The following is a 57,671-nucleotide window of genomic DNA, read 5'->3' as shown; positions in this document are numbered from 1 at the left end:
CATTAAAATTTAATGCGAAAAATAATATTGTGTTTTCTTAAATTTAATATGCTCCTAAATAACAAAATCATACAGATGATTTGCCCTCATGCATAAAACGGGAGCAACTACTTATAGTGATAATCCTGTTGCATAATTATTTTAATAAAATTTATAAAAAGGATTATTCAAATGGCAAAATTTTTAAACACCAGCGCAACAAATTATTATTTAGAAGAGTTGATAAAAAGTGCATCAGATCGCCTTATACTGATCAGCCCTTTTTTAAGATTAAATGATCGTGTTAAAGAATTACTTGAAGATAAAAATAGATTGAAAATTGATGTTCGTATTGTTTATGGAAAAAGCGAGTTACACCCAATGGAAATTAGTTGGTTAAATGAATTATCCTTTGTTAGAACAAGCTTTTGTAAAAACTTGCATGCTAAATGTTACATGAATGAAAGTTCTTGTATAATCACTAGTTTGAATCTCTACGAATTCAGCCAAGTTAACAATAATGAAATGGGAGTTCATATTTCACGCGAAGATGACTCTGACATGTATAGAGATGCATATGACGAGGCGCAGAGAATAATTAGGATAAGTGATGAGGTAAGAATTTCATTACAGAAAATTGAAAAATCAATTCAACAAGATGAAATAATCAAATCTGATGAATCAATAAGTGATACTAATTTAGTTAAAATCACATCCTCTAAATTGGCAACTAAACTTAAACTCAAAACAGCAGAGCTATTAGATAAACTTGTTTTATCAGAATATATAAAAGAAGAAAATGAACAACATATTCTAACAGATAAAGGTATAGCAGTCGGTGGAGAGGCAAAAAAAGGCCGCTTCGGAGCCTATTTTATTTGGCCTGAAGATTTTACTGTGAAATAGTGTTCTCTCTACTTCAAAACTAGTCATTGTTTATTAAAAACTAAGAGGCCAGTAGCTTCATATTTTACTATTCACTTAAGTAAAGAACATATGGACAAATTTAAAACCAGCTTTAAGACTGAAGTTAAAAGTTGTGCTGCTGCGCCTAAATCAATCGATAGGCAAAAAAAATCCCCAACCTAAGTTAAGGATTTTCTAATCTAAGATTTAAAAATCAAATTCTATTAAAAGAATTACTAACCTTTAACTTCTTTAAGACTGAAGTTAAGAGTGGTGCTGCTGCGCCTAAATCAATCGATAGGCAAAAAAAATCCCCAACTTAAGTTGAGGATTTTCTAATCTAAGATTTAAAAATCAAATTCTATTTAAAGAATTACTGACCTTTAACTTCTTTAAGACCATTGTAAGGTGCAGATGCGCCTAGCGCTTCTTCGATACGTAGAAGTTGGTTGCCCGTAGTTAACAAAGAGTAGCAACAGGGTCAGAACGGCTTAATGCTCTTTCGCCAAACAGCAGGTAAAAAAAATCCCCAACCTAAGTTGAGGATTTCTAATCTAAGAATTCAAAGTAGAATATTAGCCTTAACCGAAGTTAGGCAAAAATATTACTGACCTTTAACTTCTTTAAGACCATTGTATGGTGCAGCAGCGCCAAGAGCTTCTTCGATACGTAGAAGTTGGTTGTACTTAGCAACACGATCAGAACGGCTCAATGAACCAGTTTTGATTTGGCCAGCAGCTGTACCAACAGCTAGGTCAGCGATAGTTGAATCTTCAGTTTCACCTGAACGATGAGAGATAACAACTGTGAAACCAGCATCTTTAGCCATTTTGATTGCTGCTAACGTTTCAGTTAGTGAACCAATTTGGTTAAATTTGATTAAGATTGAGTTAGCAATACCGTTGTCGATACCACGCTTAAGGATCTTAGTATTTGTTACGAATAGATCGTCACCAACTAATTGGATTTTATCACCCATTAGTTTAGTTTGGTGTGCAAAACCATCCCAATCAGACTCGTCAAGACCGTCTTCGATAGAAACGATTGGGTATTTGTTAGTAAGATCTTGTAAGAAGAAGTTAAATTCTTCAGAAGTGAATTTTTTGCCTTCACCTTTAAGGTCATAGATGTTTGCTTCTTTGTCGTAGAACTCAGATGCAGCACAATCCATCGCTAATGTGATGTCTTTGCCTAATACGTAACCAGCATTTGCAACTGCTTTTTCGATAGCAGCAAGTGCAGCTTCGTTAGACTCAAGGTTAGGAGCAAAACCACCTTCATCACCAACAGCAGTTGAGTGACCGTCAGCTTTAAGTACTTTAGCTAGGCTATGGAATACTTCAGCACCCATACGTAGGCCTTCACGGAAATTAGGAGCGCCAACAGGTTGGATCATGAATTCTTGGATATCTACAGAGTTATCTGCGTGCTCACCACCATTGATGATGTTCATCATTGGAAGAGGCATAGAGTAAACACCAGAAGTACCGTTTAAGTCAGCAATGTGAGCGTATAGAGGTACTTTTTTAGAGATTGCAGCAGCTTTAGCAGCAGCTAGAGAAACAGCTAAGATAGCGTTTGCGCCGAATTTAGCTTTGTTTTCTGTTCCATCTAGGTCGATCATGATTTGGTCAAGCTCAGCTTGTGCTAGAGCATCTTTACCAGCTAGTGCTTCAGCGATTGGACCATTTACAGCAGCAACAGCTTTAAGTACGCCTTTACCTAAGTAACGAGCTTTATCACCGTCACGTAATTCAAGAGCTTCACGAGAACCAGTAGATGCACCAGATGGCGCAGCAGCCATACCGATAGAGCCATCTGCTAAATGAACTTCAGCTTCTACCGTTGGGTTACCACGTGAATCCATGATTTCACGACCAAGTACTTTAACTATGTTTGACATGATTATTCCTTTGTTTAAGTAAAAATAAAATTTTAAAAATTCTTTAAAACAAGCTGCGATTACATCCAGCAGCTTTTATTGTGTAATTTTTTAACAAACTAATGCGATCGGGTCAACAAAAACTATAAAAAACGACCTTGTTGATGATCTATCGCAGCTTTTATAAACCCTTTGAATAACGGATGTCCATCACGCGGTGTTGAGGTAAATTCCGGGTGGAATTGCGCTGCAACAAACCAAGGATGATCTGGGTTTTCAATTATTTCGACTAATTTTTTGTCTTCTGATAAACCAGTAATTTTTAAGCCTGCTTTCTTGATCGCAGGTAATAAATTGTTATTAACTTCATAACGATGACGATGGCGTTCAAAAATTTCTTTGCTACCGTACATTTCTAATACTTTAGATTTATCGGCTAAATGACATTTTTGCGAACCTACACGCATCGTACCACCTAAGTCAGAGTCTTCAGTGCGTTGTTCGACTTCACCTGACTTATCAATCCATTCGGTAATTAAACCAACAACTGGGTATTTAGTCTCTGCATTAAATTCTGTTGAATGTGCATCTTTAAGACCTGCAACATTACGTGCGTATTCAATCAATGCGACTTGCATACCTAAACAAATACCTAAATAAGGTATTTTATTTTCACGAGCATACTGCGCCGCTAAAATTTTGCCTTCAACACCACGTTCGCCAAATCCACCAGGGATTAAGATCGCATCGATACCTTCTAATACGCCTAAACCTTTAATTTCTACATCTTGTGAATCAATATATTTGATTTTCACTGTTGCAGCATTTTTTAAGCCGCCATGTTTTAAGGCTTCGTTAACCGATTTGTATGCATCTGGTAACTCAGTGTATTTACCAACCATACCGATAACGACCTCACTGGTTGTATTTGCTTCTTCAGAAACAACTTTAGCCCACTCACTTAAATCAGCTTCAGGACACTCTAAACCAAAACGTTCAATACAGATTTGATCTAAACCCTGTTGTTTTAACAATGCTGGAATTTTGTAAATTGAATCTACATCGCGTAATGAAATAACTGACTTTTCTTGCACATTACAGAACAACGCAATCTTAGCGCGTTCATTTGCAGGGAAGCTCACTTCACTACGACAAATAAGAATGTCAGGTTGAATGCCTAAACTACGTAATTCTTTTACAGAATGCTGCGTTGGTTTAGTTTTAACTTCGCCCGCTGTTTTTAAGTAAGGTAACAATGTTAAATGCATAAACATCGCATTAGCTTGACCTACTTTTAACGCTAATTGACGAATAGCTTCAATGAAAGGTTGTGATTCAATATCACCAACAGTTCCACCTAGCTCAACAATGGCTACATCATGTCCTTCACCACCAGCAACAACACGCGCTTGGATTTCATTAGTGATATGAGGAATAACCTGAATAGTTGCACCAAGGTAATCACCTCGACGCTCTTTTGCTAATACATCAGAATAGATACGACCGGTTGTAAAGTTATTACGTTTAGTCATTTTGGTACGAATAAAGCGTTCGTAATGGCCTAAATCGAGATCCGTTTCAGCACCGTCATCTGTAACAAATACTTCACCATGCTGAGTTGGACTCATTGTTCCAGGGTCAACATTAATATATGGGTCAAGTTTTAGAATAGTCACGTCTAAACCACGTGCTTCTAAAATTGCGGCAAGAGAGCCTGCTGCAATACCTTTACCTAGTGATGAAACAACACCACCAGTTACGAAAATATATTTTGTCGTCATAGTAACCCTAAGAATTAAAGAGTAGAAAGAAGCCGGTATTCCACATAAAAACAATCACACAGCAAAAATCATCAACTTAGCTAAGTTAAGTGATGTTTATACGTTATGTGACATTGTTATCAAAAATGAAGAATATTGAACATTTAGATGGGATGACATTATAGCAAGCGCACTTATTTTCGACAATCTTTTCTCTGCATTTACTCATATTATTTATTTTACCTGCAAAAACAAGGTTTAAGCTCTCTCTTAATAACAACTAAAGCAACAATAAACGCAACATAATGTTTCATAAATGGTATTGCGCCAGTAAAAGATGCTGCTTCATTGATTATACAAATATAGGGTGATTAGTAATGCTGGCTATTATCACTTAATAAGTTGAATTTTTAAGGCTAGAAAAGTCATAAAAAACATTACCTTCTCTATTAATAGCGGTATGCCCAAGCCCTTTATCGCATAGACTTTCTAGCATTTCGGTGGCTCGTTCAATATTAACTCGACAATGAGTTGCGATATCAAAAGGTGTGAGCTGATAGTTATTTGCTTTGATCATGTTGAGCACTAAACGTTCAAATTGCTCATCTTGAATTGTTTTTAATGACTTCGATGCATGTTGAAAACAAAACCAACCTAACCCACCTAACAGACAGGCAAGCGGTAGAAATAAAATTCGACTAAAGGTTAATAAAACCAGTAATGCTGCAATGCCCATCAATAAATAAGATAAAGACTGTAGTTTTTTATATTTATCTACCGCAGCTTTATTCTCGGCTTCAAAGGAAGCGATCTCTTGCTGTAACGTATTCGATGCTACGCTAGCTTTAGGAGCGACATAACGTAACTTAGGTGGAGAGAACTGATAACGTTGACCTATTTTATCTAATCCACCTGAAAACCCTTGGCCTACGGCTCGAATCGACCACCCCTGTTGATTACGATAGAAGTTCAGCAGCACCATAGTATTATAATTTTTATCAGTGGTTTCGCAGACGTACTTAGCCATCTTTTGGTCGGTATAAGTATTGCTCACGCTCAGCTCAATAAAATCAGCACTATTAATACGCTTACTCGCCGCACGCCTAGTTACTAAAATTTGAATCTTAGTGACATCTTGAGGTAGTTTATCTAAGTTAATCGATACTTCTGCATCGCTTAGCTTGACTCCTTCCCCACGTAATATCGTATTTTCATGATATAAAAAGTCTTTAATATTATTCACTTTATTATCACGATTGATAGCAACGACGTTAAGTGCCAAATCATCGATTTTAGGTACAACATTAAGCTTACAAGTGATCGCAGTGCAATGTGTAAAATGCTCACTAAGTGATAAATTCTGACCTTTTTGTAGTTGTACATTTTCAACGATACTTGGCTCTAATGGTTGAGTTATAACCTCTGGCTCGGTACTTTTATGCTCAGAAGTCACTGTAGGCTTTTCTTCAAGTCTTTCAGGCTTGGTAAAGCTCACCCCTAGCTCTGTTAACGTCGTTAAATATCCTGTTTTTAGTGGCTGGCGTTTATAGCCTAATTTCCATACGTTATTATGTAGGTAAAACTCAAAAAACATCACACCTTTATGCGTGTCATTAAAAGGTTCAACATCCATTTTTGCCAATCGACCGAGAGATAAATCATTAACTCTAATTTGAAAATGACTCATCTGCTTTAAAGAATAACGACTGTTTTCAGGTAAAAAACCATAAAAAGCAAGGCGATCTATTTTTGTATCAAGTTGTGGAAATTGAACAGTAAAATGCCGGCCTGATTTATCTAAACTCACAGCCTTGGGCAGCGGCCATTGATTGTGAGATATATTCGTTTCAGCGAGTACTTTCCCATCGCTAAAAGCCACAGCATAAATCGCGAGATTTAAATCACTTTTCAGGCTACGCCATGCAAAATCAATTTCAACACACCCTATTTTTTCAATTAAGATATTTTGGCCAACTATTAATGTCATAAATCACTACTTTCAATGAATAAAAAGGTACTTAAACGATTGCTATCAAAACCAATCAGACGATATTAGTAAATTAAAAAATCTAGCACAATCAATGTCAAGTTAACGAATAAGCTCAATATCGTCCTCTATACCCATAACTATTAAACAATCTTGATAATAATTATATGGGGTTAAAATTTAATTTTTAAATGCTTTATCAACGGATCTTTACCTTGATGTTACAACAATGCATATCAGCCAAGCTAAGTAATTACTTTAATATCGCATTAAATCCGATGCACAAAATAAGAGATAGCAAATTATTTGATAAGTATTAATTTTAACTTTTAACTTTTAGTTTTTTAATGTCATTCCATATGGCATCTAGTTCGTTTAGCGTGCAATCCCCCATCTCTTTACCTAATGATTTTACATGTTGCTCAACTAAACGAAAACGAGATGAAAACTTCTGATTTGCTTGATTTAATACCTGCTCTGGATTCGCTTTTAAATGGCGAACTAGATTAACGTTAGCAAATAATAAATCCCCTAGCTCATCTACAATACGCGCTTTTTGCTGTTCCTGTGTTAAATCAGTTCGTTTCACTTCGACTAATACTTCATCAATTTCTTCGTGTATTTTAGCAATAACAGGCTCTAGCTCAGCCCAATCAAATCCGACACTAGCCGCTCGTTTTTGAATTTTATAAGCGCGTGTAAGTGACGGTAATGCTAATGGAATATTATCTAAAATACTTTCTTCGGTATTTAATGATTTAGCTTTTTTGAGACGCTCTTTTTCTTTTTCAGCTTCCCAATTGGCGTTGATTTCTGCATCACTTGTAAACTCAGTGGTCGAGAACACATGCGGATGACGTCGAATCAGTTTTTCGTTTAAGACGGCTAAAATATCATCAAACTCAAACAAACCTTGCTCTTTTGCTAACTGAGCATAAAAAACCACCTGAAATAAAAGATCGCCAAGCTCACCTTTCAAATCATCAAAATCTTTATTAGCAATCGCATCGGCGACTTCATAGGCTTCTTCAATGGTATGTGGCACCACACTATCGAAGGTTTGTTTGAGATCCCATGGGCACCCTGTTTCAGGAGTGCGTAATTGCTGCATGATAGATAGTAATTGCGATAAATTTGCTGACATGATGATTCCCAAAGCGATGATAATTAAAAACGTAGGTTCAAATAGTAAATGCTCAGGTCGGCTTATGCAAAGCTTTAATCGATACGCTGAAAGATGAGAAAATAGAGATCAAGTTAATGGGTGTATAAAAGTCAGAGGCTGTATCTATAGACATATTGATGGACACGTCTATAGGCAATAATTATGGGCAGTATTTATGCGAATCTAGGTGAATAGAAAAGTAGTTTATTTTATAACATGTGAATGGTGAGCCAATAGCCTTGCTTTCTTTGCTTCTATATCCACTACCAATCAACATGCATTTTTTGCACATTGAATGGTAACGGGTAGATATATTAGTTAAATGCTCGGGCCACACGGCCTGTTGAAGTTAACTGGTATTGTTTTGTGTAGGCAGGAATAAATACTGATTGCCCTTTATTGATCACAACCGTTTCGCCACTTTCATGGGTTAGGGTGACATCATTATCCAAGGCTAATAATATTTCAGCACTATCAACTGTTAGCGTCAAATTTGTAATAGATTCAAACAATGCAAATTTAAAATCTTCAACTGGAATTGCGTAATACTCGCCACCCTCTTTTAATTCAGGAGTGAATTGTAATGAGTCAAAAGGAATAGCATCGAATTTAGTACATGCAACAAGCTCTTCAACATCCATGTATTTTGGCGTTAAACCCGCACGTAATACATTGTCAGAGTTTGCCATAATTTCAAGACCTGTACCTTTCAAATAAGCATGTGGTGTACATGCATATAAGAACATAGCTTCACCTGGTTGTAGCGTGATCACATTCAGCATTAATGGTGTAAACAAACCAATATCACCGGGGTGTTGAAGTGATAGTTCTAAAATAAGGGCAAATAATGGATCTTCTTGATTTTCATTGGCATATTCAAGCAGCTCATTAACGGCACATTCTTTTACTTCGCCTTTCAAAGAAAGTAACGCAGAAAAAAATATTTCTAATCCAGCTGAATCTAATGCAGAAGAAAAGGCATCAACAAGGTCGCCAATCGCTGCTACGTTAATTTTTTTAAATAACGCGATAGTCTGCTCGAACTCACGAAAGCCATTCATTGCTTGGTAAGGTGTTAATGCATAAACCAATTCAGGTTTATGGTTTGGATCTTTATAATTACGATTGCCAGCATTACGTGGAATGCCTGCAGCTTCTTCTTTTGCAAAACCGACTTCTGCTTGTGCTTTACTTGGATGAACTTGCACAGATAGCGCTTCGCCTGCGGCTAGTACTTTAAATAAATAAGGTAGTTCAGCAAATTGAGCATTCGTTTTAGGTGTTAAAATAGCATCTTTGTCTTGTGCTATAAAATCAGATAAAAGCTGTGTATTACCGTTGTTGATAATTTTAGAACAACCATTAGCATGAGCGCCCATCCAGATTTCAGCTTGATGCTTATTTTCTGGATTGTTAATGCCTAATAGTTTGCTAATAGAAGTACGGCTTCCCCATATATAATCTTGGATCACGTTTTCCATGGGGAAAAAGCAAGGTGAAAGTACTTGAGTCATGATGAGCCCTTATCAATTCGTTTTTAGTTTTATAAGTAGTAATTTAAAAGTAGTAACTTAAAAATAGTTATTTAAAAAAAGCTATTTAAGAGAAAGTTTATTTCCCATCGCTAATGTTGCCGCTACGTTTCTTGCGGTACGTGTTAAGTTTTGTTCTGCTTCATTGAGTACCTGGGTAAGTGCCTGTGGCGATCTCACGGTACCAAAAATACTGCCCATGGAGTCATACAAAGCATCCACTTCAGTACCTAGCGAGCCCGCTATTGCAATCACTGGAATACCGCGTTGTACCGCACGTTGAGCAATACCAAAGGGTGTTTTTCCGTTCAGCGTTTGGTTGTCCATCATGCCTTCACCGGAAATGACTAAATCAGCCCCTTGAAGTAGTTGATCGACATTCAAAATATCCAGCACCATATCAATGCCAGCTTTTATTTGAATATTAAACGCTAATGACAAACCTAAAGGCGCCCCACCGGCCGCGCCAAAACCAACACTTTGTTGATGATTAATATGCGTTGTTTTTTCTGCGATGTTGGCAAAGTGACTTAAGGCATTATCAAGTAACTCAACCATCTCTGCAGTGGCACCTTTTTGCGGGCCAAAAATAGCACTGGCACCATTTTCACCGGTTAATGGGTTGGACACATCACAGGCAACAATAAATTCAACATTGGCACAGCGTTTATCCAGATGAGTTAAATCAATACTCGTGAGGTTAGCTAATGCAGCACCGCCAAGGGGTAATTCATTACCTTGTGCATCTAATAACTGACCGCCTAATGCTTGCAATATTCCTGCGCCACCATCATTGGTTGCGCTGCCACCTAAACCAATCAAGATTTTTTGCACACCAAGGTCTAACGCTTGTAATATTGATTGCCCAGTACCAAAGCTGGTGGCTAATAATGGATCACGTTGTTCTGATGTAATCAAATCAAGACCAGAAGCGGCTGCAATTTCAATTAATGCGGTTTTGCTTTCGCCATCATCCAGTAATGCCCAAACTGCATTAACATCATCTTTAATAGGCCCATGCACGATTTGCTTTTGTCTTTGTCCATTAAGCGCATCAACTAATACATCAACGGTTCCTTCTCCGCCATCGGCAAGAGGGACTTTGATGTATTCACTATCGGGGAAAATTTCTGAAAAGCCATTTTCTATACAGGTTGCTACGTCAGCAGCAGAAAGTGATTCTTTGAATGAATCAGGGGCAATAACAATTTTCATCATTTCACCTATAAACCCCTCTGGCGAGGGGTTCTAATTATAGTTAACTAAAAAATAGTTTATATCAAGGGAGCGAATCAACTCATTAAGTGTATTGCCCCTTTTTGATTAAAACTTAACGCGGAACGTTTTAGCCTGACATGGACCTAAATCACCAAAATCTTGCGATTGTTGAGCAACTACACCTGGTTTTGGCGTTTCATCCATTAAGGTTTCTAACCATTCAGTGACCGGTGTTGTAAATTCGATATCACCTTTAACCGTTTCTGTTTCTGAAGGGTTGTAAACACGGATAATTAACGCATCTTCATCTTCAGCTTTTTTCAGAACACTTAACACTAAACCATTTTTATCTGCACTACATAAACTATAAGTTAATGGGATATTTTTCTCACCCACATTTAGTTTCATCGCATTAAATGGAATTTTGTTGTAACACTGAATAGGTGTTACGTTATCACGCGCTTCAGCCATTACATTAGCAGTAATATGATCACCAGCAAACCCAAACAAAGTGAATTCACAAACAATTTTACCACGTACTTGCGAATCAGGAGCTGGGATCTTGATTCCAGATGGACGACCAGGGCGAAGTAATAAATTCTCTTTACCTAATACACCGATACCACGGAATAAAGTTAAAGCAAATGTATCACGCTGTTCAGTTTCATTAGCAATGACTTCAAATTCACGTAAACCATTAGTCATAACAGCCATTCCAGCTTGACCATTTTCAAGCGCAGCAAAGTTCATTAATTGGTAAACAGGTACTGGCGCTTCTTTCCATTTTTCAGCTTCCCAAACTTGCATTGCAGGGTCATCGGTCGTACGAGTGATCAGACCAAACTGGTTATCAGCGACGACTGTATCTGTTACAAATGGTGTTGGAATAAGCACACGTACACGGTGATCATCAGCTTGGTTATCTAATTCCATACGTACTTCGATGCGACGAGTATCTTGTTTTAATACAACCTGACACACCACATCAACATAACCATCTTGGTTGCTACGTTGTTCACGTGACTCAAGGTTGGTAGGCACATTCATACGGAATTTAATATGCGCAACAGATTGTAATGCTTGATGCTCAACATTGGTTTCAACATCAAAGTCATTTGAATATAATAACCACTCTTTACGTGAAGGAGAGTAATCGTATTCATCACCATCATCAGAACCATCTTCAAGGCGTAATACCTGCTCAAACGTTTGCTCTGTTTCTTTATCAAATACAGCCAACGTGCCGTCATTGTTTACAGTAATTTTATAGAAGCTGTTTTCTAATACGTTTTGCTCATTTTGTGGTGCAACTTGTAGCGCGCCTTTTTCATTAGCTTGAACATGTAACGTAGTGAACCCCATTGCCGGTACGTTAACTTTCAATTGAATATTGAATTCCATGAACGGGTCATAGTTACCATAATGTACAATTTGACGGTCAATTTTACCTGGGTCAATTTCTTGTTGACCTTCAATAAAGTATTCAACGTCATTGCCTGCATCATCAAAGATTTTAAATTCTTGAGCACGGATCGTAATCATTGTATTAACAACTTCTTCACGTGCATATGGCGATAAGTTAAATAATGCTAATTTATCACAGCCCTCTTTTTCAGGCATATGATCGACGATTTTACGTTTGTAGAAATTAATCAGGTTAGTGGCCATATCGTCAGCAAGAATATAACGATTTAAAATTTCAGCGTGAACCTTATCGCTACAACAACAACCGATAGAATCATGAGCATGATTTTTCATGCTTTCTTTCCACATTTTTTCAATTAAACCATGGTGATAATCAAAACCAAGTTTGAATGCAATTGAAGCAAGCGGCTCTAGAATGTTAACAATTTTGTTTTCAACTTCAGCGTGAATAAGTTTAATATCCATACGAGTAGAAGAAATTGTGCGGTGAACACGCATGTATTTACCATCGTTAAATTCACCTTTAATAGTATCTAATTGATCGCGTTGTGCTTCAATTTTTTCAAATACGTCTTCGAAACGGCTCATCAAGAATTCACGGTCAGGGTAAGCTTCTCGTAAAATGTCCATCACCTCAAAGATATTTTTTTGAATAGGCATTTGATCATGGCCATTCGGTAATAGAATATCTTTAGTGACAGACGCGTTTTCTAATACTTTTAAGTAAGTATCTAAACGTGTGGTTAATGCATCTTTATCTTCTGGTAAGTATTTACCAATTGCATAACCTAAAGGAAGGACTTGTGCAGTGACTTCACTTCCGTCATTTGACTGCCATAAGAATTCAGTTTTGTTAGTACCGTGACGTTCAGAACAACCACGCCAGAACATAGTACGGTCAATACCAAAGCCGTTATAGATCATTGGTAATTGAGAACTCATTGAGAAAGAGTCTGGTAGGTAACCAATTTTCATCGGCTCACCTAATGCTAAACAATCACGCATGCCGTATAGCATATTACGTACAATTGATTCACCAGAAACCTGCATCGTATCGGTTTGTGAATACCAAGGGCCTACAATTAATTTACCAGCTTGAACCAATGCTTTAACACGCTCTTTACCACCTGGGATAACGGCAAAGTAATCTTCTAATAATGCTGTTTGTCCATCAAGTACGTAGTATTTGTAATCAGGATCTGTTTCCAGACGCCCCATTATTTCTTCCATGTTGTTCACTAATAAAATACGAGATTCTTCCGTAGTGAAATACCATTCACGATCCCAGTGCATGTGTGGAGTAATGTGTACGCGAGATGTAGTCATAATTTTATACCTTAAGATAAGTGGTTAATGAATAACCAGCTACTTTGAGAAATAGCAAAAAAGGCATAGTGAGAAAGTCCACTATGCCAATCATTGTTTTTATTAGTTAGTTGCAGTCATACCCGCTAATTTTTCTTTTTTAGCGTGATGTGCTCTCCAAGTAATTAACATTGCTGTCGAGATAACCGTACCAATCAGTGCAGCACCGAACCAGATACCTGCTGCCATAAAGCTACCAATACCAGCATCATGCAATAAGAAGATTGAGAAGATACCAGCGCCCGGTGTTGAAAGGCCAATACCCGCACCACCAACAATTGCACCTGTCACCATAGAGCCTACAAGGAATGAACCGATAACACGTACTGGATCTTCAATCGCCATAGGAATCGCACCTTCGGTAATACCTGCTAGGCCTAACAACCAGGTTGATTTACCCACTTCAATTTCAAACTCTTTAAATAAGCGAGGAGCAATCATAGTAGAGAAAGTAACGGTAAAGGCAGAAACCATTTTAACCGAACCAAAGATTGCGTAAGGGCCATAAACACCATTTGCCATCGCACCTAAACAGAATGCATAAGCCGCTTTGTTAACCGGACCACCTAAGTCGAAAGATACAAATATACCGATAATTGCACCTAGTAACAATGTGTTGCTACCCGAGAGGCTGTTCAACCAATCAGTCAATCCTTGGTTTAGGAAAGCAACAGGTTTACCAACAACAAATAGCATCAAGCTACCGACTACAACCGTACCAATAACAGGGTAAAGGTAGAAAGTTAAAAAACCGTTGAATGCAGGGCTTAAACGTACGTTTTCTTTTACCCAACGCATTACATAACCGGCTAATAGACCACCAACAACACCACCTAAGAAACCAGAACCGATTAAGTTAGCCGCAAGACCCGCAGCAAAACCAGGACCTAATGCAGGTTTATCGGCAATAGAGTAAGCCGTATAAGCTGCTAATACCGGTACCATCAAGGTGCCTAACATACCGCCACCTAATTTACGGTACATCCATAGCCATGAACCATCTGTTCCGTACAGTTCTTGCAAGTCAAAAATTTGTGCAATCAATACGGCAATAGCCAATACTGAACCACCTGCAACGATTAATGGAACAGCAAATGAAATACCACTTAATAAAGCACGTTTCAATTCTGTTTTAAGCGGTAATCTTTTAGGTTTATCTTCTGTCTGTGCAACACGTGCCGCACCAGTACCGTTTTTACCCGCTTCTAATGCTTCATTAAGAATGCGCTCTGCATGTTTGATAGGCTCAGCCACTGCTGTTTCAACACGTGGGATACCATCAAATCGTTCAATATCTTTAATCGATACTTCAGTAGCAAAAACACAGGCAACCGCTTCATTTAATTGTGCAGCAGTTAAACGGTCTTCAATGCCGTTTGCACCTTGTTTTTCAACATAGACATTAATGCCTAATTTCTTACCTGCTTTTTCTAAGTATTCCGCAGCCATGTAAGTATGTGCAATACCTGCTGGGCAAGCTGTCACACAAACAACGGTTGGTTTGCTTGAATCTAATTCAACTTGTTCCTTAGCAACTTTTTTACCGTCTAATAAAGCAAGCACTTGCTCTGGAGTAGTTGCATTAAGTACTGCTTCACGAATGTCATCATCTACTAAAGTAGTTGTTAATTCAGTCAACACTTGCATATGTGTAGACCCCGCCTCAGCATTAGGGATCGCAAGTAAGAAGATTAAATTAACATCTTCGTCTTCATCTTCATCAATACCTTTCCACTTTAAATCTTGCTTCAAAGTAGCAACGGCAAAGCTTGCTTCTTTTACTGCATCAGATTTACCGTGCGGTACAGCAAGCCCTTCACCTAAAGCGGTAGGTCCTTGCTCTTCACGTGCAAATACTGCCGCTAAAAATTCTTCTTTGTTATGCAATTTACCTTGCTGATCTAACTTTTCAGTTAGCGCATGAATAGCATCATCGCGACTAGCAAACGTAGTTTGCAATGTCATCAAAGATGCATTTGTTAATGTTGTCATTTTCATAATCTTTGTCCTATTTCCACAAGTCCCACAAATAAAATCGGTTACATTCCAACGAAACGAATTGTAATACCTATTTGATACAAATTGTGTGATTTAGATCACCTAACGCCGCATTTGTATTAATATTTGTATTAAAAGCATCAATATAGTTCAAAAATACGACGCAGATCGCACAAAAAACATCACAAAAATTAATCATGGACAATTAAAAATAAAAGGACTAAATTTGTATTACTTTTAAATATTTGTATTAAAACCTATTTACCAGTACTCTATAAATATTAATAAATTGATTCACACCTGCTAAGAGGATCACATGGCTAAACTACCAAGATATCGTCAAATAGCCGATATTATCCGTACCAAAATAGATACTGGAGAGTGTAAAGTAGGAGAAGCGTTACCCACTGAAGCAGAATTAGTTGAAGAGTTTGCAGCGAGTCGCGTCACTGTTAGACAAGCTTTAAAGTTATTAATTGAAAATGGTGAGCTTGAAAGTGTACAAGGTAGCGGGACTTACGTTAAAGAAAAAAAAGTCAATTATGATATCTACCAACAATCCAGTTTTGATGAAAAATGGGCGCATTTAAACTTAGCCACTCACAGTGATATACTTACTTTCGAAGTAATGAAACCTAGCTTAACCCTGGCAGATAATCTCAACATCACAGAACAAGATCGTGTTTATTATGTCAAACGCGTACGTTATATCGAAAATAATCCGATCACTGTAGAAGAAACTTGGATGCCACTAGCGCTTTTTCCAGACTTAACTTACGAAGTAATGCGCAAGTCCAAATATGAATATATCGAAAAACAGAAAGGACTAGTGATTGATCGCAGTGAACAAGAGATCATACCAATATTGCCATCAATAGATATTGCGACGTTATTAGGTATTGACCCCAATCAACCTATTATTGAAAAACGAACGCGCAGCTTTTTACAAGACAATACAGTATTTGAATATAGCATTAATTATTTCAAAACCACCGATTACAAATTTACCTTGATTTCAAAACGTCATTAATGATTAGGGCAGTAGATCTTTTAAACTATTATTTACAGCTAATTACTGGTTTTATGAACTTGACTGAGCTTAGCTAGTCTTAGCTAATGTTGTCTTGTTACTTGGATTCAAGAATAAATAAACTTATAAATAAGCTAGTTAGGCAACTAGCTTATTTTCTAGATACTATCTTTCAACAAGTATTATAATACTCTATGAATTTAAGCTTATAAAACGGTAAATACGTCGTCCATAGGCAAACGAGCTTTAGGAAGACCGTGGTTATAATCTTTTTCGCCTAAATGATAACCCATTGCTAGAGCAACGTGACATACATAACCACCTAGTTCCTCTTTAAAGACTTCACCGATTAACTCAGGATCTACCCCTTCCATTGGTGTCGAGTCTATTCCTAAACGAGTAAGAGTGTGTAATGCGTTACCAAAAGCGATGTATGTTTGCGCTTTTGACCAATGGCCATTAAAGCCGGTTTCGTCTGTATTTAAATCAACAAAACCAAAACCGCCCTTCATCATGTTTTCTTCCATTTCAGCAGGTAAATGCCCTGAAGATACTTCGACATCGAGCACTTTTTGGAAATCAGATTTAGTATAGTTTGGATTGTGAGCAAACAAAATAGTGTGTGACGCTTCTTTTGCGTGATGTTGATTAAATTGAAATTTATTAGCAAAAGTATCATGTAAACGTTGTTTCGCTTGATCACTTTCAATCACGATAAACTTCCAAGGTTGAGAGTTAATAGAAGAAGCTGATAAGCGCATTGCTTCTTTGATTATTTCCATATCCTCTGCTGAAATACGTTTAGTTGCATCATACATTTTAGCGGTGTAACGATTGTTAAGATCTGTAATAATTTGATGAGTCATGATTTTTCCAAATATAATTTAATAATTAAGAGTGTTACCGATGGCAGTCATCTTAGAGTTAAGCGAGCTTAAGAAAAAGAGATAATAAATCCAATCATTGTGGATCAATACATCCATAATAATTGAATTTTTTATTTTAAAAATGCTTTGAGTAGCTTACATTTCTGCGGTCCTAGCTTGCGAAAATCAACATTAAGCTAGTCCGTATGAAAAATACTATCGTAGAAATAAATAGTACAGAGAGAAGCAAGTATTGCTTTGGAAATAAATAGCCGTTAAGTTTTTTTGCTTAATTTTAGCTTCAATAATTTCTTTGAAAATTATTTATAACCAAATGATATAAGTCATGCGTTATCTGGCTTTGTCATTTTGCGATTAGATAATTAAAATCTCAACTTACTATCATCTAGCTCTACAGTTTCAAAGTACAAATAACGACAAAAGCTGTTCATTTCACTCACATTTATCATTATTAAGGAAATCCCATGTCAATTGCAGTTATCGCTAATCTTGCGATATTTGTTTTCATCCTTTTGTTCTTGTTCCAACAACAAACAAAAGCAACTACCTTGTCTCGTCAGGTATTACTCGGTTTAGTTTTTGGTAGTGCCTTTGGTCTCATTATTCACATGTTTTATGGTGAAGGAAACCCTATCATCAGTGAAACATTAGCATGGGTAAATGTAGTAGGCAGTGGTTACGTTGGCCTATTAAAAATGGTCATTATGCCATTAGTGTTAGTGTCCATGATTGCTGCAGTGGTAAGACTCGAAAACTCGGGCTCATTAGGTAAAATTAGTGCCTTAACCATTGGCATTTTATTGTTTACGACCATGATTGCAGCACTGATAGGTATTGCGGTCACGCAAATTTTTGGTCTTTCTGCTGCGGGCCTTTCTGAAGGCGTTCGTGAGACCGCTCGTATTAGTGTACTTGAGACTCGTCTAGGTAGTGTAGCCGATCTGACTATTCCGCAAATGCTAGTCAGTTTTATACCTACTAACCCGTTTGCAGATTTAACAGGTGCACGCTCAACCTCGATTATTGCAGTAGTTATTTTTGGTATTTTAGTCGGTATTGCAGCACGTCGAGTGATGATTGAAAAGAAAGAGCTTGAATCGCCAATCCGCACTTTTATTGAAGCGGCTCAATCAATTGTTATGCGTCTTGTTAAAATGATTATTGCGCTAACACCTTACGGTATAGCGGCATTAATGACAAAAGTTGTCGCAACATCGAGCTTAGGTGATATTTTAAGTCTGCTCGGCTTTATTGTTGCTTCTTATATCGCGATTTTCTTAATGTTTATCGTGCATGGATTATTAGTTTCATTAGTAGGAGTGAGTCCAACACAATACTTTAAACGTATTTGGCCTGTACTAACATTTGCTTTTACTTCACGTAGTTCTGCAGCCACCATTCCACTGAATGTTGAAGCACAAATTACTAAACTAAATGTGCCACCTGCGATTGCAAACTTGTCTGCAACCTTTGGTGCAACCATTGGGCAAAATGGTTGTGCTGGTATTTACCCTGCGATGCTTGCTGTTATGGTTGCTCCAACCATGGGTATTAACCCGATGGAATTTAACTTCATTCTTTCATTGGTAGCCATTATTGCAATCAGTTCATTTGGTATTGCGGGTGTTGGTGGCGGTGCGACTTTTGCAGCTTTGATAGTATTACCAGCAATGGGCTTACCGGTAACGATAGCTGCTTTACTGATTTCAATTGAGCCTTTGATCGATATGGCTCGTACTGCGTTGAATGTTAGTGGTTCGATGACAGCAGGCACCATCACATCACGCTTATTAGGTGATAAAAAAGAGATCAACAAAGCGTTTAAGTTAACACCTACACAAGCCGTAGAGTAATTGATGCACTAACTGCAATAGTTAGCAGTTAGCGCTCATTTCAATAATAAAGCGTCATAATAAACAAAAGTCCCACTACCCTTCTCTGTAATAAAAAGCAGAGAAGATTAGTGGGATTTTTAATTTGATGAGACTTTTAATTTAATCGACCTTTAATACTTTTATCTAATGGCCCTTTTATCTAGTATCCTTTTGACCTAGCTTGATTTATTCCTGCAACATTAGAATGACGTTTTGTAGTGCCTTAATAAACACTTTCGCTTCGTCTAGCGTGTTATAGACTGAAAATGACACACGAATAGTGCCACTGTATTGCAGTACTGACATCAATGGCATAGCGCAGTGTGAACCACTTCTAACGGCAATGCCCTGTGCATCTAATAACATCGCAATATCAGTACTATGTTCGCCTTTAACAATAAAACTAATGGCACCAGATTTATTTAAATCTTGAGCAAATACAACAACATCTTGTATCCCTTTTAAAGCAGCCTCGGTATAAGCTAATAATATTTTTTCATGTTTTTCAAGAACACTTCTGTCTAAGCTATTTACAAAATCAATGGCAGCGCCTAAACCAATCGCGCCAGCAATATTAGGCGTGCCAGCTTCAAACTTAAAAGGCAGTCGATTATAAGTCGTCTGTTCAAAGCTAACCGTCTCAATCATTTCTCCCCCGCCTTGCCAAGGAGGGAGTTGTTGTAATAAATCATATTTTCCATACATTACACCAATGCCCGTTGGGCCAAATAACTTATGTCCGGAAAACAAGTAAAAATCACAATCTAAGCCTTGTACATCAACCTCAAGGTGCGCCACTGCTTGGGCACCATCAATAATGACTTTAGCCCCTTTCTGATGCGCTAAATCAATTATTTTTTTAATTGGATTAATAACACCTAAAACATTGGAAACATGGGCAATAGAAACAAGTTTAGTATTTGCGGTTAATAATGCTTTAAACGCTTCAACATCTAAACAATGCTCTTGAGTTAAGGGAATAACCTTAATAATAGCGCCCGTTTGTTTAGCAAGCATTTGCCAAGGGACAATATTGGCATGGTGCTCAAGGGCACTAATAATGATTTCATCGCCTGCTTGCAATTGCCGAGCAAAAATATTTGCTAATAAATTAATGCCTTCTGTTGTACCTTTAGTCCAAATAATCTCTTCTGAACGACGTGCATTAATAAACTGTTGTACTTTAGTGCGGCTTTGTTCAAAGCATGTAGTTGCCTTGTTACTAAGGGCATGGCTTGCACGATGCACATTAGCATTACTGGTTTGATAATAATCACAAATAGCATCAATCACAGACTGTGGTTTTTGCGTAGTAGCAGCATTATCAAGATACACCAGCTGATGCTCATTGACTTGCTGATCTAAGATAGGAAACTGTGCGCGTAATTGCTCAATATAAAGATCTGAACTCACGTGACACCTCTGTAAAGGAGAAGAATAAGGAATGTGTTCTGAATTGCCAACTTACGAATAAAAGCAGATTAATAAGCACTAATCTCTCTGAATGACTAATGCTTATCTTCAAACGTTGATTTGTTGGCTGTCATTTATAGACTGTGATTTCGGCCTTCAATCATTAAACGTTTCATTTCGCTAACAGCAACAGCAAACCCATCAATTAACGCACGAGCAACAATTGCGTGACCAATGTTAAGTTCAATAATCTCAGGTAAAGCTGCAATCGGTTTAACGTTATGATAATTCAAACCATGCCCAGCATTCACTTTAATACCCGCTTGATGACCATAAGTTGCGGCTTTAGCAACACGTGCTAATTCAGCTTCTTGAATCTCTTCCGTTTTGGCATCAGCATATTGACCCGTATGCAATTCAACATAAGCAGCCTTCATTTTTACAGCGGCATCTATTTGCGCAGCTTCTGGGTCAATGAATAAACTTACCTGAATATTAGCGGCGTTTAAACGGCTCACTGCTGCGGCTATTTTGTCGTAATTACCGACAACATCTAAGCCACCTTCTGTCGTCAATTCTTCACGCTTTTCAGGCACTAAACAAACAAAAGTAGGTTTAGTTTTTAAGGCAATCTCAACCATTTCATCGGTTACTGCCATTTCTAAATTCATACGTGTTTGTAGTGTTTGTGCCAGTACAGCAACATCACGATCGTTAATATGACGGCGATCCTCACGAATATGAATAGTAATACCATCTGCACCAGAGGTTTCAGCTACCGCCGCTAAATGTGCAGGTTCTGGATAACATGTACCACGTGCATTACGAAGTGTTGCAACATGGTCGATATTCACACCTAATAATATTTTGCTCATGCTCTTTCCTTTATTGTATTTATTTGGCCGCAAACAAAGCACGGCTATGTAATGGTTTATCACCTAATAAGTTAGCAAGTGCCTGTCGACAAAAGCGCTTAGCCATCTTTAATGTGGCTTCATTATCAAGCTTACGCTGTGATAAGTTAATTATATCTGCACCATCATAAACCTGTTGAGGGTTACAAATAGCCTGCTTAGCAAAAAAACCAAGCTGTTGTTTATATTGATATTGAAAGCCTGCTTCAATCGCTTCATCACTGTATACATCGTGATCAAAATTAACACCATAACCGAGCGTTTCTAATAATGTTAATTCAAATAAGCGCAGGGCTTTTTGCGGATCATCGTCTCGAGCGACACTGATCAAAGTGCGTTGGTAGCACTCAAATAAACCATCACAAGCAGTTTCAGCTTGTAATAGGCGATATAACAGTTCATTCATATACATCGCAATATACAAACGTTGCCCCTGTAAAGGTACCACCTGTGTTTGTGCTTCTAATGACTTAACTGTCTTCAAACTACTACGACCAAAGTAACTAGCGAGTAGTAGTGTGAATGGTTGTGCCATACCGCGTTTCATACGAGTACTGCTGCGACCACCTTTAAAAACAAGGCTAACTTTACCGACATCTTGGCAAAACAAATCAACAATTTGACTGGTTTCGCCATAGGGACGTCGGTGTAATATAAATGCATTATGGCATTCTATGGACATAAATTACGCCGCTGTATTAACCGTTGTAATCGTCACCGTAACCAAGCGAACGTAGCGCTCTGTCATCATCTGCCCAACCCGATTTAACTTTAACCCAGATTTCTAAGAATACTTTTGAGTCAAATAACTCTTCCATGTCTAGTCGCGCTTGTTTCCCAATCGCTTTTAGTTTTTCGCCTTTATTACCAATCACCATACGTTTTTGGCCATCACGCTCAACTAAAATAAGTGCATTAATATGTAGAAGGCCATTGGCTTTTTGTTTAAATTGTTCTATTTCTACGGTCACAGAATAAGGTAATTCATCACCTAAGAAGCGCATTAATTTTTCACGTACAATTTCTGACGCCATGAATCGAGATGAACGGTCAGTAATATAATCTTCTGGAAAATAAAATTCAGACTCAGGTAACACGGCTTTTGCCCATTCACGAATTTTTTCAACGTTATCACCAGATTTAGCGGACATAGGTAATATATGAGCAAAGTCATAAAGCTTACCAATTTTCTGTAAATGTGGCAGTAATAACTCTTTGTCTTCTACATTATCAATTTTATTAACTGCTAAAATAACCGGACATTTTAAGTACTGGAATTTTTTTAATACCATCTCGTCATCGGCAGTCCAATGTGTACCTTCAACCACAAACACTATCATTTCAACATCATTGATAGAACTTGATGCGGCACGGTTCATTAAACGGTTAATGGCGCGCTTTTCTTCAATATGTAATCCAGGAGTATCAACAAAAACAGTTTGGTAATCACCATCTGTATCGATACCTAGAATACGGTGACGCGTTGTTTGCGCCTTACGCGAAGTGATACTTACTTTTTGTCCGAGTAATGCATTAATAAGCGTTGATTTCCCTACATTAGGGCGCCCGACGATTGCGACTAAGCCACATTTTTGTGTCATTATTTAGCTCCTAAATAGATGAAAGTTAAAGTTAAAAGTACAGGTAAATAAATAGTATTGAGTAGTAACATTATTGCTCACCTAATAATGCAGTTAACATGTTTTTCGCCGCGACTTGTTCAGCTTTACGACGACTAGTGCCTTTACCTTGCACTTGCTTCATGCCTTCAATTTGACAACTCATGGTGAATTGTTGGTTGTGCGCTTCACCTTTTACATCTAATACTTCATAAAGTGGCAATGCTTGTTTACGCGATTGTAAGTGCTCTTGTAGGCGAGTTTTAGGGTCTTTCTGGCTAATTCCTGGTTGAATTGTCTTAAGGCGACTTTCAAACCAACTCAATACCAGCTTGTTTGCAGTATCGATATTAGAATCTAAAAAAACCGCACCGATAATTGCTTCCACACCGTCAGCAATAATTGAGTCACGACGGAATCCACCACTTTTTAGTTCACCGGGACCTAAAATTAAGCAGTCACTTAATACAAATTCACGCCCAACTTCTGACAACATTTTTCCACAAACTAAGGTGGCACGCATACGGCTTAAGTCGCCTTCGTCCACTTTAGGAAAACGTTTATATAAATCAGTCGAGATAGCAAAACTTAAAATTGAATCACCTAAAAATTCTAATCGTTCATTATGTAAACCCAATGCACTTCGATGTGTTAGTGCTTGCTTTAATAATGAGAAATCTGAAAATTCATATCCAATACGCTTCTCTAAACGTTTTAATTCTTGTTCTTTGATCTTCATTTTATGCTACCTATACGTTCAAAACGTACATTACTTGGTACCCAACTTGGTAAGAAACTATCAGCACCACGGTCAAACTCAAAGCTGATCCATTTAGCAACGGCTTTACCGACTAAATTGCGCTCAGGTACAAACCCCCAAAAGCGGCTATCACGGCTGTTGTCACGGTTATCACCCATCACGAAATAATTACCTTCCGGTACCACCCACTCATAAGCATAAGTTGTGACATCTTTTTGTTGGAAATAAGCTTGCACAGGTTCACCACGTAATGGATTGATTAATAACTGATGCTTCACGTCACCTAATACTTCTGAATACACTTTGACAGTATTTGCTTCATGTTTGAAGTTTTGTTCCCCTAGGAATTCCATGTCTAACTTTTTATAATCACCGCACTTGGCTTCTTCACAGGCAGCAATGATGTACAACTGTTTATCTTTATAAACAATACGATCTCCGGGTAACCCCACCACGCGTTTAATAAAATCAACGCGTTGATCTTCAGGGTATTTAAATACAGCAACATCACCACGTTCTGGATGCCCCGTTGGTATAAGTGTGTTTTGCCAAACAGGTTCTTTAATGCCGTATGAGAATTTCTCAACGAGAATAAAATCCCCCACCAACAGTGTTGGCATCATCGACCCAGATGGAATTTGAAACGGTTCATAAATAAATGAACGTAAAATAAATACCGTTGCAATCACTGGAAATAAGCTACGAGCATTCTCAATAATTGGATTTTCCGGGTACATTTTAGCTAAGGTTTTATCGTCTAATTCTATTTCAGATTGCGCTTGAAAATCGGCATAAGCCTGTTTACGCTTTTTCGCCCACTTTATTTTATCAAACAGCCAGGCCGCGCCGGTTAAGAGCGTTAAAACCACTAATATCAATGCAAATGAATTTGCCATTTTTTTTCCTATCAATTTTATAAATCATATTAATTAATATTTTTAACTAATATGACTCGTTTAAAATACAAAATGCGCGGGTTAATAAACCAGCGCATTAGCTTTTATTAATTGCTATCGCCCTTTTGCTTAACAAGGGGGTTAGCAATTGAAGACTACTTATCTTTACCTATGTGTAATACTGCTAAGAAAGCCTCTTGAGGCACATCAACATTACCCACAGACTTCATGCGTTTTTTACCCTCTTTCTGTTTCTTCAACAGTTTTTTCTTACGGCTAATATCACCACCGTAACATTTTGCTAATACATTTTTAGTCAGCTGTTTAACCGTTGAACGAGCAATAATTTTACTGCCAATCGCTGCTTGTATTGCAATATTAAACATTTGACGAGGAATGAGCTCTTTCATTTTTTCAACTAACTCACGCCCGTAAGTTTCTGAGTTATCACGGTGTGTAATTAATGCTAAGGCATCAACACGATCGCCATTGATCATAACGTCTACACGTACCATGTCAGCTAACTGATAACGTATAAAATTATACTCTAATGAGGCATAACCACGGCTGGTTGATTTTAAACGGTCGAAGAAGTCCATTACAACTTCACCCATTGGGATCTCATAAGTTAATGCAACTTGATTACCGTGATACGCCATCTTAGTTTGTACACCGCGTTTGTTGATACATAAGGTGATCACATTACCTAGGTAAGCTTGCGGTACTAAAATATTACATTCTGCAATTGGCTCACGAATTTCATTAATGTCATTGGTAGCAGGCAATTTGGCAGGACTATCAACGTATTCGATTTCACCGTTATTTTTTTCTACTTCGAAAATAACCGTTGGTGCGGTAGTGATTAAATCAATATCGTATTCACGTTCTAAACGTTCTTGAATGATCTCCATATGTAATAAACCAAGGAAACCACAACGGAAACCAAAGCCTAGTGCAGACGAGTTTTCTGGCTCATATAATAATGAAGCATCATTAATACTCAATTTACCCAAAGCATCACGGAAGTTTTCATAATCATCAGAGCTTACAGGGAATAAACCCGCGTAAACTTGTGGCTGAACACGTTTAAAACCAGGTAATGCTTTTGGTGATGGATTATCGGCAAGTGTTAACGTATCACCTACTGGTGCACCTAAAATATCTTTAATACCAGAGATCACATAACCTACTTCGCCTGCTTTCAAAATACCTGTTTCTTTCTGTTTCGGCGTGAAGTAACCCACTTTAGTCACTAAATGAACTTGACCCGTGGTCATTACTTTCATTCTATCGCCAACTTTAATTTGGCCGTGCTTGATACGTACCAATGACACAACACCTTGGTAGTTATCAAACCATGAATCAATAATTAATGCTTGAAGTGGACCATTAAGATCGCCAACAGGTGGCGGGATCATGCGTACTATTTCTTCTAATACTAAATCAATACCTAGACCCGTTTTAGCTGAACAACGAACCGCATCTGTTGCATCGATACCAACAATGTCTTCAATTTCTTCAGCAACACGATCAGGTTCAGCAGCCGGCAAATCGATTTTATTTAAAATCGGTACCACTTCTAAGTTCATTTCTAATGCGGTGTAACAGTTTGCTAATGTTTGTGCTTCTACGCCTTGTCCAGCATCAACTACCAATAACGCGCCTTCACAAGCCGCTAAAGAACGTGATACTTCGTAAGAGAAATCTACGTGTCCAGGGGTATCGATGAAGTTAAGTTGGTAAGTTTCACCATCTTTAGCTTTATAATCCAGAGTTACACTTTGCGCTTTAATGGTAATACCACGTTCGCGCTCAATATCCATAGAATCGGTTACTTGTGCCGCCATTTCACGTTCGGTTAAACCACCACAAGTACTGATTAAACGGTCTGACAATGTGGATTTACCATGGTCGATATGGGCAATGATTGAAAAGTTACGAATATTTTTCATGAATACTTTAAATACCTTGTTAGTGACGACATTGTGCATTGCGATACAAGTTCTTCAAAATTGAGAACCACTTTATCGCAGCTTATACCAATCGTAATTATTAAGAGATCTATTCTACTTGTTAATATAGCTTGTTTTTAATTGCCAGTTTCGTAAAGGGAACAACCATTTACAGCAATTTTCACATCAAACTAAGTATTCTTAACGTAAAATTAAAATCGAATATTTGATACCATTGGCATTACTTAACACTGCATTTTTGCAGTTATTAAGCGGCTTTAATGCTTATTTTTAATATCTGTTGATAGCACGCCTAATTTGCGCAGCTTAATTGCGGTGCATTCTAGCTAATTTCTGTTTTAATCTCCATCTTTAAACACTTCCGTCTTTATCATTTGAAGTCAATATTTTACATCCTATAATTTTACCTGTTCGAAAGTTTAACTTTTACAATGCAAATAAAACTTAGTATAAAAAAACAGCAGTCAACGGTCATATTTCATGCATAAGCAGCGAGGCTTGCTTCACATTTTTAACTTTTCATCAACAAGATCAAAGTGGATTTGCCAATCTATTAACGCTAAATCGTTTTTTTGACATACAATAGCTTAGCTTTTAATGGATTGACAATGGCAAGGATACAGCCACCATTCTCTAAAGCACTATGTGATGAATTCAAACAATGTCTTTGAATAAACACTTACGTTTCTAGTTATTTTTCTTTTATTATTTTTTTGAGGTTATTAAATTATGAAATCAAACACTCCAGTGTTGCTTTCTGTTGCAGTTGCCGTTATTGGCGCAGCTGTGATCACTTTACTTCCAATCACACTAGGTGGTGCAGTTTTATTTGCTGCGGGTGCTGTCATTAGTGGGTTCTTAATTCAATTTGCAAATTCAAGCACAAGTACTGCATCAAAAAGTACAAGCTCAGCAGCGGCTTCAGCAACCAGCGATGCAGAAAGCGACTTTGCAACTACCACGCTTTATGTTGGTAATTTACCTTACCGTGCAAATGAAATGGCAATCCGTACGCTGTTTTCAGAACACGGTAAAGTTATTTCAGTGCGTCTCATGAAGGACAAACATACTGGTAAACGCCGTGGTTTTGGTTTTGTTGAAATGCCTGAAAGTGATGCAGCCAATGCAATTCAAGCATTAAATGAACAAGAGTTCCAAGAACGTTCATTGAAAGTACGTGAAGCAAATGAGCGTACACCACGTGAAGAATCTAACGATTAACTTAGCGCTTTATTCGTTTCAGAGTAAGTAGCTTTAAAAATAAGCAGCTTATTAAGCAAACGAGCTTGTTGAGTAAATAGATTACATAAAATCCGAGAACAGCTTCTGCTCTCGGATTTTTTTATGCATTACATTTTTATTCCATTATTTTTAATAAAATAAGGCTAAAAATAAGACTATCAACTATCTAACCAATTGATTAAATTTTGTAATGTGAGGTTATTAGTGACCTTTGGGAAAACGAAATAATAGCCCTTTCCAGATTTAACCTGCAATGAATGAGGCTGACAAAGTCTTCCAGCTTCAAGCTCAGAAGCAGCTAGCGTGACATCCCCGATACTAATCCCAAACCCCTGAATAGCTGCGCCGACTGCCAAATCTAACGTTGCAAAATTTTGATGATGTTTAGCGGTTAATGATGCACAACCGGCTTCATTCAACCATAAACTCCAATCACTTTGCTGTGGTGTTGCATGCAACCATGGTAATTGCCCCATCTCTTCGATACTCAGCTGTGTTTGTGCCTCAGTTAATAAAGAGGGAGAACACACCGGTGTTAAATATTCTTCAAACAGTAGCTGACTACTTAAGTTTTTATCTTTAATAACCGTGCAATAGCAAATAGCAGCATCAAAGGACTCAAAGGCAAAATTGATATCATGTTTAATGGATGAAGTTAGCTCTACGGCAATATCTGGGAATGCTTGCTGAAATGCCATTATTTGGGGTAATAGCCATGTGGTAATGCAACTAGGCACTTTTAATCTAATGATAGGTTTAATATCAGATACTTTTTCGACCGCACTTTTCATCTGATTAATCACTTGCTTAACTAACGGCAAAAAATCTTTGCCTTTATCAGTTAAACTCAAGCCACGAGCGTGACGATGAAATAGAGGAATATTTAATTTTTTCTCAAGTGAAATAATCTGACGACTGACTGCACCCTGCGTTAAATTTAAAATTTGTGCCGCGACAGTAAACTTTAAATGTTCGGCAGTAACAATAAATGCCTGCATCTCCTTTGTAGATGGTAAACGGTTATCCATCATTACCTCATTTTTATAACGTGAAAGATTAGTCAGTTATTGTTTTCATTCAATGCTAGTGTTGCTATTCAAATAATAAGCTTTAAGGTTTTAAACCTAATCAATTAATTCAACACTTGAAATATGCACAGCACTAAAACGTGAATTTATGCGAATAGAACACTTACCTCGTCACCAATGAGTAGATACAATCATCAAGCTATGTTCTTTTCGCATACCTACTATACCAATTTTTCGTTTCTTCTTTCAATGAAGATTTGTTTAAATCGCTTACAATTCAAAAACTGAATATTTACGCACTTTTAAAGTATAAATATTCAATTTTTATTTTTGGCTGTATTTAACTTCAATCGGAAATACGTTAATGAAATCATTAGCATCAACATTAGTACCAAGCGCAGTAGAAAAGCTCGTTCCTTACCAGTCTGCACGCCGTTTAGGCGGTATCGGACATTTATGGCTAAATGCGAATGAACTTGAAACGTGCGCTCAATATGGTGACCTCTCTAAAGGCAGTAATAACCATTACAATCGTTATCCTGATTTTTTACCACAGGATACTGCGCAAGCTTACCTCGCTTATTGCGAGCAAGGTGTTGGTAAACTAAATAGTGAAATAGTGACCGTACGAGGTGCCGATGAAGCAATAGATTTGTTGATTCGTACTTTTTGTACACCTGGGAATGACCAAATAATTATTTGCCCTCCCACCTATGGAATGTATGAGTTTTGCGCTGATTCGTTTGCAGTAACAACTAATAAAATTCCGTTGTTAGATAATTTTCAATTAAATGTTGAAGAGATCAAAACACAGTTGCCCACCAGCAGCTTATTATTTTTATGTTCACCTAATAACCCTACCGGTAATAGTATTAACCAAGCCGATATTATTGAATTATTAGAGGCCAGTAAAACATCGACCTTAGTGGTTATCGATGAAGCTTACATTGAATTTTCAGCACATCAGAGTGCGTTACATTTAATGAATAAATACCCACATTTAATTGTAATACGCACCCTATCAAAAGCGTTTGGGTTAGCTGCTATTCGTTGTGGATTTTTGTTAGCAGATAGCAGTGTAATGGCTTATGTGAATCGCCTTATTCCACCTTACCCTATCGCTGATCCTACTGCTGAAATTGCATTAAAAGCATTATCAGACTCTGGTTTACAAGCCATGTCCAAACAAACTGCTGAATTGGTTGAGGTTCGTGATTGGTTTAAATCTGAGTTACAACAATTAAATATTGTTGAGACGATTTATAGTAGCCAAACTAATTTTATTTTAATTAAGTTTAATAAAGGCCTTAATGTATTTGATTACCTCGTTAAGCAGGGAATTATTACTCGTAACCAAGCACATGAAGCAGCACTTAGTGACTGCGTACGAATCACTATTGGCTCCAAAAAAAGTATGCTCGAAACACTCAATACACTTAAACATTTTCAATAACATTACACTAGAAGGATCTAAACATGAAAGCATTACATATTGCAGCGATTGTATTATCGTCAATTTTTATAACCCCATTGCAAGCCCAAGAAACTAAGCCTATACGCCTATCTTCTGACTTTACTTACCCACCTTTCAATTATAAGGATAATACCGGTAAACCTGTTGGTTTTGATATTGAGATCGCAGATGCTTTGTGTAAACAAGCAGAGCTGAAGTGTGAGTGGGTAACACAAAGTTGGGATGGACTCATTCCAGGTTTATTATCAAGAAAATCGGATGTCATTATGGCATCTATGCGTATTACTGAAGATCGTAAAAAACGTGTTTTATTTAGTAAAAAATATTATCAAACACCAGCCAGTTTTGTTACTGCTAAAGATGCAAACTTCAGTATCGATAAAGCAGGCTTAACAGGTAAAGTTATTGGCGTTCAAGTAGGTACCATACATGATAATTATGTGACAGATATGTACGGTGATGTTGCCACTATCAAACGCTATAGCGGACAAGACCAAGTATATCTTGATTTAGCCAATGGCCGTTTAGATACCGCCTTTGCAAACTCAGATCAATTAGTGTTAGCTTTTTTAGAAAAAGAACGTGGTGCTAACTTTGCGTTAAAAGGCAAGTTAGTAACCGATAAAGCTTATGTAGGGGAAGGCACTGCACTGGCTTTTCGTAAAAACAATAAAGCATTAGCAGAGAAGTTTAATGCTGCTATTGCAGAAATCCGTAAAAATGGTACCTATGATAAAATAGCAGCAAGTTATTTTAGCTTTGATATCTACGGTCAATAAATTTAACGGTACTCATTTAACGAAGCTAACATGTATATAGCTAAGATAAGCTTTCTTAAATAAGAATGAGCAACGTAGACATAACAAAAAAGCCATTGCTGATAACATAAGCAATGGCTTTTTAATATTTCACAGTAAATGAATCGCTGATTCAACATTGAAGTGAATAACACATATTTTAGGACAGGGTTACAGCATTTTTATTGCAGCCTCAAAAGCTAAATAGTCCCTCTTTAATCATCACCTGCACTAATCCACTAACTCATCCAAGGCATCCAATATCAGTTGATGATCTTGCTCCTGCGGTAACCCAGAAACCGTCACTACTCCTACTACACCTGAATTTTTAATAATAATTGGAAAAGCCCCGCCATGAGCACAATACAGATCAGCGTTAATATGGTCTTGCTGTTCGAACACTCTATGCTTAGCGCTATTATATTGACCGATGTAATAAGAACTATGTCCAAAACGCAACACGGTTTGACGTTTACGTTTTATCCAATGTAGATTATCTGGCTGAGTTCCTGGCATTGCGTAGCTAAATAGGCATTGGTTGAAAGCATAAACTTCGATCGTAACTTGCGCCTCTCTAGTTTCGGCTAATTGTTTCAATTTACAACCTAACGCCCAAGCTGTTTGATTGTTAAAAGACGCAAACTGTAGCTGCGATTCTTGTGCTAATAAGTCATTTAATGAATAGTTTGAGCTCATAATTTAACTGCCATAGTTTTACCTAAACGTTCACTTTCCATCGCTAATTCAATCAAACGAATATTCCATAACGCATCTTCCGCAGATACAGGTACTTGGCCTGCATCATTAATAGCATTAGCAATACCATGATAAAAGTGTTGGTAACCACCGCGTTCAGTTTTAACCGCCTCTAACGCCTCTTCCGTATATAAAGTACCGTATTGCTCAACACTTTCATTATTCCAATATTCACCGTCAGGTCGTACACCTGCTTTCAATAGATCTTCTTGCGGATCTAAGCCTAATTTCCTGTAAGTACCTTGATCTCCCTGAATATTAAAACGTAAATTGGGTCCAGCAGAGAACAAAGAAGCACTCAAAGAAGCTAATTTATCGGGATAATGGAGTGTTAAATTAAAATAATCGATATTAGAAGAGCCTTCACGCGTGATCTTACAATGTGCAGTAATCGCTTCAGGTAGTCCAAATAGCTGTAAAGCTTGATCAATTAGGTGCGGTCCTAAATCAAATAAAATACCACCGCCATCTTGAGCACTTTCTCGCCAGCGTTGACGAACGACAGGCCTGAAACGATCGAAGTGAGATTCAAAATGCTTAATGTGCCCCAGTGTTTTTTCTTCAATAAGCTTCTTAACCGTTAAAAAATCACCGTCCCAACGACGATTATGATAAACGCTAAGTAACAAACCTTTCTCTTTAGCAAGGCTTATCAAAGCATTTCCATCAGTGATTTTTGTCACAAATGGTTTTTCTAAAATAACATGCTTATTATTTTCTAACGCTAATTTAGCTAATGAAAAATGCACATCATTTGGTGCAGTAATAATTACTAATTGTGCATCGCTATTACCAATCATCTCTTCGGCAGTTAGGTAATGTTGTACTTTGGGCCAATCTTGCTCAACATTACCAGCTTGACTACTACTGATCGCGGTAACATCAAATTCAGATAAAGTGTCAATAAAAGGAAGGTGGAAGGTTGTAGCTGAAAAGCCATAACCAACAATAGCCGTTTTAATGGCGTCGTTATTGAAGCTTTGAGTCATGGTAGTTTCCTTAATTTATTAAGAAGAAAATAATCACATAGTAGATAGCAAATGATTATGTATTAATAGTACGAGGTTATTACATACGATGCTTTAATCAAAATCGGTTAATCAAATAAATTACATTACTATTTACTAAATTAAGATCGACTAAATTAAGATCGACTAAATTAAGATTTACTGCATCAATATTTATTACATGTTTTGACTGCTACACCATTAACTGTTTCATTATTAAAGGCTTCACCATAAAAGAATCTGCACCTTTGTAATATACCGATAATTTTACTGATAAACACACGTAATTAAAGTTCAGGTTTAGGTTGTGTTCTAAATTGCAGTAATTTACGCTACTCATAACTGAGTATTTTTTGCATTATTTAAAATCAAAAAAAACAATAATATTAGTGATAAATAATTCAATAAGTGTCCCAATAGGATTTAATTGATCATTTTTTAATAAACAACCTAAAAGATACGTTATTATCTATACTCTGTCATAAAACCATCTTCACAAGCTTCTCATTTACAGCGGCTTGATAGATGCTAATACACATAATAATAATAATCATCATATGTATTAAAATTAGATGCTAGGTAATAGGAAAATGACTAAAGGGTAAATGAAGTTACACCTGTCCTATTTCATAAACTAATTCTTTAAAATTTAAGTGGAAGTACTATTGTGAATAACCAAAGACAAGTGGTGGTCGTTGATGATCAGTCAACGGGAAGGATGATCCTAGAAAAAATTATTCTACAGATTGCTGATGACATTACAGTGATTGATTTTGCTGATCCTAGAAAAGCACTAAACTGGTTAGAAAACAACCAAGCAGACCTGATTGTCACCGATTATAGAATGCCCGGTTTAAATGGAATAGAGTTCATTGAAGCAGTGCGTAACACAGCAACAGGTGAACATATTCCGATCATGATGATCACTGTTGTTAGTGAGAAAAAAGTGCGTCATGAAGCCCTAGAAGCAGGTGCAACCGCATTTTTAAATAGACCTATCGACCAAATCGAATGCCGTACAAGTTGCAGAAATTTATTAAAACTACATAAGCAACATGTGATCATTCAAAATAGAGCCGATTGGTTAGCAGAGCAAGTACATTTAGCCACAGAACAAATTCTTCAACGAGAACAAGAAACGATCTTAAGACTTGCGAAAGCAGGTGAATATCGCGATGAAGAAACCGGTAATCATGTTATTAGAATGGCAAAATATGCCAAAGAAATAGCTAAAGAAATCGGCTTAAATGAGAATGAATGTAATGATCTTGAACATGCTGCGCAAATGCATGATATTGGAAAAATTGGTATTCCTGACCGTGTCTTATTAAAAGAAGGAAAGTTTATTCCAGAAGAGTGGGAAATCATGCAAACTCATACCACGATTGGATATGAAATTCTTTCGGGTAGTCAATCAAAATATATGCAAATGGGCGCCATTATAGCCCTTAATCACCATGAGCGCTTTAATGGTGAAGGTTACCCTAATCAGTTAACTGGTTCTCAAATCCCACTAATCGCACGTATTGTTTCCGTTGCCGATGTATTTGATGCATTAATGTCTGTTAGACCCTACAAAAAAGCCTGGCCACTTGAAGATGCGATTGATTTTCTTAAAAAACAATCCGGTACACAATTTGACCCAAAGTGTGTTGATGCATTCTTAAAGCGCCTGCCTAATATCACTGCAATACATAGCGAATATCCCGATAGCTAACAGTGGCACAGACTGCTAGTAATAAACTGTAGAAAGCAATTAATAGACCATTAAACGGATTCGATGCTTGAATGAACTTACTATGTAAAAAACTAAATGCGGTCAATGCCTCGCTCAAAAAAACGGCTGATCCCGAATCAGAGCAAGCCTTCGTTCGTGTTATTATTGCCTTATTATTAATTCTAATTTTCTGTATTCCATGGGGTGCAGAGGAACAGTTTAGCGATTTATTAAACTCTACAATTAAGATAGTGATACTCGTCGCATCTAGTGTTGCTATCGCTCTCTTTACCGCTATTTGTATCAACCCTAAAGTCAGCCCAACGAGAAGAGTGATAGGTATATTTTTAGACCTTATCTCTCTGTCTGTATTAATGGCCACTGCGGCGCAAGAAACAGTGTATTTATTTGTTTTCTATCTGTGGGTTATTTTAGGTAATGGTTTTAGGTTCGGCGTTAATTATCTCTATATTTCTATGGTAATAGGCATTATTGGATTTATATCTGCGATTTATTGGGGTGGTTATTGGCAGACTGAAATGACGATAGCAATAAGCCTATTAATCGTGATCACTCTGATCCCGTTATATTCAATATTTTTAATTAAAAAACTATATGCTGCAATCGATATGGCAGAAAAAGCAAATCAAGCTAAAACTCGCTTTTTGGCTAATATGTCACACGAACTAAGAACTCCTTTAAATGGTGTATTAGGGCTTGGAGATCTCCTCATTGAAACTAAACTCGATCAAGAACAATATCAACTAGTTAGCACCATGCAAAGCTCTGCAAAAACGCTACTAGGATTAATTGAAAAAGTGCTAGATATTTCTAAAATTGAAGCAGGGAAAATAACAATCAATAAAGAATCCGTTGATTTACATACTTTAATTAATTCAGTTATTGATACACAAAAACTGATTGCAAAAGCCAAAGGCTTAACTGTTATATTAAACATTGATTCTGATGTTCCCTTACAAATAGAAGCAGATCAGCAATATATCCGTCAAGTTTTAGTAAACCTAATAGGGAACGCGATAAAGTTTACTGATCAAGGCACAATTAAAGTGCATATTTACCTTGTTTCCGAGCAGGAAAGCGCCACTGTTATTCGCTTTGATATTAAAGATACTGGTATAGGTATTGATAAAAAATCACTACTAAGCGTATTTGACGATTTTACTCAAGTTGGAAAAGCTGCGATACGTCATATCAATGGTACAGGGCTAGGAACCACTATTTCAAAAGAGTTGGTTGAATTAATGGGAGGAAAAATAGGGGTTGAAAGTGAATTAGATCAAGGTTCAACTTTTTGGTTTGAACTTCCTTTTACGATCCTTCCGAATGTTTCTCTAACTGTAAATGACAGTGATTTATTAATTATGGCAACCGATACAACTAAGAAATCGGTACAGTCTTTTTTAAGAACATGGGATTTATCTGCAGATTTTGCTAAATCTCCAGTACAGACATTAAGAATGCAAAAAAATGCTCTCGGCCAAGCACGAGGTTATAAGATACTGCTCGTAGATAGATTTAGTCTACAGGGCATGAGTCCAATACAGTTTAGCAACCTTTTAGCATCGGAAAAATTATTAGATGGGCTATCGTTAGTACTGCTTAATCCAGAACCTGTACATCTACACAACGAAAAAATAAGACAAGACTTCATCTCGGTGATTGCTGATATCAACGATAAACGCTCATTATTTAACGCCCTACATACAGCACAGCGCATTGATAGCAGTAACAAAAAAGTTGTTTCTTTAAGTGATTTTTATGACAGCCAGAATGGAGCGAAGGCATTAAACATACTCGTTGCTGAAGACAATAAAGTTAACCAACAGGTTTTATCTGGTATTTTAAAACGAGCAGGTCATTCTATTGTTATCGCTAATGATGGCGAACAAGCACTAGACAAGTTAAGCACAGATTTAGAACACTTTGACTTATTAATTGTCGATAAAAATATGCCTAAGTGCTCTGGTGATGAAGTTGTACAGGCATTACGCTTTATGGATACCAGTAATACGCTGCCGATCATCATGTTAACTGCCGATGCAACACCTGAAGCTAGAGCACTAGGTATTAGTTTAGGTGTCGATGAATTTTTAACTAAACCTATTGATTCTCATGATTTATTGAAAAAAATAGCGGTAATTTCTAATACCTCCAGTTCAACGATTAGCAATTCAACTATCAGCAATACAGCCCCTACTCCAACAAGCATAGCAAACCTTAAAAAGCAGCATGCTGATAATGAATGGTATAATAGTGCCGTCCTTGAGGAACTATTTCAATTAGATAATGATGTTGAGTTTATGACGTGCTTAATTACAGGTTTTACAGAAGATGGTAATAAGCATATTAAATACTTACAACAAGCCATTATTGGTGACTATTTGCAATTCCGTGAATCACTACATGCTTTAAAAGGTGCAGCATCGGAACTTGGGGCAGACAGACTAGTAGAAATATGTAGGAAAGGAGAAGAGTGTAAACCTTATGATATTGGCACTCCAAAGCTCACTGTATTAGTAGGCGATATTGAATACAATTTTACTAAAACTGTAGAAGCTTTGAATAATGCCTTAGTAAAATCTTCTACAGAAAAATAAGATAAAAAGTATAGTGCTTTAGCTACGATTTTATATCTATTTTAAAATGGAATTGAGACCACAATAAAAACTATATAACTTAGATTATGAAATATTTTGATTATGAGATATTTTTTGCTGATTGACGCATCACTAATCTTTCCATCATTCGAAGATCTTTAGCTGTTAACTTTAACGCTGAATCGACCCAAATATTAGTAACATCTATTAACTCTTTATAAGGAATGGGAGCACAAATATCACGTACTTTACGAATAGCTTGGTAACTGTTTGCTTTTCGATTTGCTGCATTAATATAACGATAGACCTCTTTTTCTCCTTCTCCTTTCTCAGCCAATACGTCAACGATCCCTAGCTCAAACAACTCCTCAGCTAAATACAACTTACCACTTAAAATAATTTCTTCGGCTTTTGCTGCACTTACTTTTCGACTGAGTAATGAATAAGCCCCCATTCCTGGAAATAGATTAAACAAGACTTCTGGCAAACCAAGCTTGGTACCACGTTCAGCAATTAAAACATTACTTGATAAAGCACCTTCAAACCCTCCTCCTAATGCATCACCTTGAACTAAAGCAATGGTAGTCAGCTCTGAATCCAGATGGGTGATGTTATGGTATAAAACATCAATACACTTTGTTGCATAGGCTAGTAATCCTGCACGATCTTGTTTTTTTATCAATTCAAGAAAAACGGCTAAATCGCCACCTAAATTAAAAATACCATCAACATCAGAAGCAAGGATCAGATAATCATATTTTTGCTGTTCACTATTGACCATCTCTGTTTTAATATTTTTCGCATAATCATTTAACTCGTCTAATAATAATGTACTAAAACATGGGCGAGGCTGCGCGTGCATAAAGTACCAACCTGCTTTATATTTTTCATCATAATGTGTTTTAAGCTGTAAGTATTCTTTATCCAACTGATCTTGTTGAGCGATAATATTTACTTTATTTTCTCTTGCTAGGTTATCAATCATTATTATTTCCTTTAGTTTTTAATGTGCTAAATCTAAGATCTAAAAGCACCTATTTAGCATCTGGCGACATTGACAGATACCTCTAAAGTGTAGCAAGAATGAAAATTATCGTTAGTTTACTTAAAGACCAATGAGATCAAAAACACCAATAAAATCAATAACTTTATTTTTCGATTATTCCCTATTAAATATCAGGTAAAAACAAGAGAGCTAAAACTAAAAATATAAATTCAAGTAAATGTCTTGAAACCTTAAAGAGAAATTAACACACTGCTCTAAGAGAAAGATTCGTTATTTTTATAATTACTTTTCAATCTCTTATGATTTTTATGCTAGTTATTATCAAACCAGAACAAGAAATTGAATTCATATCATTCGCTTGTCATATCAACACTATTAGTGATAAATAAATGAAATCAGCTAATACCTTATTTGCTATCTATTTTTATATAAAATCAGGAATAAAGTTACTCGCTAAATAGCTTAAATTGAACTTCTTATCAGCAACCGTAATAATCATTCTAATAGTGCTTCTCATTTTTATTATTTTTAAATCAATTAATTAGTGTATATTTATTACATGAATGCAGTTAATGCATGGGTTTTATATCGTTTTGGTGGTTTTATGTCAGTGCTCTCTACAAACAGCGTTTTTACTTCTCTTCAACAATCAGGGCCTTTCACTGTTTCTGAACACTCACTAAATATCGGACGCTTTTCTCAGCAAACGCGTCAATGGTTAAAAAATTTACAAAAGAATCCTAACAACGTCACAAAATATCGCGCTTTACGTAGCCAAATATTTGAATTTTTAGGCGTTGATGATTTTGAGCAAATTCAAACCCTCATTTCAGATAAAGCATTACGAGAAAAGCGCTCTGAGCGAGCATTGTGCTTATTAGGTAATATGTTTGGCATCAACGGTAACCTCAATGAAATAAAGAGCCGTGTAGATGAGTACTCTCGTACAGCTGATGCCGTCATTCACTCTATTATTGGTAAAATCCTTTCTCCCTACGCTTCACATATTGAAGCGACTAATGAGATAGAAGTCACTAACAACCCCGTTGAATTGTTATTAATCATGTTCAATGATGGTTACCATAAAAAAGCACGCTTTGAAGCGCGACGTAAACTCATTTTAATGACCCTCGCTGCAAGTATTGATCAACGAGAACGAGAAACAGATATTGAAAGCAAATTCTCCGCTTTTCTAGCCTTTTTAAACGGTTATGTTTGGAGCCCAAATTTAAAAATAGGGGAACTGGATCCCGTCTATCTCTATTCAAAACATCGACCAGAGGACTTTAGCTGTAATGCAGTAACGGTTTTAGATCCAGCACAGGCTAAGTTAATACAACTAGCAAAAGGTGAAAAGTTAACTCTATTAAAACGCCGTAGCTTTACAGTCGGAGTGAAAAAAACTCCTATTTACGTTTCTATTAGAAAAAAACCACCGCAGGCAAAGGTTTTAAAACTATTACGAAAAAACCAAAAAAATCCAGCGGTTGCAGTAGATGATGAACTTGGACTGATGGCCGTACTTGATTCGGTAAGCGATGTAAAAGCTTTTCAGCAACACCTCACGCGTAGCGCTTCAAAAGCAAACTCTTTAATGGTTTTAGAGGATATCTCCGACACTTTAAGTGAACATTCTCAATATCAAGGTCGCGCAGTAGGGTCTAGTGATAAAACAGCTATGATGAAGTTTTTTGCTCGTTTAGGCGGTATGCGAGTGGAATTTATTATTCATACGAATAAAACCTGGTTAAATTATAGATATCAACAAGATGTTGCTCATAATGAATACGAAGTAAAACGTATATTTGATACTGGTGTGATTGAACTACTATTCCCAATGGATATTTTTCACCTCAAACATCTTAAAACCCGTGATGAAATGGTGCAGTTTTTTCGTAAGCAAATAGAGTCATAACGGCGTGAGTCTTGTTAACCCAAATGAGAGTTAAATGCCCCGAGCTAAGCCGCTTATGCTTATTCGTTTATACCTTAGTTACTTTTGCTCGATGTTCAAAAAGTAACTCTTTGTACAAAAGTAACTCCTTATGCAAAAAGGAGCTCAGGACGTAAAGGTACAGTTTAGTGATTTAAATGATCATTTCCTCTAATAAATAAGCTTAATCTTTATCGAGGGTTATGAATCGAATGTTATGAATCGAGCGTTACGACTATTTTTTAATACAAAAAAGTATTTAGGGAATTACTCAGATTTAAATAATAAGTGTATTTATAAGCTTTTAAATTCTAAACGATAGGACTTTTCTGCAATATAGGCTTTACTCAACTTCACGTGTGAAAACTCTGGAGTCTGGTCAATAATTGTTTTTATTTTGTCAGCAAGCTCCTCTGAAGCATTCGCTCCTAAAATAATTTCCTTAATGATTTCTTTAGGGTATTTAAATAAATGTATATCGCTATCCGCACATTCAATTAGCATATCTGAGTCGTGCAAAACTGCACAAAACCGCCACTCTTTTTCATGTGACCAGGTATCAGATTTATGTAATAGTAAATCTACACCGACATTAGACTTAATCACTTTAATTGGATGTTGCTCAATATACTCAACTTTCCTAAGATGGTAAAAATCGTCCTCCATGGTTCTCTTTTGGTTAAAAAAGTAATTAGAAGTATCGAATTTAACGCAGAACCCTTGATGGGAATCAGCATAATGTGACCACATTAATAAATTATCTGGCTCCTCCGTTAAGCAAAGTACGCCTATTACTTCCCCCTGATTTTGTTCGCTAGTTTCCCCCGTAAAACTACTAGTCTCTGGCGGCGTAGTTGCAATCACTTGCTGCTCTTCTAATAAATTTTTATTCGCTTTAAACTCTAAATCTGGGCTTGACGCTTTTACTGGTAGCTTATCTATTTTATTATATGAACCTAAGTTTTCTTCTGTGTTGGATACATCTGGCATAGCATCTTTGATACCACAAGTAGAAGTGACAGGCTTTAATTCAAAAGGATCATTAAAGTCGATAGGTTGCGTTAAACGAATACATCCACTTTCAATGACATCCAACCTAGCGGGCTCAAAATACTTAAATAGGTGCATTCAGGTCTCCATTGTTTAATGATTCAGAGTAAGAAGAATCTTATATTCACATTAATAACTAATTATTTCATTCATTTGATATATTCAATTCAACAATACACGCATAAACATTTAAATCAACAGCTTAAGGCATTAAATAAAAAAAAATAATCAAACCATAATCACAAATATAAGTTATTTATGGTAAGTACACATTTAACTAGATCAATAAATATGCAGATAAATAATTTGATATTCGATAATAAATTTAGTTAACCTTATGTAGTTAATGTGAATTCGAGATAAAAATATTTTAATTCCACCTAATAGTTATTCTTTTTTCAGAGTTTCTAACTGAAAAGCGATCTATTTTAACGGCAAGATTGATCATCTATTTAGCGGAATTGGTATAAAGTAGAGCAATAAGTTATTGAGATTAGAATTATTAGGACAGAGTAAAAGCGAAATTGGCTAGCGATAGTCAAAAAAAGTGATAAAAACGGGCTACATTTTCATCACTTATTAGTTGTTATCTAAGTGCTATCTATTATTCAGCCAAACTATTTTTAATTAAGTAAGCTATCTAAGGGTATCTAAGAGTCAAAATAAAGCTTAACATTTTGCAAGATCAATCAAGAAAGCAAACTCTCGGGCCGTATCTTCAAAATGTTTAAATCTTCCTGATTTACCACCGTGTCCGGCTTCCATATCCGTGTATAACATTAGCTGATTATCATCGGTTTTTAATTCTCGTAACTTGGCAACCCATTTAGCAGGTTCCCAGTATTGAACCTGAGAATCATGTAACCCAGTGGTAACTAGCATATTCGGATACGCTTTTGCTTTAACTTGATCATAGGGGCTATATTCAAGCATATAATGATAAAATTCAGGATCATTTGGATTCCCCCATTCATCATATTCCCCCGTGGTTAATGGAATGGAATCGTCTAACATCGTTGAAACAACATCAACAAAGGGCACAGCAGCAACCACGCCGCGGTATAGTTCAGGTGCTTGGTTGATAACAGCCCCCATTAATAAACCACCAGCACTTCCTCCCATTGCAAATACGTTATCTTCAGCGCCATATTTTTTTGCAACCAGAGCCTTCGACACATCAACAAAGTCATTAAAGGTATTTTTCTTTTGCAGTAATTTACCTTGTTCATACCAATCACGACCTAACTCTTCACCACCACGTATATGCGCAACAGCATAAACAAAACCACGATCTAGCAAGCTTAGGTTAGCAGAGCTAAAACCAATATCTAAACTATGGCCATAGGAGCCGTAAGCATAAACAAGTAATGGATTACTATGATTAAATAGTTCACGCTTATAAACCAATGAAACAGGCACTTCTGCACCATCTCTTGCGGTTACCCAAACACGTTCACTTTGATAATCTTCACTATCGAAATCCCCCATTACTTGGCTTTGTTTTAGCTGCACAATTTTGCCACTATCAAGGTCTAATTCGTAGACGGTAGAGGGTGTTGTAAAAGAGGTATATTGATAACGAAATTTACTCGTCGCAGGTTGTGGATTATGATGGCTGAACACAGTGTAAACGGGATCATGAAAAGTCAGAGCACGGGACTCTCCGGTTTTAAAATTGATTTGTCGTAATACTGGTAAGCCTAGTTCACGCTCCTCAACAATTAACCAGTCCTGCATTAACTCATAACCTTCCAACAAAATAGATTCTCTTGCCGGTACTAGTGTTTGCCAGTGTTCAGGTTGGACCGTTTGCAACTCGTCCAGTTGTGTCGTTATTGTGTGTAAAGCAAAGTTTTTGCCGCTGTAATTACTCAGTATAAAGAATTGGCCATGGAAATGATCAACACTGTATTCATGGTCTCTTTGTCTTGGTAAGAAATATTTAAAATCTTTATATGGTTGGTTTGCATCTATGATCAAACATTCAGAAGTCATAGTACTATCAGCACAAATTACTAAATACTCTTCTGATCGTGTTTTATATAAACCCAAAGAAAAAGTATCGTCAGTTTCTTCATAGATAAGTACATCATTTGTAGATGGCTCACCTAATGTATGACGATATACCTGATATGATAATAACGTTTGCGTATGTTGTTTTACATAAAAAACAGTTTTGTTATCGTTCGCCCAAACTACATCTGTCACATCTTCAATACTATCTGCAAATATCCCATTAGTGCGTAGATCTTTAAAATGTAAAGTATATTGACGACGACTAACGGTATCTTCACTGAAGGCCAAAAGCATTGAATTAGGCGATAATGCAAGTGTACCTAATTGATAGTAGGCAAAACCTTGTGCTCGTTCATTACAATCAAAAAAGATTTCTTCGGTCGCTTCTAGCGTACCTTTACGGCGTGTATAAACGCTATAATCCTTACCTTGATCGTAACGAGAGATATACCAGAAGCCTTTTTTAAAATACGGAACGGATTCTATTTCAGGCTCCTGTCTTGCGACCATCTCATCATACAAGGTTTGCTGTAACGCAGACAAAGGGGCCATTTGTTGTTCTGTGTAGTTATTTTCTTCTTCTAAATAAGCTAATACCGCAGGGTCTTCTCGCTTATCATCACGTAACCAAAAATAATTATCTTTACGTTTGTGGCCGTGCATATCATGTACGTAAGGTTTGATAGGGGCAGTAGGTATAACAACATCTACTTTATTCGTCATATTTTCTCTCTTCATCGCATGCATTAAAATCTAACCTATTACAGCTATATTGATGATAGCCATTGGCTAGCCACAATACATCTAGCCTAGATTGAAAGCTACCAATGAAAATGCCTAATCATTAAAATTTTATATCTATCAACACACCATTACATCAATCAAAAAATACCCTTTCTTGAGTTAAATAGGACAGTTATTTTATTGTTTTTCTTAAATAGGTTTTCTTAAATGCTTTACTAAATCAACTTTTAAATCGACTTTTAAATCGAAGTACAGCCTTAATTGGCACTATTGCACGATCTAATTAAGGCTTAAATACACAGATGAGTGCAGTAGATTTAATGAATAAAACATTAAACCTTTTATTACTGATTAATTAGCGGTAAGCAACCAACCTTTAGCGACGGCAAGCTCAGTTTGTGAAACAACATATTGCCATAATTTAGGCGCTATAGTTTGTAAGTGATTGTTGCGTGCCAACACCTGTGCTTGACTGATTTTATGTTTAGCCCAACTACCGCCTTGGTTATTCATGTTTTGCACCAGTGGTAATATTCTATCCATGGATTTAGCAAATTGTGCATCGCTAGTGTTAGCTTCTTCAAACTCAAGCCACAGACTTTTATACTCTTCGCTTTGTGAAGTGGGCAATAAACCAAACAAACGTTGTGCCGCTTTTTCTTCTTTTAAAGCTTGTTGTTGATGGTCTTTTTGTTCGGCAAAGGCAAATAGATCTCCCGCATCAATTTCAATAATATCGTGGATCAATAGCATCTTAATTACGCGCGTCATATTAATCGGCTTTTCTGCATAACCTTGCAATAACTGTGCAGTAAGCGTGATGTGCCAGCTATGCTCTGCACTGTTTTCATGGCGGTTTTTATCTTCTTTGACCGTGGTTTGACGGTATACCGCTTTTAGTTTGTCTATTTCGATGATAAACGCTAATTGCTGTTCTAATTCAGTCATGATTAATCCCTGTAAAGTAACCTTTTGTAGCTTTATTTTTCATTAAAACCTTCCTATGAAAAAGTATCATTTGAAAAGTAGCATTGAAAAAATAGTATTGAATAAGCTATGTTAAATAAATAATGTTGAAGAAATAAAATTGAAAAAATAGTATTAAGATGGACATTATGAAGACACAATTACATAATTTATTCCTAATCAAAAGCAATAAGTTACAGTGAGCCCTTACATTAAAAACCTCTACCAACCATTCAACTAATACAAGCTTATGTTTAATCTCCTGCCGCCGCTGGGGCTGATTTGATAAAAGGGCCTTTTGCAAACCATATCAGACCAATTAAGACAAAAAATAAACAACCTAGCATATAAAAGTAATCATTCATCGACATCATATATGATTGCTGAGTAACAATGTTATTAACGGATGCGAGATTAGCTTGGGTTGCTCCCCCCATCTTATCTAAATACTCCACTGTACCTAACTGATATTGACTAACATGTTCCGTCAAAGTCGCGTGGTGATAGTCGGCTCGACGATTCCAAAACCATGTGGTTAATGAGGAGGCAAAACTTGCGCCTAACACACGTAAAAAAGTCGTTAAGCCCGACGCATCGGCTATTTGATGGCCTTTTAAATTAGACAAGAAAATAGTGGTCAATGGCATAAACATGAAGGCAATCCCAATCCCCATGAACAATTGCACCTCAGCCACGGAAGCAAAATCTACAAAGGTATTAAAGTTGGCGCGTAAGAAACAAGAAATGCCAATCACAATAAATGAAATGCTAGCGAGTAACCTTAGATCTGATTTATGTGCATATTTTCCAACTAATGGCGCTAATATTAATGGTAGTACGCCCATTGGAGCAGCCGCAAGACCAGCCCATATCGACGTGTATCCCATATACAGTTGTAACCACTGCGGTAATATAATATTGATTGCAAAGAAAGCCGCATAGCTTAAAACTAAAGCGATAGTACCAAAGGTATAATTGCGATCTCTAAATAAATATAAATCTACAATTGGGTTTTTCTCTGTCAGCTCCCAAATAACAAATGAGATTAATGCAATCACAGAAATAATACTCATGATCACGATTTGTGTGGATTCAAACCAATCTTTATTATTGCCTAAGTCTAATACTACTTGTAATAAACCAACCCCTAACACTAACAATGCAATACCAATATAATCAATGGGCATTTTTGCAGTTGTTTCTACTCGATCTTTTAACTGCTCCCAGACCACTACACAACAGAAAATACCGATTGGAATATTAATAAAAAAGATCCAAGGCCAAGAATAATTATCGGTGATCCAACCGCCTGTAATCGGCCCTACTATCGGAGCAACGACTGTCACCATCGCTATTAAGGCTAATGCAGCGCCACGCTTTATCGAGGGGAAGATAGCGAGTAATAACGTTTGGCACATGGGAAACATTGGCCCAGCAAAAAAGCCCTGCAACGCTCTGAAGGTAATCAACTCTGGCATGCTAGTGGCGATACCACATAAAAAAGAGGTTAGCGTAAACAGTGAAACAGAAATAATAAATAACTTCAGTTCACCAATACGTCGTGAAAGCCATCCTGTGAGTGGCAATGCAATAGCATTACATACCGCAAAAGAAGTAATGATCCAGGTACTCTGCTCTGAACTCACTCCTAAATTTCCAGCAATCGTTGGTAAAGCAACGTTAGCAATAGTGCTATCAAGCACTTGCATAAAAGTTGCTAAAGCCAATGCAATAGTTGCTAGAACAATACTCGGCGGCGTATAGGTTTGATCATTCATAACCGCCCCTATTCAGGGCTAATATTATTAATACCTACATTCTCATGTAGTATTTTGGTCACTAAATGGTCAACCTCTTGCAGCGTATTCTGATAAACATCGGTATCGAAGCGCGCTTCTTGTTGAGGACTTTCTGAAAGCAATGCCCCACTGCTATCTTCAATATCCACTTTTGCTAACATCGATAAACCTATTCTTAAGGGGTATTGTGCTAGGTTATCTTTTTGTAAACGAATTTTAACCGGTAAGCGTTGTACAATTTTAATCCAATTCCCACTCGCATTTTGAGCGGGCAACAATGAAAATGCACTGCCAGTACCGATCCCTAGACTTTCAATTTCACCTTTATACTCTACTTCTTTACCGTATAAATCTGAGGTCAAAATAACCGCTTGTCCAATACGCATATCACGCATCTGGCTTTCTTTAAAGTTTGCATCAACCCATACTTGATGCAAAGGAACAATCACCATCATTTGTGTGCCAGGTTGAACTTGACTACCTAACTGGACGGCGCGTTTTGCTACATAACCGCTGATAGGAGCAACAATATCTGCACGCAGATTATTTAAGTATACTTGGCGTAAATTAGCGACTGCAGATTTAATCGCTGGATGGGTTTTAAGTACCGTATTATCGACTAATGAAACAGCCATTTTAAGCGCCTGTTGTGAAGCAAGATATTGACTCTTAGTGGTTTCAACCAAGTCTTTGTAGTGATTCAAATCTTCCTGAGAAATTGCCCCTGATTTAGCCAGCTTTTGACGGCGCTTATAATCACTAATCGCTTGATTATATTCGACCTTAGTAGCTTCCAAACTCGCTTTCGCGTTATCAGCAGTTGCATATAAGCTACGTACTTCACGAACCGAGTTAGCTAATTTAGCTTCCGCTGCTTGTAGCGCTATTTGCGTATCATTGGAATCTAAACTAATCAGTATTTGACCTTTTTCAACGTAATCCCCTTGATCCACAACAACTTTACTCACCGTGCCTGAAATTTGTGGGGAAATGACCACTAAATCACCATTCACATAGGCATCATTGGTTTCTTCAGAGTATTTGGCATAAACCTCATAATAAAAAAACCAAGTTGCAGCAATAACAACCAATACAATAAACAAAATAAAGAAAGAGGTTTTACGCTTACTCTTTTTAACTGGGTCATTAGCCATAGTACTTGTTGTTTTTTCTGATGTTTGCATGCTTTACCACTTATTTGTTAACGATCTCTCTGGTTATAGGAGATAAATAAAATAGGAATGTGACACTCAAAGTTATTCTTATAATTAGGTTGCTTAGGCTGGTAATAAACGCGTTAGAAGCGCACTCAACTGTTCTATCTCTTGTACAGAAAGGTCCCCAGTCAACAAGGGAGCCACTTGATTGTCCATACACTCCAAACATTGCGCTAATAATAATTTTCCAGTGATTGTTAGTTCGAGTATGACACCACGTTTATCTTTAGGGTTAGGCTGTTTATCTATTAATTCTTTTTTCACTAACCTGTCCACCATTCGGGTCATTGAGCCCCCATCAATAGTGAGATATTTACTAAGGTCAGCCGGAGAATCAATCTCATAATAATGCACTGCAGCTAATACTTTGAACTGTGCAGAGCTGATATTAAAAGGCGCTAAATATTGATTTAGTAACAGCTCTTTACGTTGATTAACTAAACCAATCAGTTTCGCTAATGGTAAACCTAATGATTTAATGTTTAGTTGATGAGTCATAGGGAGCAGGTTTCCTGATTATTAGTTGCCTAGGCAATAAAAAAATAATACTGCCTAGGCAGGTAAATTGTCAATATTAATTATTCATATCAATATGACAGTTAGCGACTTATTTCTTTATATTAGTTAAAGGATATTTGAATTGGCTTAAGGTTATTTGAATTTACTAAAGGTTATTTGAATTAGCTAAAAGGCACTTGCTTTAAGCAATTTGATTATAAAAAATTACTTAAAGCAATGTTATTTAAGGTGATTTTATTTAAGGTAATTTTATTTAAGGTAATGTTATTTAAGGCAATTTTATTTAGAATAAAGTTAATTAGGGTAAAGCTGTCTACCCCCAATCGCCAGTGACTTGATAATTATTGCTTTAAATTTCTAAAGCTAACTGTTGCAGATAACTTTCCATAAACTGCGTGCGCTGCGCTGCAATATCTTGCGCTGTTTGGGTATGCATTAAGGAAGCTAATTTTAATAACTTTGTATAAAAGTGATCCAGTGTAAAACGTTGATCATCTAACGTTCTTTGCTCAGAAAATGCATCTTCAGACGCATATAGTGGTCGCTTTAATTGGCTACTTACTTGAATACAACGCGCAATACCAATCGCGCCAATCGCATCTAATCTATCAGCATCCTGCACAATTTTTGCCTCAAGGGTATTGGCTATTAACCCACCACTATAGCTATGTGCTGCAATCGCATGATGGATAGCATCTAGGTACTGTTTTGGATATTCGATACTTGATAAGAATTGAATGGCTTTATCTGCCGCATGTAATGAGCTTTGACTGCGTAGAGGATGATTTTTAGGGTAGCTAACACAGTCGTGCAACCAAGCAGCAGGTAATACTACGTTTAGTTCTGCCTTCTCTTTTTTCGCTATCAGTGTTGCTAACTTAACTACGCGTTTAACGTGCAACAAGTCATGTGCTAAATCCGTTTTCATATTTTCAGCAATAAAACTTTCACACTGAGCTTGATACTGTTTAAACATTTTTTCTCATTCCTATCACTTTCAATGGAAGTATCATCCTCCTAATTAGCAATCAGTAATATGCTGCTCTAACAGTTCAATCAATAAACTTGGTGATATCTCAGCCAGTGACACTTGCTTAATAAAAGTAAAATCTTCAGTCCCGGATTGACCGGTACCAATACCTACAACTTCAGGATGAGCATCAAGAATAATAAACATTAATCTCTTTTTAAGCTTAACATTATCAATAGTCACTGCATTAGAGGCCTGTAAACTTTGCTCTAGTAGGCCCACTGCAGTAGAAAGTTGCGGATACTTTTCCGTTAATTGATCATTACAGTTAGCCACTAACGTTAGCAGTTGTTCAATATTTTTATTCATTTATTATTCCCGATTTTCTACTACTCTAGTTAGCAACTAACATTACTTATTTCTGAATCAAATTATTCTTTAACGCCTATTTAGCTGCTCCCTGTAACAAAAGCTTAAGCGCTTCAACCCGTTTTTTATTCGCACCGAGGTCACTTTTCCCTACACGCGACGCAGATCGAAAATGTAATAAATTATCGTCACTGACTCTCAGTTCCAAATCATCAACAAATCCAAAGATACCTGATGTAAAGGTCGCCGCGATATAATCATCTTCAATATTGACAATTTTACCACCCATCGATTCAACGCGAGTTTTTAATTGAGTAAGGAACACCACTTTATCTCCATTAAAAGTAAAAGGCTGAATATTATTATCAACGCCATCAATGGTTTCACTAAATACACAATTTTCAATACTGGTACAAGCCTGTAGTTTTCCTTGTTTTAATCCGGGAGCATGTCCTGTTTTAGACATTACGCCTAGCACAAAAAAAGCAATCACTATCACAACAACAATTGCAGTCAGTATAATTAGAATTTTATTCATTTTCTTAAATCCTTGTTTTTTTTATTTCAATTTAACTATTTATGCTGGTTATATGTAGTATTTATATCGCTAACTATATAACTGGTTATGTTTAACTGCCGATGTATAGCTCTCTAACTCTATTCAGGTTGCAACTGGGCTAATACTTCTACAGCTTTGGGAAATTGCTCAATATTAAACAACTTATCTCTGACCTGCCAAAATCGCCCGACTTTATTAGCAATGACTATTTCAGGTGCTTGTAATCGGTGTTCATTAAGCATCACTTTAGTCACTGATGAGTGAGTAAAAGGGCGAAAACGATCAATTAAGTGTGGTTGAATAAAGCGTTGTAAAAATTGTGCTTTTTGCTTTGCAGTGGTTAATTGCCACACTTCACTTATTTGTCCTTGGCCGCCGCTATAGGTAACCTTTAATTGGTTTTTCCCATGTTTATTCTTGCTAGCAGTAAGCGCCATATCATCACAACGAATAATCATCGCATCTTTCAATTTTAATGCTTCTCTTAACTTTTTATCGGGGTCAACCAATACAGCTTCACAATGCCCACAAACGCGTGCTGCAATATCATTATCCATTCCACATTGATCACAAAACTTAGCCCGAAAACGATAGTTACAATGCACGCGTTGCTCAAACTTATTGCCATCATCATCTTCGGTAATTTTTAACGAATACCCCTGGCATTTACGACCATAATGTTCAATTACAAAACCGGCAGTATCCACCTTACCCCAAAAGTTATTAGTAAACTGGCAAGCTGGACATGGAATACTCACTATTTCACTGCCACTTTCTGGTTTTTCTTGCCCCACTTCTGGTTGATACAAGTCATAACAATTACCAGCAAACTCCATCACTAAACAATCTTTTTTACCCTCGGATAAACGTAACCCTCGGCCTACTATTTGTTGGTATAAACTGATCGACTCAGTGGGACGCAAAATAGCGATTAAATCAACGTGTGGAGCATCAAAACCAGTGGTTAAGACCGATACATTAACTAAGTATTTAATTTTTTTATTTTTAAAGTTTTGAATAATTTGATCGCGATCTTTACTTGCGGTATCACCAATAATTAATGCCGCACTTTCACCTTGTAAATAACCTAAAATTTCTTGTGCATGTTTAACTGTTGAAGCAAATATCATCACACCTTGACGGTCTTGAGCGTGAGTAATAACTGACTTGATAATTTCAGGCGTAGCTCGGCCCGACTTTTCTATTACTTTATTTAAATCAGCTTCTTTATAAGCTCCCGTATTAGCCGGAGAAATTTGCGAAAAATCATAGCTGAGCACAGCCATATCCATCACTTTTGGCTCAGTTAAAAAATGCTCATCTAATAAAAATCGAATTGGCAAATCAAAAATGCAATCACGGAAAAACCGTGCTTCTTCACTGCGCACTTGGCCGCGGGTATGATATTGATAAATCCAACCTAAACCTAGACGATACGGTGTTGCTGTTAATCCTAAAACCTTTAAATTTGGGTTGATAGCCTGTAAGTGTTTAATCACTTTTTGGTAACTAGAATCACCTTGCATGGGTACACGATGACACTCGTCTATCACTAACAATGAAAAGGCATCTGCAAACAGATCAAGGTTGTTTACGATAGACTGTACCGAGGCAAAGACGACTTGTTGGGATGTTTCTTTACGCCCTAACCCTGCAGAAAAAATAGATGCTTTCACGCCATAACTTTCATATTTAGCATGATTTTGTTCAACTAACTCTTTAACGTGAGCGAGTACTAACACTCTACCTTTCGCTATTCTGGCAAGCTCCGCGATGATCAGGCTTTTACCTGCACCAGTCGAAAGTGCTAAAACGGCAGGGGAACTATGACGACGAAAATAATGCAGTGTGGCATTAACGGCATCTTGTTGATAAGGACGAAGTTGATACATAAAACAATACGCAGTGAGTGATTAAAAAAAGAGTAAGCATAGCATTTTCAATACTTTTTTGATGAGAAAAATCAATGGCTGATCAGTAATTACTGCTAGCAATTATCGCCAGCAACTACCAATAAGCCATTTTTAGGTAAAGAGGCTGCTATTTTTTAATTAACACTCATCGACGAATAATAACTTGTGCTTCAAGGATAACTTTTTGTTGTAGCTGTGATTCAATGGTTTGTTTAATCAAATCTAACTTCGCAGTAGTTAAGGTAGTTGGGGTCATTAATTTAACCGATATTTCTACTGGTTGAAGTGCTCTTGCATGCACTTCTCTAATCACTACTTCACCTATTTTTTTACCTTCAAGCTGTTGCATAATAGCGGCTTCATCGGATAAACGCATAAAACTAAAAATCAATGGAATAGAAACTAATGCAACGCCTATAAAAGCAATCGTTAAACCTTTTTTGGCTCGGGTAAAGGGAGCAAAACCTAATGCTAAAAAGGTCAGAGCGGCAGCAAACACAATGCCTGCCAAGTTAGTCAGGAACAACAATAGCGCTCCCCAAGCCACATGTAAGTCTAACCAGCCAATACCTATGCCAGTCACAGCAAGTGGCGGAACTAGTGCCACAGCGATAGCGACACCAGCAAGACTTTTAGCCGCATCAACGCGCGCATGTGCGTAGGCGCCTGCAATACCTGAAATAACAGCAACACCCAGATCTAATAAACTTGGGCTTAGCCTGGCGGCAATTTCAGGGGTCACAATTTCCATTGGAATAATAAAGCTAGCAAAGGAGGAAAACCCCAAGGACACCAATATACCGATACACAAAGTAGTGGCACTGGCAGTCAGTAGAGAAGGGTCTTGTCTGGCCAGTGCCATCGATAGTGAAATAATAGGCGCCATTAACGGGGCAAGGATCATCGCACCGATAATAACTGGTGCTGAGCTTGCAAATAACCCCACACTGGCTAATAAAGTCGATAACGCCATCAAAGTCAGGAATGCAGTGGTGGTTGTCGCGTTGTCACGCAATAATTGATACAACTCTTTAAATTCTTCCGTTGCAGCATGTCCAACAAATGCTAGTGTTTTTCCCGCTATTTGCATTACTGCTTCACCGGCGGGTAATCTTTCTATTTTGATCTGTTCTTTTTGCGCACTTGTGGTGTCTATTATTGGTAACTCTTCACCCGCTAATAAGGTTAATACGTGATGATCAATGGTCACTAATAACGAATCGGATTGTTGCTCTTGTCCATCCAATTGATAGGTTAATTGCTGATCGTTTTTAATTTCTAATTGTTTGGTTTTTAATAATCCTAAAAAGCTGGGTAAGCTATAGTGTCTGCCTAAGGTGGAAACGACAAAAAATCGTAATAACTCCATGATACTGCGCGGGGCAATAATCATAGCGTGGCACATTCCATCATTAATGTGACTATTGGGTAATATGCTTTTAGCTAACCATGAGCCGTGCACGTGCGCAGTCACAACAACACCTAATGCCGCAGTAGTAAAATTAGTTTCATTTTCTGTGCTAAAGGATATTTTTTGAGGGCAAGCTTGGCGAATTTTAGCAACGTTCTGCCAAGCTAATTTAGCTCTTTCTACAAAGTCTAATATTTTAACACTTGGTAATAAATTAAAACTTTCACCAATCACCAGAGATGAAAGCAAAATATTGCCATTACAACGTACAATATCAACTTGTTCAGGGCTACTTAACTCAGCTTCTTGAATCGCTTTTTCAAGGTTACGATGAGCACAAAACCCACGTTTCGCATAACGAGAATCAGGGTGAGGTAAAATAGCAAGGTGCCATCCACCTTCTATCGCAGCCTCTATAACAGCGGGTGCTTGCTGATCGTTAAGGTACGCATAAACACGACTACCTGCGCTGAAGTGAATATCACCTTCATCCCAAGCTCGAGGTAAAATGGCTTGTTTAAAAAAAGGTAACAAATGCTCAGCTAACTGATCTTTTTGCTCGATATCAAAAAGTAAGAAACTATCAGCCATATTCGAATCTCAACACAAATATTAAAAGGAATTCTAGTATGCGCATAGCTTATCAGGAGTGCAATAAATACAGGAAAGAACTGTTATCAAAGGGGAAATTTACGATTAAAAAAAGAAATAGTGAGTTCTGTCATTTCACCGTATAACTTATTAGAAATACAGTAAATACAGAAAAGAAACGTTGAAAAAAGAAATTGAGGATTAGAAAGTGAAATAATGCGATCCATTATTTCACTTAGATAAAACCAGTAGACTATTTATAGAACCATTAGTATCTATAAAACCAGCAGTATTTATAAATAAAAGGTTTAGTCTTTCAGTTGTTTTTCTACATCAGCCACAATGCTTTCAGGCGCACCAATATATTGAGCATGATTCAATAATACGGCGTTGTCATTATGTACTAATAACAATGCGGGGAAAGCAGCTGTTCCCATAAAAGCTTGTAGATCAATAATTTCAGATTGCACAAACATCGCATCTTTGCTTAATTCTTCTTTAAATACTTTGTTTGGAATTGATAACTTAAGATCTTCAGCTAACTCATTAAAGTCTATCTTTTTACCTAAAGAGTTACCGCTAACAAAGTGTTCATGTTGTAAAGCTTGTAAAACGGGTAAAAACTTGTCTGACTGTTTAGTTGCAATCCAAGTTAATAGATTCGCGCTGATAATACTATTTTTAGGGCTATCCGCAAAACGCACATATTCCTGTGAAAAAGTCACATCACTTTCTCTCTCAACCGCTTTAATGGTATTAAAGCCAACGCTATTACCACCATCGTAATTAGCACAATGCCAAGCATGTAATTCCATCTCAGGAAATGCTTCAGTTAAAGCAACAACCAAAGGCGTTGCAGCATAACTCCATGGGCAATGAGAGTCGTAAATAAAATATAATTCTGAGCTCATAAAACCTACCTTTTTCGACCGATTAACTATCGAGTTCTAAATTTATCAGGGTACAACCTTTAATGCATTGCACACCACTTTCGCCTTCACTGATGACAGTCAACGTTAACGGTTGCTGGCATTGCTCGCAAAGTACTGTTTTGCCCTTAGCAAGGCGCTTGATTACATTACGCTGCTGATTAAAAGAGTCAGCGGCAGTTTTATTTATTTGAGAAAAATCTATTTTAGTCATCTTAACTATGCCAATCTATTTCAATATAAATTTCATTTAAAATGCTGAGCTTTGTTTAAAAATCTCAGCTTTATTTTAAAGATCTAAATTTGCTAAACGTTTCGGTGCAATTAAACCATCATCGTTCATTTCACCAACACCAATGAAAGTATGCTGCTCACCAACAGTGATCCTAACAATCGTATTATCTGGCGCACCAAATACTTGTACTGGTTGGCCATGTAAAACATAAGCGCCCATCTCATCTGAAATATTAACTTCAGGATAGTTTTTAACTGCAGTATCCATTTCTAACAATAGCGGATCCAACAAGTCATAAGGACTAACATCTTCTTCTTTAGCTTGCTCAATTAACGCTTCTAGCTCATCAATAGTGATCATGCGTTCATAAGGATAGTCTGCAACCTGTGTACGGCGTAACATCGACACATGTGCGCCACAACCTAATAATTCCCCCAGGTCATCTACAATTGTTCTAATGTAGGTACCTTTACTAACATGAATATCAAGATCAATTTCATTTTCTTCGAAACGTAGCTGATTAATTTCATAAACCGTAATAGGACGAGCAGGACGATCAATCGTAATACCTTCACGTGCGTACTTATATAGTGGTTTTCCTTCAAATTTCAATGCTGAATACATTGAAGGAACTTGCATGATATCGCCACGAAAAGTATCTAATGCAGTATCGAGTTGTTGTTGCGTTACCGAAACTGGTTTTTCACATACCACATCACCTTGCGAGTCACTGGTATCGGTGCGAATACCTAAAGTAGCGGTCACGGTATAACGCTTATCTGAATCTAATAAGAACTGCGAGAACTTAGTCGCTTCACCTAAACAAACAGGTAACATACCAGTAGCTAGTGGATCTAATGCACCGGTATGCCCTGCTTTTTGAGCAAAGAAAATTCGTTTTACACGTTGTAATGCATGATTGGAACTGATGTCCGTAGGTTTATCTAATAATACGATGCCATTGATCGGGCGACCCTTTCCACGTTTTGCCATTACTTCGCTTCCTCTTCTTCTGTTGCTTCTAGCTCGTCTTCTTCACGGCCAGCTTCTTTAAGCTTAACTTTATCGTTTTTCACTGCACCGCTTACTAATTCAGAAATACGTAAACCTTCAGTTAGTGTTTCGTCAAAGCAAAAACGTACTTCAGGAACAATACGTAATTTCATTGCTTTACCCAGTAAACGACGGATATAACCAGCAGCAGCATTTAAGCCCTTTAATGATTCATCGTTTGTCTGTTCACCGATAGTAAAAAAGGTCACGTATACCGTTGCATAAGCAAGGTCACGAGTAATATCAACACCAGAAATAGTCACCATTCCAATGCGTGGATCTTTCACTTCTTGTTGTAAGATTCGAGCAAGTTCTTTTTGTACTTGCTGAGAAACTCGAGAAGCACGGCTATATTCTTTTGCCATTTTTAACTCCTAGCACAGCACTTATTAAGCGCTGTTTTAAATGAGAATGGAGGCAAAAGCCCCCATTATTAATCATTATTTATAAATTGAAATTATAAAGTACGTTTAACTTCAATAATTTCAAATACTTCTATTTGGTCGCCTACGCGTACATCGTTGTAGTTCTTAACACCGATACCACATTCAACACCATTACGTACTTCAGTTGCGTCATCTTTAAAGCGACGTAATGATTCAAGTACACCTTCGTAAATAACCACGTTTTCACGTAGTACACGAATTGGGTTGTTACGTTTAATAGTACCTTCTGTCACCATACAACCAGCGATTGCGCCGATCTTAGGAGATTTAAATACTTCACGTACATCAGCAACACCTGTGATTTCTTGTCTAAACTCAGGTGCTAATAAACCACTCATTGCAGCACGTACTTCGTCAATTAAGTCGTAGATAATACTGTAGTAACGTAGTTCAACTGCTTCGTTATCGATTAACTTACGCGCAGATGCATCAGCACGAACGTTAAAGCCGATTACGATTGCCCCAGAAGCTGATGCTAATGAAGCGTCAGTTTCAGTAATACCACCAACACCACGGCCGATAATGTTAACTTTAACTTCATCAGTAGATAGTTTGTTTAGTGACTCGCAGATTGCTTCAAGTGAACCTTGTACATCCGCTTTAAGTACTAAGTTAAGCTCAGATACTTCGCCAGATTCCATGTTAGAGAACATGTTTTCAAGTTTCGCTTTTTGTTGACGAGCAAGTTTAATATCACGGAATTTACCTTGACGGTATAATGCA

General features: G+C 37.1%; 45 protein-coding genes (1 of these 45 cut by a window edge). 9 read left to right on the top strand and 36 right to left on the bottom strand.

Translation table 11 applies throughout. From position 1 onward, the window contains the following. Positions 1–171 precede the first annotated feature (171 nt). The gene (locus tag MT390_RS10805) at positions 172–885 is read left to right on the top strand and encodes a phospholipase D family protein (protein WP_499441081.1); all 714 of its coding nucleotides are present in this window, start codon (positions 172–174) and stop codon (positions 883–885) included. Between the two features lie 604 nt (positions 886–1,489). Here MT390_RS10805 and eno read toward each other — a convergent pair. From eno to mngA, 8 genes are all read right to left on the bottom strand, one after another. Beyond that, entirely contained in the window at positions 1,490–2,788 is a 1,299-nt protein-coding gene (gene eno / locus MT390_RS10800; RefSeq protein WP_166371649.1) for a phosphopyruvate hydratase, read from the bottom strand. A gap of 122 nt (positions 2,789–2,910) precedes the next feature. Continuing rightward, positions 2,911–4,548: a CTP synthase gene (pyrG, locus tag MT390_RS10795; RefSeq protein ID WP_166371648.1), complete on the bottom strand. Its 1,638-nt coding sequence runs from the start codon at positions 4,546–4,548 to the stop codon at positions 2,911–2,913. A gap of 373 nt (positions 4,549–4,921) precedes the next feature. Continuing rightward, positions 4,922–6,514 (bottom strand): TerD family protein, encoded by a 1,593-nt coding sequence (locus tag MT390_RS10790; RefSeq protein ID WP_499441078.1) that lies wholly within the window; start codon positions 6,512–6,514, stop codon positions 4,922–4,924. A 322-nt stretch (positions 6,515–6,836) separates the two neighbouring features. Next, positions 6,837–7,658 carry a nucleoside triphosphate pyrophosphohydrolase gene (mazG, locus tag MT390_RS10785; RefSeq protein ID WP_499441076.1) on the bottom strand — a complete coding sequence of 274 codons (822 nt, stop codon included), beginning with the start codon at positions 7,656–7,658 and terminating at the stop codon, positions 6,837–6,839. A 335-nt stretch (positions 7,659–7,993) separates the two neighbouring features. Further along, on the bottom strand, positions 7,994–9,193 hold the full coding sequence (manA, locus tag MT390_RS10780; protein WP_499441074.1) for a mannose-6-phosphate isomerase, class I: 1,200 nt from the start codon (positions 9,191–9,193) through the stop codon (positions 7,994–7,996). Between the two features lie 81 nt (positions 9,194–9,274). Continuing rightward, positions 9,275–10,426 (bottom strand): glycerate kinase, encoded by a 1,152-nt coding sequence (locus MT390_RS10775; RefSeq protein WP_499441098.1) that lies wholly within the window; start codon positions 10,424–10,426, stop codon positions 9,275–9,277. A 108-nt stretch (positions 10,427–10,534) separates the two neighbouring features. Continuing rightward, on the bottom strand, positions 10,535–13,180 hold the full coding sequence (mngB, locus tag MT390_RS10770) for a mannosylglycerate hydrolase (protein ID WP_499441072.1): 2,646 nt from the start codon (positions 13,178–13,180) through the stop codon (positions 10,535–10,537). 102 nt (positions 13,181–13,282) lie between these two features. Beyond that, entirely contained in the window at positions 13,283–15,217 is a 1,935-nt protein-coding gene (mngA, locus tag MT390_RS10765) for a PTS 2-O-a-mannosyl-D-glycerate transporter subunit IIABC (protein ID WP_166371643.1), read from the bottom strand. A gap of 316 nt (positions 15,218–15,533) precedes the next feature. On the opposite strand from mngA, the gene MT390_RS10760 reads away from it, so the two are divergent. Beyond that, on the top strand, positions 15,534–16,247 hold the full coding sequence (locus MT390_RS10760; RefSeq protein ID WP_499441070.1) for a GntR family transcriptional regulator: 714 nt from the start codon (positions 15,534–15,536) through the stop codon (positions 16,245–16,247). Positions 16,248–16,453: 206 nt separating this feature from the next. Here MT390_RS10760 and MT390_RS10755 read toward each other — a convergent pair whose 3' ends face one another. Further along, positions 16,454–17,113 (bottom strand): NAD(P)H-dependent oxidoreductase, encoded by a 660-nt coding sequence (locus tag MT390_RS10755; protein ID WP_499441068.1) that lies wholly within the window; start codon positions 17,111–17,113, stop codon positions 16,454–16,456. A gap of 485 nt (positions 17,114–17,598) precedes the next feature. Between MT390_RS10755 and MT390_RS10750 the strand changes: the two genes are divergently transcribed. Beyond that, entirely contained in the window at positions 17,599–18,987 is a 1,389-nt protein-coding gene (locus tag MT390_RS10750; RefSeq protein WP_499441066.1) for an L-cystine transporter, read from the top strand. A gap of 207 nt (positions 18,988–19,194) precedes the next feature. Here MT390_RS10750 and MT390_RS10745 read toward each other — a convergent pair whose 3' ends face one another. The 7 genes from MT390_RS10745 to lepA form a co-directional block, all read right to left on the bottom strand. Continuing rightward, positions 19,195–20,421: an aminotransferase class V-fold PLP-dependent enzyme gene (locus MT390_RS10745; protein WP_499441064.1), complete on the bottom strand. Its 1,227-nt coding sequence runs from the start codon at positions 20,419–20,421 to the stop codon at positions 19,195–19,197. Between the two features lie 134 nt (positions 20,422–20,555). After that, entirely contained in the window at positions 20,556–21,296 is a 741-nt protein-coding gene (gene pdxJ / locus MT390_RS10740; RefSeq protein WP_166371638.1) for a pyridoxine 5'-phosphate synthase, read from the bottom strand. A 19-nt stretch (positions 21,297–21,315) separates the two neighbouring features. Beyond that, complete coding sequence (recO, locus tag MT390_RS10735; protein ID WP_166371637.1) at positions 21,316–22,017, bottom strand: DNA repair protein RecO; 702 nt, start codon at positions 22,015–22,017, stop codon at positions 21,316–21,318. 16 nt (positions 22,018–22,033) lie between these two features. Continuing rightward, on the bottom strand, positions 22,034–22,936 hold the full coding sequence (era, locus tag MT390_RS10730; RefSeq protein WP_166371636.1) for a GTPase Era: 903 nt from the start codon (positions 22,934–22,936) through the stop codon (positions 22,034–22,036). A gap of 70 nt (positions 22,937–23,006) precedes the next feature. Next, a complete protein-coding gene (rnc, locus tag MT390_RS10725) occupies positions 23,007–23,693 on the bottom strand; it encodes a ribonuclease III (RefSeq protein WP_166371635.1) in 687 nt (228 codons plus the stop codon). Beyond that, positions 23,690–24,610, bottom strand: coding sequence for a signal peptidase I (gene lepB, locus MT390_RS10720; protein ID WP_166371634.1), 921 nt, complete (start codon positions 24,608–24,610; stop codon positions 23,690–23,692). Before lepB ends, rnc begins: the two co-directional genes overlap by 4 nt. Positions 24,611–24,765: 155 nt before the next feature. Further along, positions 24,766–26,562: a translation elongation factor 4 gene (gene lepA, locus MT390_RS10715; protein WP_499441060.1), complete on the bottom strand. Its 1,797-nt coding sequence runs from the start codon at positions 26,560–26,562 to the stop codon at positions 24,766–24,768. 750 nt (positions 26,563–27,312) lie between these two features. Between lepA and MT390_RS10710 the strand changes: the two genes are divergently transcribed. Continuing rightward, positions 27,313–27,804 carry an RNA recognition motif domain-containing protein gene (locus tag MT390_RS10710; RefSeq protein ID WP_166371632.1) on the top strand — a complete coding sequence of 164 codons (492 nt, stop codon included), beginning with the start codon at positions 27,313–27,315 and terminating at the stop codon, positions 27,802–27,804. Positions 27,805–27,983: 179 nt separating this feature from the next. Here MT390_RS10710 and MT390_RS10705 read toward each other — a convergent pair whose 3' ends face one another. Further along, complete coding sequence (locus MT390_RS10705; protein ID WP_166371631.1) at positions 27,984–28,853, bottom strand: LysR substrate-binding domain-containing protein; 870 nt, start codon at positions 28,851–28,853, stop codon at positions 27,984–27,986. Positions 28,854–29,217: 364 nt separating this feature from the next. On the opposite strand from MT390_RS10705, the gene hisC reads away from it, so the two are divergent. Further along, positions 29,218–30,306, top strand: coding sequence for a histidinol-phosphate transaminase (hisC, locus tag MT390_RS10700; protein WP_499441057.1), 1,089 nt, complete (start codon positions 29,218–29,220; stop codon positions 30,304–30,306). Positions 30,307–30,329: 23 nt separating this feature from the next. Next, on the top strand, positions 30,330–31,106 hold the full coding sequence (locus MT390_RS10695; protein WP_166371629.1) for a transporter substrate-binding domain-containing protein: 777 nt from the start codon (positions 30,330–30,332) through the stop codon (positions 31,104–31,106). A 249-nt stretch (positions 31,107–31,355) separates the two neighbouring features. Here the strand turns inward: MT390_RS10695 and MT390_RS10690 are convergent, their stop codons facing one another. Together MT390_RS10690 and MT390_RS10685 are read right to left on the bottom strand one after the other, a co-directional pair. Continuing rightward, positions 31,356–31,820, bottom strand: coding sequence for a heme-degrading domain-containing protein (locus MT390_RS10690; RefSeq protein ID WP_499441055.1), 465 nt, complete (start codon positions 31,818–31,820; stop codon positions 31,356–31,358). Continuing rightward, positions 31,817–32,869 (bottom strand): oxidoreductase, encoded by a 1,053-nt coding sequence (locus MT390_RS10685; protein ID WP_499441053.1) that lies wholly within the window; start codon positions 32,867–32,869, stop codon positions 31,817–31,819. The genes MT390_RS10690 and MT390_RS10685 overlap by 4 nt, the downstream gene beginning before the upstream one ends. A gap of 685 nt (positions 32,870–33,554) precedes the next feature. Between MT390_RS10685 and MT390_RS10680 the strand changes: the two genes are divergently transcribed. After that, entirely contained in the window at positions 33,555–34,604 is a 1,050-nt protein-coding gene (locus MT390_RS10680) for an HD domain-containing phosphohydrolase (protein ID WP_299665194.1), read from the top strand. A 71-nt stretch (positions 34,605–34,675) separates the two neighbouring features. After that, the gene (locus tag MT390_RS10675) at positions 34,676–37,222 is read left to right on the top strand and encodes an ATP-binding protein (RefSeq protein ID WP_499441052.1); all 2,547 of its coding nucleotides are present in this window, start codon (positions 34,676–34,678) and stop codon (positions 37,220–37,222) included. Positions 37,223–37,322: 100 nt separating this feature from the next. Here the strand turns inward: MT390_RS10675 and MT390_RS10670 are convergent, their stop codons facing one another. Further along, a complete protein-coding gene (locus MT390_RS10670; protein ID WP_166371625.1) occupies positions 37,323–38,207 on the bottom strand; it encodes a crotonase/enoyl-CoA hydratase family protein in 885 nt (294 codons plus the stop codon). A 580-nt stretch (positions 38,208–38,787) separates the two neighbouring features. Here MT390_RS10670 and MT390_RS10665 point away from each other — a divergent pair. Next, positions 38,788–40,143 carry a hypothetical protein gene (locus MT390_RS10665; RefSeq protein ID WP_240923612.1) on the top strand — a complete coding sequence of 452 codons (1,356 nt, stop codon included), beginning with the start codon at positions 38,788–38,790 and terminating at the stop codon, positions 40,141–40,143. 312 nt (positions 40,144–40,455) lie between these two features. Here the strand turns inward: MT390_RS10665 and MT390_RS10660 are convergent, their stop codons facing one another. The 16 genes from MT390_RS10660 to infB all read right to left on the bottom strand — a co-directional run. Continuing rightward, on the bottom strand, positions 40,456–41,289 hold the full coding sequence (locus tag MT390_RS10660) for a DUF2971 domain-containing protein (RefSeq protein WP_499441051.1): 834 nt from the start codon (positions 41,287–41,289) through the stop codon (positions 40,456–40,458). Positions 41,290–41,880: 591 nt separating this feature from the next. Beyond that, positions 41,881–43,950, bottom strand: coding sequence for a S9 family peptidase (locus MT390_RS10655; protein WP_499441049.1), 2,070 nt, complete (start codon positions 43,948–43,950; stop codon positions 41,881–41,883). A gap of 372 nt (positions 43,951–44,322) precedes the next feature. Then, positions 44,323–44,919: an HD domain-containing protein gene (locus tag MT390_RS10650; protein ID WP_299665224.1), complete on the bottom strand. Its 597-nt coding sequence runs from the start codon at positions 44,917–44,919 to the stop codon at positions 44,323–44,325. 272 nt (positions 44,920–45,191) lie between these two features. Continuing rightward, complete coding sequence (locus tag MT390_RS10645) at positions 45,192–46,715, bottom strand: DHA2 family efflux MFS transporter permease subunit (protein WP_499441047.1); 1,524 nt, start codon at positions 46,713–46,715, stop codon at positions 45,192–45,194. 8 nt (positions 46,716–46,723) lie between these two features. Then, the gene (locus MT390_RS10640) at positions 46,724–47,920 is read right to left on the bottom strand and encodes an HlyD family secretion protein (RefSeq protein WP_499441046.1); all 1,197 of its coding nucleotides are present in this window, start codon (positions 47,918–47,920) and stop codon (positions 46,724–46,726) included. 93 nt (positions 47,921–48,013) lie between these two features. Next, the gene (locus MT390_RS10635; protein ID WP_299665233.1) at positions 48,014–48,451 is read right to left on the bottom strand and encodes a MarR family transcriptional regulator; all 438 of its coding nucleotides are present in this window, start codon (positions 48,449–48,451) and stop codon (positions 48,014–48,016) included. Between the two features lie 370 nt (positions 48,452–48,821). Then, positions 48,822–49,448, bottom strand: a complete 627-nt coding sequence (locus MT390_RS10630) for an HD domain-containing protein (RefSeq protein WP_499441044.1) — start codon at positions 49,446–49,448, stop codon at positions 48,822–48,824. A gap of 45 nt (positions 49,449–49,493) precedes the next feature. Continuing rightward, on the bottom strand, positions 49,494–49,811 hold the full coding sequence (locus MT390_RS10625) for a hypothetical protein (protein WP_166371618.1): 318 nt from the start codon (positions 49,809–49,811) through the stop codon (positions 49,494–49,496). Positions 49,812–49,887: 76 nt separating this feature from the next. Further along, positions 49,888–50,349, bottom strand: a complete 462-nt coding sequence (locus MT390_RS10620; RefSeq protein ID WP_499441043.1) for a DUF1499 domain-containing protein — start codon at positions 50,347–50,349, stop codon at positions 49,888–49,890. A 119-nt stretch (positions 50,350–50,468) separates the two neighbouring features. Beyond that, positions 50,469–52,262 carry a DNA repair helicase RadD gene (gene radD / locus MT390_RS10615; protein WP_499441041.1) on the bottom strand — a complete coding sequence of 598 codons (1,794 nt, stop codon included), beginning with the start codon at positions 52,260–52,262 and terminating at the stop codon, positions 50,469–50,471. Between the two features lie 166 nt (positions 52,263–52,428). Further along, positions 52,429–54,285: a TIGR00341 family protein gene (locus tag MT390_RS10610; protein ID WP_499441039.1), complete on the bottom strand. Its 1,857-nt coding sequence runs from the start codon at positions 54,283–54,285 to the stop codon at positions 52,429–52,431. A 308-nt stretch (positions 54,286–54,593) separates the two neighbouring features. Beyond that, a complete protein-coding gene (locus MT390_RS10605) occupies positions 54,594–55,196 on the bottom strand; it encodes a hypothetical protein (RefSeq protein WP_499441037.1) in 603 nt (200 codons plus the stop codon). 22 nt (positions 55,197–55,218) lie between these two features. Continuing rightward, on the bottom strand, positions 55,219–55,428 hold the full coding sequence (locus MT390_RS10600) for a hypothetical protein (protein WP_499441035.1): 210 nt from the start codon (positions 55,426–55,428) through the stop codon (positions 55,219–55,221). A 75-nt stretch (positions 55,429–55,503) separates the two neighbouring features. Continuing rightward, positions 55,504–56,442: a tRNA pseudouridine(55) synthase TruB gene (gene truB / locus MT390_RS10595; protein ID WP_166371612.1), complete on the bottom strand. Its 939-nt coding sequence runs from the start codon at positions 56,440–56,442 to the stop codon at positions 55,504–55,506. Next, positions 56,442–56,867, bottom strand: coding sequence for a 30S ribosome-binding factor RbfA (gene rbfA / locus MT390_RS10590; RefSeq protein WP_028867992.1), 426 nt, complete (start codon positions 56,865–56,867; stop codon positions 56,442–56,444). The genes truB and rbfA overlap by 1 nt, the downstream gene beginning before the upstream one ends. Positions 56,868–56,959: 92 nt before the next feature. After that, positions 56,960–57,671, bottom strand: the final stretch of a protein-coding gene (infB, locus tag MT390_RS10585) for a translation initiation factor IF-2 (protein ID WP_166371611.1). Its footprint extends 1,940 nt past the window's final position; 712 of the gene's 2,652 nt are visible here — the last part of the coding sequence; its start codon lies beyond the right edge, outside the window; it ends in the stop codon at positions 56,960–56,962.

It is taken from the genome of Vibrio sp. 2-Bac 85, from assembly GCF_037546705.1.
Taxonomy (GTDB): domain Bacteria; phylum Pseudomonadota; class Gammaproteobacteria; order Enterobacterales; family Psychromonadaceae; genus Psychromonas.
The sequence above is the reverse complement of the archived record's forward strand: the minus strand, read 5'-3'. Positions and strand labels throughout refer to the sequence as shown.

Coding starts and splice junctions, on each gene's coding strand:
- truB (WP_166371612.1), bottom strand. CDS start 56,442: ATGGCAAAACGTGGAAAGGGTCGCCCGATCAATGGCATCGTATTATTA.
- MT390_RS10685 (WP_499441053.1), bottom strand. CDS start 32,869: ATGACTCAAAGCTTCAATAACGACGCCATTAAAACGGCTATTGTTGGT.
- MT390_RS10790 (WP_499441078.1), bottom strand. CDS start 6,514: ATGACATTAATAGTTGGCCAAAATATCTTAATTGAAAAAATAGGGTGT.
- MT390_RS10695 (WP_166371629.1), top strand. CDS start 30,330: ATGAAAGCATTACATATTGCAGCGATTGTATTATCGTCAATTTTTATA.
- MT390_RS10630 (WP_499441044.1), bottom strand. CDS start 49,448: ATGTTTAAACAGTATCAAGCTCAGTGTGAAAGTTTTATTGCTGAAAAT.
- MT390_RS10760 (WP_499441070.1), top strand. CDS start 15,534: ATGGCTAAACTACCAAGATATCGTCAAATAGCCGATATTATCCGTACC.
- MT390_RS10625 (WP_166371618.1), bottom strand. CDS start 49,811: ATGAATAAAAATATTGAACAACTGCTAACGTTAGTGGCTAACTGTAAT.
- MT390_RS10670 (WP_166371625.1), bottom strand. CDS start 38,207: ATGATTGATAACCTAGCAAGAGAAAATAAAGTAAATATTATCGCTCAA.
- MT390_RS10640 (WP_499441046.1), bottom strand. CDS start 47,920: ATGCAAACATCAGAAAAAACAACAAGTACTATGGCTAATGACCCAGTT.
- MT390_RS10775 (WP_499441098.1), bottom strand. CDS start 10,426: ATGAAAATTGTTATTGCCCCTGATTCATTCAAAGAATCACTTTCTGCT.
- MT390_RS10690 (WP_499441055.1), bottom strand. CDS start 31,820: ATGAGCTCAAACTATTCATTAAATGACTTATTAGCACAAGAATCGCAG.
- MT390_RS10635 (WP_299665233.1), bottom strand. CDS start 48,451: ATGACTCATCAACTAAACATTAAATCATTAGGTTTACCATTAGCGAAA.
- eno (WP_166371649.1), bottom strand. CDS start 2,788: ATGTCAAACATAGTTAAAGTACTTGGTCGTGAAATCATGGATTCACGT.
- rbfA (WP_028867992.1), bottom strand. CDS start 56,867: ATGGCAAAAGAATATAGCCGTGCTTCTCGAGTTTCTCAGCAAGTACAA.
- MT390_RS10675 (WP_499441052.1), top strand. CDS start 34,676: ATGAACTTACTATGTAAAAAACTAAATGCGGTCAATGCCTCGCTCAAA.
- mngB (WP_499441072.1), bottom strand. CDS start 13,180: ATGACTACATCTCGCGTACACATTACTCCACACATGCACTGGGATCGT.
- MT390_RS10755 (WP_499441068.1), bottom strand. CDS start 17,113: ATGACTCATCAAATTATTACAGATCTTAACAATCGTTACACCGCTAAA.
- MT390_RS10605 (WP_499441037.1), bottom strand. CDS start 55,196: ATGAGCTCAGAATTATATTTTATTTACGACTCTCATTGCCCATGGAGT.
- hisC (WP_499441057.1), top strand. CDS start 29,218: ATGAAATCATTAGCATCAACATTAGTACCAAGCGCAGTAGAAAAGCTC.
- MT390_RS10705 (WP_166371631.1), bottom strand. CDS start 28,853: ATGGATAACCGTTTACCATCTACAAAGGAGATGCAGGCATTTATTGTT.
- mazG (WP_499441076.1), bottom strand. CDS start 7,658: ATGTCAGCAAATTTATCGCAATTACTATCTATCATGCAGCAATTACGC.
- lepB (WP_166371634.1), bottom strand. CDS start 24,610: ATGGCAAATTCATTTGCATTGATATTAGTGGTTTTAACGCTCTTAACC.
- MT390_RS10750 (WP_499441066.1), top strand. CDS start 17,599: ATGTCAATTGCAGTTATCGCTAATCTTGCGATATTTGTTTTCATCCTT.
- pdxJ (WP_166371638.1), bottom strand. CDS start 21,296: ATGAGCAAAATATTATTAGGTGTGAATATCGACCATGTTGCAACACTT.
- MT390_RS10665 (WP_240923612.1), top strand. CDS start 38,788: ATGAATGCAGTTAATGCATGGGTTTTATATCGTTTTGGTGGTTTTATG.
- MT390_RS10610 (WP_499441039.1), bottom strand. CDS start 54,285: ATGGCTGATAGTTTCTTACTTTTTGATATCGAGCAAAAAGATCAGTTA.
- MT390_RS10645 (WP_499441047.1), bottom strand. CDS start 46,715: ATGAATGATCAAACCTATACGCCGCCGAGTATTGTTCTAGCAACTATT.
- era (WP_166371636.1), bottom strand. CDS start 22,936: ATGACACAAAAATGTGGCTTAGTCGCAATCGTCGGGCGCCCTAATGTA.
- mngA (WP_166371643.1), bottom strand. CDS start 15,217: ATGAAAATGACAACATTAACAAATGCATCTTTGATGACATTGCAAACT.
- radD (WP_499441041.1), bottom strand. CDS start 52,262: ATGTATCAACTTCGTCCTTATCAACAAGATGCCGTTAATGCCACACTG.
- MT390_RS10710 (WP_166371632.1), top strand. CDS start 27,313: ATGAAATCAAACACTCCAGTGTTGCTTTCTGTTGCAGTTGCCGTTATT.
- MT390_RS10805 (WP_499441081.1), top strand. CDS start 172: ATGGCAAAATTTTTAAACACCAGCGCAACAAATTATTATTTAGAAGAG.
- rnc (WP_166371635.1), bottom strand. CDS start 23,693: ATGAAGATCAAAGAACAAGAATTAAAACGTTTAGAGAAGCGTATTGGA.
- recO (WP_166371637.1), bottom strand. CDS start 22,017: ATGTCCATAGAATGCCATAATGCATTTATATTACACCGACGTCCCTAT.
- manA (WP_499441074.1), bottom strand. CDS start 9,193: ATGACTCAAGTACTTTCACCTTGCTTTTTCCCCATGGAAAACGTGATC.
- lepA (WP_499441060.1), bottom strand. CDS start 26,562: ATGAAAAATATTCGTAACTTTTCAATCATTGCCCATATCGACCATGGT.
- pyrG (WP_166371648.1), bottom strand. CDS start 4,548: ATGACGACAAAATATATTTTCGTAACTGGTGGTGTTGTTTCATCACTA.
- MT390_RS10620 (WP_499441043.1), bottom strand. CDS start 50,349: ATGAATAAAATTCTAATTATACTGACTGCAATTGTTGTTGTGATAGTG.
- MT390_RS10660 (WP_499441051.1), bottom strand. CDS start 41,289: ATGCACCTATTTAAGTATTTTGAGCCCGCTAGGTTGGATGTCATTGAA.
- MT390_RS10655 (WP_499441049.1), bottom strand. CDS start 43,950: ATGACGAATAAAGTAGATGTTGTTATACCTACTGCCCCTATCAAACCT.
- MT390_RS10650 (WP_299665224.1), bottom strand. CDS start 44,919: ATGACTGAATTAGAACAGCAATTAGCGTTTATCATCGAAATAGACAAA.
- MT390_RS10600 (WP_499441035.1), bottom strand. CDS start 55,428: ATGACTAAAATAGATTTTTCTCAAATAAATAAAACTGCCGCTGACTCT.